This window comes from Nostoc sp. NZL, from assembly GCF_015714705.1.
Lineage (GTDB): Bacteria > Cyanobacteriota > Cyanobacteriia > Cyanobacteriales > Nostocaceae > Nostoc > Nostoc foliaceum_A.
Genome location: NZ_WBKL01000080.1, coordinates 1 through 48,612 on the forward strand (window position 1 = coordinate 1; position 48,612 = coordinate 48,612).

Consider the following 48,612-nt stretch of genomic DNA (forward strand, 5'->3'; position numbering starts at 1 on the left):
GGAGTAGGGGAGAATTGGGGACAAGAGGTGAGAACTTGAAACAAGTCTTTCCCCTTATCGCCAATTCTCCTTGTCCCCAATCCCCAATCCCAATACAGTTCAGTTAAGCATTTCTTTCTTCTCTTCCTTTGTGCCCTTTGCGTCCTTTGCGGTTCGTTAAAAAATTGACTTTGTTTGACAAAGAGTTAAGCCTTAACTGAACCGTATTGTCCCCAATCCCCAATCTATATGCATCTTGTGGAAGTTCCTCAAATATCGATATCCATAGGAGACTAGAGAAAGAAGAAAAAATATATCTGACACGTTTTCAAGCATCGAAGGCTGTAACTAGTTAAGGAGGATTTATGCGTGCAGTACTGATGGCAGGGGGTTCGGGAACGCGGCTTCGCCCGTTAACTTGCGATCTGCCCAAACCGATGGTGCCGATCCTAAATCGGCCAATTGCCGAACATATTATCAATCTCCTCAAACGACATCAAATTACAGAAGTTATTGCAACATTGCATTATTTACCTGATGTCTTGCGAGACTACTTTCAAGATGGCAGCGATTTTGGTGTCCAGATGACCTATGCCGTCGAAGAAGATCAGCCTTTGGGGACAGCAGGCTGTGTAAAAAACATTGCCGAACTTCTTGATGAAACCTTTTTAGTCATTAGCGGCGATAGCATAACAGATTTTGACCTGACGGCAGCGATCGCATTTCACAAACAAAATAAGTCAAAAGCTACTTTGATTTTGACTAGGGTTCCCAACCCGATTGAATTTGGGGTGGTGATTACCGATGAGGAAGGACGAATTCGGCGATTTTTAGAAAAACCCTCTAGTAGTGAAATTTTTTCCGATACCGTCAACACTGGCACTTACATTCTTGAACCAGAAGTTTTGGAATATCTGCCAGCAAACATTGAATGCGACTTTTCCAAAGATTTATTCCCCTTGCTACTAGCAAAAGATGAGCCAATGTATGGTTACATTGCTCAAGGTTACTGGTGCGATGTTGGTCACTTAGATGCCTACCGGGAAGCTCAGTATGATGCCTTAGATCGGAAGGTAAATCTCGATTGTGCCTACAAAGAGGTTTCTCATGAGTTATGGGTGGGTCAAAATACTTACATCGACCAGACGGCTGTGATTGAAACGCCAGCAGTAATTGGTGACAATTGCCGCATTGGGGCAAGAGTACAAATTGAGGCCGGAACTGTAATTGGCGATAATGTCACCATTGGCGCTGATGCGAATCTCAAACGTCCCATAGTGTGGAATGGGGCATTCATTGGCGATGAAGCACATCTTTCTGCCTGTGTAATTTCCCGTGGCGCTCGTGTAGATCGCCGCGCCCATGTATTAGAAGCTGCTGTTGTGGGTTCACTTTCCACGGTGGGAGAAGAAGCCCAAATTAGCCCCGGCGTGCGCGTTTGGCCCAGTAAAAAGATTGAGTCAGGGGCAGTTTTAAACATTAACTTGATTTGGGGGAACACCGCCCAACGAAATTTATTTGGGCAGCGTGGTGTTCAAGGATTAGCAAATATCGACATCACCCCAGAATTCGCGGTGAAATTGGGAGCTGCTTACGGTTCTACTTTAAAACCTGGTTCTAAGGTAACGGTTTCCCGTGACCAGCGTAATGTCTCTCGGATGGTGACGCGATCGCTTATTGCTGGTTTGATGTCAGTAGGTATTGATATTCAAAACCTTGATGCTACAGCTATCCCCATCGCCCGCACAGTTATACCTACAATGTCAGTAGTTGGTGGCATCCATGTGCGGGTACACCCCGATCGCCCTGACTACATTTTGATTGAATTCATGGATGCTAAGGGCATTAATATCACCAAAGCCCTGGAAAAGAAAATTGAAGGGGCTTACTTTAAGGAGGATATGCGTCGGGCGCTAATTCATGAAATTGGCGATGTATCTTATCCTAGCCAAGTCATGGAGCGCTACTGCACTGCTTTTGAGAAATTATTGCATGTTCATACACTCCGCAACAGTCGGGCAAAAGTGGTGATTGACTATGTTTATGCGGTATCGGGGGCAGTTTTACCCCAAATGTTGGATAAATTTGGCGCTGATGCAGTGGTGTTGAATGCCAGTGTCAATAAAACGGCAATGTCAATCACTGACCGCGAAGGACTGCTGACTCAGTTAGGTCATGTAGTGGAGGCATTGAAAGCTAACTTTGGCGTGCAAGTCTCGGCTAATGGAGAACAGCTAATTTTAGTTGATGAATCAGGCTACCCAATTCGTGGCGAAACTTTAACAGCACTGATGGTAGACATGATTCTGACGGCTAACCCCAGAGGAACAGTAGTAGTGCCAGTTCATGCTTCCAGTGCTATTGAACAAGTCGCCCGCCGCCACGATGGTAGAGTGATTCGCACCAAAGCCAACCCTACAGCTTTAATGGAGGCTTGTCAAAAAAATCCGAATGTAGTACTGGGAGGTAGTGGAGAGACTGGTTTTATTTTCCCGCAACTGCATCCGGGGTTTGATTCCATGTTCTGTATAGCGAAGATAATTGAGATGTTGACTATACAGGAGCGATCGCTTGCTGCTGCTCGGTCAGAATTGCCCCGTGTAATTCACAAAACTTATACAGTCCGCTGCCCGTGGACAGCTAAGGGTGCTTTGATGCGTTATTTGGTGGAAACTCACCCAGCCCAAAACCTAGAACTAATTGATGGAGTGAAAATTTGTCAACCCTACGATGACAGTTGGCTGTTAGTTTTACCAGATGCCAGCGAACCACTAGTGCATTTGTATGCAAATAGCAACGATCGCGAATGGGTAGATGAGACTGTGAGAAACTACCGCACCCGCGTCCAGACTTTTGTGGAAAGACAACAAGAATATCAACCCGCCGAAGCGTAATTCGTAATTCGTAATTCGTAATTCGTAATTCGTAATTGAATTTTTTAATTACGAATTACGTTAGCGCAACGTCATTAGCAATTACGAATTATTTTAATAATGGTATCGACAAGAAATAATCGTTAGATAGGCATCCTCCACTGCATAAACCAAACGGTTTGCATCATCAATTCGCCGCGACCAAAAGCCAGCTAAATTTTCCCGTAGAGGTTCTGGCTTACCTATACCCTCAAAAGGCATCCGCATCGTCTCCTGAATCAGTTTATTGATTCTTTTGAGTGTCTTCTTGTCTTGCCCTTGCCAGTAAAGATAATCAGCCCAAGCCTCATCCGTCCATGCCAGCATTCTAGTCATTGAGCAAATCTCGTTCCACCACTTTCCCCTGCTTAAATTGAGCAATAGAACGTTCCAAATGGGCTGCATTTGTCGGAGACTTCAGCAAATGCACAGTCTCCATCAGACTATTAAAAAACTCTAGCGACATCACCACCGCATCATCCGCATCCCGTCTCGTGATGATCGTATAGTCGACATCTTCCGCCACCCGATCTAAAACCGTCTTCAGGTTATTTCTCGCCTCGCTAAAAGAGATAACTTTCATCTGGACACAACTTGTACTCTTTATTGTACAAGTATAGCTTTTTCTTCAATTTGTTTGTTTCCTGAAATACTTTACAAAACTTAAATCAAATTAAATGATAAAAAATTTCAATAAGTCTGGTACGATATCCTTAAGCTTATTGAGATAGATGGTCATTAAGCTCACGATAAATTTCAACAAGTAAGGTAAATAAGTATCCTTGCGTAAATTATTGCGTTCGCGTAGCATCTCCGTTCGTGCAGCGTCACGCAGGGAAGGAGAATTGCAAAACTATATATCAGGTGAAAATATGTCGAAAAAAATCGGTCTGTTTTACGGTACTCAAACTGGCAACACTGAATCTGATGCTGAAAAAATTCGGGATGAGTTTGGTGGTGATGTTGTAACATTACATCCCATTTATGAGGCGGATGCTACTACCTTTGATGAGTATGACTTGCTGATTATTGGCTCTCCCACTTGGGATATTGGTCAACTTCAGAGCGATTGGGAAAGCTTTTTGCCTGATCTGGATGAAATAGATTTTAGTGGTAAGTTGGTTGCCTATTTTGGTGATGGCGATCAATATGGCTATGCTGATAATTTCCAGGATGCAATGGGAATTCTAGAAGAAAAAATTTCCCAGCGAGGCGGTAAAACAGTTGGCTACTGGCCAACTGAGGGATATGACTTTGAGAATTCTAGAGCTTTGAAAAATGGCAAGTTTGTCGGATTGGCACTTGATGAAGGTAGTCAATCTGATTTAACAGATGAGCGAATTAAAACTTGGGTTGCTCAGTTGAAGACAGAGTTTGGTTTGTAGAGATTAAAGGCGTACAGCTAGCTGTGCGCTCCTACTGAAATTGATAATTTAGAAGTTATGAGTATTTATGTCTGATTCATTTGATGTTCTGTGGTTAAGTTCCAGCCCTGCTTTACAGCGTTTTGATAAGCCATTACTTGAATACTTATCTGGGTATATGAGAATCGCCCAGTGGGAATACCAGCAAACCAAAGATGAAGCTAGTTCCATAGATCAAGCTGTGGAGTTGCTATATGAGTTTTTAGAATGGTGCGATCGCCCCGTACATTTAGCAGGGCATGGGATGGGTGGTGCGATCGCCTTAACCTTTGCGCGGCGATTTCCTCAAAAAGTGCGATCGCTCACCTTGCTGGCTGTAGCAGCTCAACCTGCAAACAATTGGCAGGCTCACTATTACTTTCAACGACAGCTTTTTAGTATCAGCCGTGAGCTAGTTTTAGCAAGCAACGTTCGCAGTCTATTTGGAAATCAACCGCTTCATACCACTAAAAAGTTAGTAGCTGCTTTAGATAAAGATTTAGAACAATCTCCCTCGTCACACTCTTTATTTAAGTTAGTTTATTTACCCAAGGGTGGAGTTTCTATGCCAATGATGGTATGTGGTAGCAAGAGTGATCCGGTAGTCAACTCAACTGTATTGCATGACTGGTTGAATTGGTTGAAGCCAGAAGATAAACTCTGGGAATGCCCAGAAGGATATCATTTTTTTCACTATTTCTATCCTCAACAGGTTGGTAAAGAAATTTTAAGTTTTTGGCAACGCCACCATCCGCATCTATTGGAAGTATCTGCACTATCTTTTAGCAGTTCTACAAATTGATGTCTGGCGACAAGCCTTACGGCTACGCACTGATAAAATTTGGGGGGTAATGGGGTGCGATCGCTACTTTATAGTTGAAAGCACTTTTTTACCAAATTGATTAATAAACTATTTTTACTAACAATTAAGAATTTTAAACTTTTTTCTAAAAGTAATGTTTTGGTACATTCATACTATAATATTCACCAGATAAGCGTAAGTCTTCAAAACTAACGATATGGCTGAATTAAAGTTTTTGGGTTATAAGATAAGTCTTACAAACTCAGAATTTATTCTGCCAGCTTACTCTGTTGGCTGCTGTTTAAGTGCATCAATCTTTTAGGGTAAGTCACAAAATTGAAATATTTCTAAACAGTGGTTGCATCATGACATCAACATCAAGACATTCTATTGAGGAAAGCTCAAATCCATTAGCAAAATTAGATTACATTCCATTACTAGACACAGTTTTAGAATTAATTAAACAAAAACCACTATTTAAATTTTCTCCAGATGGAAATAAACTCAGAATCTCAGCTTATGATATTGCCTATGAAATTGCTACAAATCCCAATCAACGTCCACAAAGTCCTTTAACCCAGAATATAGGAATTAAAGCAGCAACTGTCAATTTTAAGTTGGAAACAGAATTTTATTCTAAAATCCAAGCCATTAGAGATGAATTGACAAGACAACTTGTTACTGCTTGTGGAGAAAACCCAACTCAATCTTCCTTAGACAATCTTTGCACACCATTATCTGATTTTATTAGCGCTCAAGCTGAGTTACCATTTAAATATCCTTTTAACAAGTCTTATAGTTTTACATCTCAGCGGTTAGTTATTGAGAATAGCTTGGCTCAAGAGAGGCGAAAAGGTACAGAGTCAGTCATAAAAGCTCATCACTTGAACGTTAAATTTGAAGGCATATCTAATTTTAATAGTAGGTTTTTAGAGAGCCTTAAAAGCTACATAGATACTATAACTAGACCCGATTCACAAGATTGGCAACAACTTACAGAAATTTTAGATAATATATCAGAGCAAAAAGAATCTGAACTTACTAAATTTCAAAAAATAGTAGATACTGAATCTCTTCCGAGACTACTACAAGATATCAAAATAGATTATTTGGATTATTTGAGAATAGAATGTGCAAAAACTAGTCTACCTAATTCAAATGCACAGGGTTTTGAATGTTTAGAAACATTAAGTAATCGGCTGAAGTTATTAATAAATTATATCAACGATCCAGATTTAGATGATCCCGATTATGAAGTAAGTTATTTACTTGATAAGCCTGTTAATCTCAGGACAGCTTTTTCTCAAGCAAATGCCTTTGATATCTTGCCTATTATTCCTGAGTATGAAGGAATGATAGGAGAAAGCATAGATCAAGACAGAGGTATCCAAGAATTCAACTTGGGTGTGAGATTAAAGCTCAATGGTTCTGTAAATTCTTATCATGAAAATTCAGTCGTGAATTACTATATGACTGAACTTGACCCCGCCAGTCCGCGTCATAAAGACCAACTAAAAGATCCTGCTAAAGCCAAGAACTTTAAAGGAAAAGTTTTGAAAATTGCTTCTCTTTATTATTTCGTTTTCGCCGTCGATGAAGAAGGCAAGATACCTGATAAAGATTACGATCCTACTCCTAAATTTAAGGAGGATGTTTTAAATAAATTGAAAATAGGTGAGACTTCTGATGAGGAAGTTAACAATTTATTAATCAAAATTAAAAGTTTGATATTAAATAAAGATGGTTGGCAAGTCGAACGAAAATTAGCAGCCTTAAGAAATCTGCTACAAACCTTTCTTAAGAAAAAAGAAATATTGCCATCTTTTTCTAAAAGAGTACAATTATGTATTAATAAAGCAGTTCTGCATAAAAATGTCTCAAAAATTCTTAATACTCGTAGTTTTTTGAAACTTGATTTAAATCAAGGAAACCAAGCAAATTTTAAAGCCAAAGCTAGAGAAGCTCTGGCTTACGTGGAGGTTTTACCACCTACTGTAAATGAACAATCTCTTAGTTCATTATCTGTCACTTTTACTTTTGATGATGTTCGCTACTTTACAGATAGCGATAAGCAAAATTTTTCTATGAAGTATGATACCACAGGTATTAAAGCATTACCTGTGATATTTTCTCCAATTGGAGAGAAAAATGGTAAACCTATATCTCACGGAATATATGATAACTACTTTGCGAAGGGAAAAATCATAGTTATTTATTATAAATCCAAAGAAGTAAGAGGAGAAATATTTAAAAATACTCAATCACCAGAAGCAACTATATATCAGCAAGTCTTCACTTTATTAAGTTACTTGTGCATTAGTATTTGTCGAGAGCAAATTAGTCTAGATAGCGAAAAGCAAGAAAAACTCTTTATTCCAATTTTTAGATTTCATCTCCAAGATACTCAGGAAACAACAGAAGATGAAGTTTTTCTCAATTCTTTATCAAAGGCATTAGCACATATTCTTCGTCGAGATTGCATGGCTGATGCTCAAGGACTAAATGTAAAAACAATAGATAAGTATAAAGTACAAAATGCCTTGTCATCGTTGTACGCTTTGATTCCTAAAACTTTCGAGTTGCAAGAAGGTTATCAGGCTCAACTGGATAAATTAGCAATTATTGTTGTTTCAAGCTGGTTGAGTGATGCAGTTTGGGATGAAAAAGATAAACCTGTCAGAATTTCAAATATATATGGCGAAATTATTGTTATTAATCAGGTATCTGATACAGCAGTCAAGGTTGAACCTATCAAAACATTTGCAGACAATCAACCTCATTCTAAAATATCTACAGAATCAGAGGTTGTGAGAGATGAAATTAGTAAACTTTACCAACAAGGTTATAGACATTTTTTATACATAGCAAAAGCTCCCTATACTAGGAGTTTGGGTATAACTAAATTGGAATCAGACCCAGATTCATTATTTTTCATGTCTCAGGATGTAGTTAAGTATCTCAAAGCAGGTAAGCCAGATATCAAGCTATATCCAATATTTATGGATAACTATCCTGCTATCAACTTGGTTGAAGGGAAAGCTGATTCTTTTTATATTCCTGACATTGAAGAATTGGAGAAGTTATCTGTGGATAAAAGCCAAAAAACCAGAGTTTTTCTCAACCTATTTACAGGTCGTTCTGTAGATAAAAAGCGCACTATATTTAATAGTGTAGTTTGCTACAGTACTTTATTAAATATTTATGACGTAGGTGATACAAAAGATATTATAGAAGGGTTATTAGATAAAGATTCGCCTTTACAAAAGACGATTTTACAATACATTGCGTTATTTCATTTTTCTCGATACGAAGTAAATATGAATATTGCTCTCAAGCTGAACCCTTACAGTAAGCTAATTGGTGACGAAGGTATCGGTAAAATATCTACTTATACTTACTCGGTGAAGAATGTTAAGTTTAATAACTTAGCCTTTTTGACCGAAATTAGGAGTGTGCTTTATGGGAAATGATTTAGGCATTAATTTAGGTCGAGTATTTGAAATAAGTTTTAATATCGGCATTTTAACTTACTTTCAGCATTCCAAGTTAAAACATTACTACGGCGATGTTTATCTTCAGCCTTTAAATAAGTTATCTTTGCATAAGATCCAAAAGGCTATAGCTAATAATTTTATAGATAAATCTCATCAAGAAATTATTGGAGACTGGGTAAAATTATTTATTCAAAAAGGATGGACTTCGGGCTACAGCTTTGTGCGAGAATATATAGAAGCATCTGGCTGGCTAATTAAAAGCAAAATAGAAATTATCTATTTTCAGTGTGATTTCCACAATGAAAATGCCTTTGGCATCAAAAATTTAGAGAGATATTCTCCTGACTGCTACAAGGAAATTTTAGAAATTCAGGGATTTGAAAACGTAGATATCAGCCGTTATATGGATGGAGGGGAGTTTCTGAAAGCAGATACTCTCTTATTGCTGCGGTATATGGGTAAGTATCGAATTTTAGTTGTAGACTTATCCACTTTTACAACTTCCGCTATTCATTCTATAACTGACTTAAATAACATTCAAACTTTGGTAGAATCATTAAATACTGAGTTAAATTATGTGCGTTCCAAGTCTAGCTTTTGTGGACTCGGTATCGATACTGGAAATAGTAGCGACAATAACAATAAACTTAACGAGATATATTCTAAAGAACTGACTCGCTTCTTCTGTGCTTTCAAGACTAAAGACAAGGAAGCAGTGAAGGTTATCCAAGCTTCTAGTTATGCTTGGAGTTTTTATAAATTTCTGCTGTCATCAGGTAAAATATCACGAACTGATACAGTGAAGTTTAATTGCTTTGGATATAGTGACAGAATGATTAACGGCATTGCTTTGACTAAAGAAAAAGACAATGCTGAAAATAGTCTGGAAATCTTAAAAAATTGTTATGAAATATATAAAAATAAGAGTGACAAAGATATTAGTGACAGCCGCAACACGTTACTTGAAGTCATCAAAAGTAATGCAGCTAGAAACTTTCAGGATGGCAACAGGTTTGTCAAAGATATAGTTGAAATCAAAAAAGATACAATAAATTATATCCAAAATACTGAAGTATTTGAAGCGGGACAACATTTTTTTAATACAGCAGGTATTGTACCTGAATCTATTAAGCGATCGCTAGACCTAAAAGAAACAGAATTTAGAAATGCTCATGCAGAGTTGATACATCGAGCGCTTGCAGATTCTAGAATACCATTGCTGTTTTTAACGGGGAATCCTGGAATTGGTAAAACAACAGCAGTCGCAAAGCAAATTATTGACCACTTACATGAGGGGTCACTACTAATATATGTCAGTCCTCGAATTCAGGTTAACCGAGATATTATTGATAAGTTTACAGAGGAAAATAGCTTAAAATTAGTTTCGGATGATTTAATTTGTATTAATACTAATAAAAGAATAGTTGATGATGCAAATGGAGGTTACGTTGTTGAGTACTATAATAATAACCTGACTAACGAACATCAAATAGGGCAAGTAAAATTTTTAGATGCTAGAGCTTTAAAAGACAAAGTATCTGACTTTCCTAGTCGCTTGGTTAGACGTACAGATAACTTAGTACAAGTAGAAAAACCCCATGAGGTTGGAGTCCTAGCAAGTTTGTGTGAAGCAATTCACACCTGTATCATTAATCCTGATTTACCTAATAATATTATTGCTACAGCCTCAATGCAGTCTTTAAAGGAAACTCGCTACGGCAATACTTTAAAGCATTTCGGCAGAATATTTAGTAGTGCTTATAATTCTTCCAAAAAGCCTCCTGGGATTATTCCAAAGAAGATGAAAGAAATCGCCAGTCGCATGAAAAATATTTTCATTATGATTGACGAAATTACAGGTTCGCAAGAGGGAGTTGCTTTTCTACATGGAGTTTTAGATTTTGTTGAAGAATATGATTTGTTAAATCCTGAATACGGCTTTAATCTGAAAGTTATTACTGCTGACGCGTCACTGACAATACAAGACGTAGTTGAAAATCATCTTTCTCTAAATCAAATTCAGGGAGATAAAATATTTGTCAGACAAGTTTCATATTCCATTGGTCAGTGTTTATCTTTTAATGAATTTGAATTTTTGAGTAAACCAGCAAGTCTGATAAATGCAAATTCTTATCCTGCTGACAAGCTGATATTTAATTATCATATATTTGTCCAGTCAGTAAGCTCAGAAGACATTACAGATGAAACTTTTACTTTAGATACTAAGGTAGCTCAAAAAATTGAAGAAGATATTTTAAAATTGCTAGATGAAAATGATGGACAAATTATAGTCTATATCCAAAATAAAGATACTCTCAAGCAATTAATTACTAAAATTTCTCAGCTAAGACCTACCTTTACTCTGCATCAAGAATATTTAGAAATACATGCCAGTTTATCGGATAAAGAAGAAGCTGAAATTCAGAAATACCAAAATATAGTCAAAGTAGTTTTTATGACTGCTTCCGCATCTCGCGGCTTATCTTTTCCCCAAACTAAATATATTCTTGTGCAGATACCTAGCTTTCAAATTGAGCAAAATTTGATGGAAATTATCCAAGTAATTTACCGTGGCCGAGGTGGCGCACTAGACCACGGTAGTAAATATTTAAATTTTTACTTGTCTGATAAAGCGATATACTACCCAAAAAAAGTAGATGATAATGGAAAAAGTTTAAGTGCTGCTGAATCAGAAAAACTTACAAATCTCTCATTAAAAGAAGCTTGTCTGAATGTATTAAATATTCTGATTATCCTGAAAGCATCTATTATGACCCGGATTATGGGGTCAGGAGAAATTGGTAGAAAACGATACGTCATTATTCCTATTGGTGGTAAAGCAATTAGCCAAGCAGGGGAGACATTTATTGGGACGTTGGCTACTTTATTACGGCAAATTAAAAAGGAGGTTAAAAAACAACCTGGAGATAATACATTGAAAAATATAGAGCAAAGTTTATATGAATTACTTTCTGTTCAAAAAACTGAAATAAGCCCTTATTCTCAAAAAAAATCACTTTCTGAAACTCAAGAAGTATCCTATGTTTCAATAGGATTTAATTTGTTATCAAAAATCGAGACTAGTCTTGATAATTTGCTGAGTCTGCCACCAATTGAAAAAACCTATGTTAGAGGTAGTTTACTCATTGTACCGTTATCAGAGAAACTAGTTAAAGAAACTAATTATATTGACTTAGAAAAAATTCTCGACCAAGAGCGAAATGAAGCTTTTATTAAACAACTTCAGCTTTTAGTAAAGTCAGGAAAATATCCAAAACAAATTATTAGTGCTGCTTATTCTTTAATAGACTTGACTAGAACAATTTTTAGTGAATTAGAACGCTCACAAAAATTAACCCAAACTTCTCTTTCATCAGAACGTTATTATGCGTTACCTATACAGGCATTTTTATCTTTTCAGGCTTTTGAAGACTATTTTGAAAATGAGAGAAGAATTGATAATGTCTCTTTGCGGGATATTTTAGCTCGGTATGCTTCTACACTTGCTTTAGCATATAATATTTTGCCCATTGACTCTAATTATCAAAATATTCCTTACGTAGTTTTCAATAGTGGTGCAATGGATAAATTAGGGAAAAACCTATTTAATGAAAATCAAATATTTCAGTCTAAAGAAATGAATATTCTAAATTTAATTCTTTCTCAAGAAGATTGATTTTCCATGAAATTTGATCGCACTTGTGAAAGTTAGGATGCTCAATACAATAACCCCACTCCTACTCTACAAAAATTATGCAAAATCTTACCAGAATTACTCGCAATCCTGAAGTGATGGGCGGCAAACCCTGTATTCGGGGAATGCGTATTACCGTTGGTACTGTCGTCGGCTTAATGGCATCTGGACATAGTAATAGCGACATCCTCAAGGCATATCCTTATCTTGAAGAAGCTGACATATATGAAGCACTTGCTTACGCTGCATGGCGGGCTGAAGAAATTGAAGTGCCTCTTAGAAGTGCATGAAAATTTTGATTGATATGAACCTTTCTCCTGATTGGGTTGCGGTTTTTGAGAAGTACAATATTTCCGCTGTCCACTGGTCTACCGTTGGCGATCCCCGTGAGAAAGATTCAATAATTATGGAGTGGGCAAGAACTAATGGATATATCGTCTTTACTCACGATTTAGACTTCGGCTCCCTACTAGCTGCGACAGATGTCGATACTCCTAGTGTTATTCAGGTTCGTACCCAGGATGTTTTGCCAAAAAGTATCGGAAATCTAGTCATTTCAGCCCTGAATCAGTTTGAGTCGTTACTAGAGACAGGTGCATTAGTCACTGTTGACCAAGCCCAATCTAGGGTGCGTATTCTACCAATTAGGCGCGGATAGTTTTAAGAAAATATTGCTAACTCCGTTTCCGGGTCAAAAAAGTGAATTTTCTCTGGAGTTAGCGATAACCAAAGTTGCTCTCCAGGCTGTACAAATCGGTCTGGTGGTATTCGCACTTGTAGGGAATTGGCTGTAGTAGCAGGTTGAGATCCCGGTTCGGCAATCTTAACAGCGAGAAAGGAATCGTTACCGAGATTCTCTACCAAATCTACTTGCACTGGGAGATTTTTGGTCGCAGGCATACTCAAGTTCAAGTGTTCTGGGCGAATGCCTAAAATTAGAGTTTTCCGATCATATTTTTGTAAAGCTTTTCCCCAAACTTCTGGAAGGGTGAAACGCAACTGGGAATGAGTAATCAATAGAGGGGCATGAAATTCCACAGGAATAAAATTCATCGGTGGTGAACCAATGAACTCTGCTACGAAAAGGTTGGCAGGGCGGTTGTAAAGTTCTAGGGGAGAAGCGACTTGTTGAATTTTACCCTCAGACATAATCGCAATCCGATCGCCCATTGTCATCGCTTCTGTTTGATCGTGGGTGACGTAAATTGTCGTTGTCCCCAATTGGCGCTGCAATTTGACAATTTGGGCGCGGGTTTCCGCCCGTAGTTTGGCATCTAAGTTAGAAAGCGGTTCATCCATTAAAAATACTTGGGGGTCACGCGCGATCGCTCGTCCCAATGCAACCCGTTGTCTTTGTCCCCCAGATAGCTGTTTAGGTAAGCGATTCAGCAATGTTTCGATTTGCAACAGTTGGGCAACACTACGTACCTGCTGATCCACTGACCGTTCTTTGTCAGAAATGTAGCGCAGTCCTTTAGGTAACTTTCTTGTCGTCCCAACGAAGAGATTTTCTGCCCACGTTCGAAGATAAGGAGATGAGGAGGATGAGGGAGATGAGGAAGTCATTTCTTCCCCTGCTCTCCCAGAACGGCGGCGTAACCCAAAGGCGATGTTGTCATACACCGTCATGTGAGGATAGAGGGCGTAATTTTGAAACACCATTGCGATGTCGCGTTCCTTGGGTGGTAGGTCATTGATCAAGCGATCGCCTATCCAGATATTGCCGCCAGTCATCACTTCTAACCCGGCGATTAATCGCAGTAAGGTGCTTTTACCACAACCGGAAGGACCCACCAGCACCATAAACTCTCCATCTGCGATCGTCAGGTTAATCCGCCGCAAGACGTTGACACTTCCCGCACGTTCTTGCGCTGCGTCAGTTTTCTCCCCAGACTTGAGTGGGGATTGAGTTTGCCCTGTCATACTTTCCCCTTTACGTGGGGAAAAACTTTTATAAACGTTTTCTAAAACAACTTGCGCCACGATTAGTTATTGTCATTGAGCATTGGGGATGGGCATTGGACATTGGATTTGGACAAATGACAAATGACCAATGACACTTTAGCGCCCATCATAGTACAGGTTCATGTAAATACGAAAAGTTAAAAAAACAGCTTGCAGCATCAAAAGCAAACTACCCTGAGTTTTAGGGCTCTCAGGAGGTGTTGTTATGACTACCGATATACCTAAAAATCTTTCCCAAGATCCAAGTATTAACCCTATCCATGACATTGTAGACGTACAAACCACAGATTGTTGCATTGTGGGTGGGGGCCCGGCAGGAACAGTATTGGCGCTGTTGTTAGCGCGTCAAGGCATTTCTGTAATGCTGCTGGAAGCACACAAAGACTTCGATCGCGACTTTCGCGGCGACACGATTCATCCGTCGGTGATGGAAATTATGGAGGAATTGGGACTTAGCGATCGCTTGCTAGAACTCCCCCATGCCAAAATGCGCCAAATTAGGTTTAAAACTCCTCAAGATACTGTCACATTGGCAGATTTTAGTCATCTGAAAACCCATTATCCCTACATTACGATGCTTCCCCAGGTAAAATTCCTGGAGTTCATCACCCAAGAAGCACAAAAATATCCTAGTTTCCATCTGGTAATGGGTGCAAACGTGCAGGAATTAATTGCCGAAAATGGCGTGATTCAAGGTGTCCGCTATCGGGGAGGCGGTGGTTGGCATGAAATCCGGGCAATACTGACAGTGGGTGCAGATGGTCGCCACTCACGTTTACGCCACCTGGGTGAGTTTGAGTCAATCGAAACCTCACCACCAATGGATATCCTCTGGTTTCGCCTGCCCCGGCAGCCAGAAGACCCAGAGGGGGGAATGGGGCGATTTGGCCAAGGTAAAATCATCGCTATGCTTGACCGTGGTGATGAGTGGCAACTTGCTTATGTCATCCCTAAAGGAGGCTATCAACAACTACGGGCTGCGGGTTTGGAAGAATTAAAAAAATCTGTTGTCGAAGTGGTGCCAGAATTCCAGCAACGCATCCAAAATTTACATGATTGGTCACAAATAGCTTTTCTCTCAGTCGAGTCCAGCCGCGTCAAACGCTGGTATCGTCCGGGACTGCTACTCATCGGTGATGCAGCTCATATAATGTCTCCTGTCGGTGGAGTTGGCATTAACTACGCGATTCAAGATGCTGTAGTTGCGGCAAATGTACTCAGCAAATCGCTCAAGAACCGACAAGTGCAACTTAGCGACCTAGCAAAAGTACAACGTCAACGTGAGTTGCCCACACGCATCATTCAGGCGTTTCAAACTTTTATCCAAAAGCGGGTATTTGCCCCAGTTCTCACCTCAAATCGCACCTTTGTACCACCTGCGTTTTTGCGCTTACCCATTTTGCGCGACCTACCAGCAAGGTTGATTGCCTTCGGTGTTTTTCCATCTCACGTCAAGACTTAATTTTTGCCAAGAATTTTTTCTATTTAATGAATGGATGGTACAATTATACTACTCCATGCAGAATTAAATGCTCATTTAGTCAGGCGAGGGTGGCGAGCGGCATACTCAATGCTGTTCAAAGCGATCGCTTGGCTTTTATGCTAGAAAGGACTAAAAACTTAGAGTGGATGTAGAAAATTTGTTCAAACATTATTAAAAAATGCAAACAATTAAACATATCTAGATATTAATTGGCACTACATAGAAAAACCCCCTCTTATTCAATCAGTACTTTTTGCAGTCAGGAGTAATTTTAATGAACAGTTGCGTTTTGATGGCGGAAATTATTAACGAGCCGCAACTCCGCTATACGGCGGATAATCTGGGAGTTACAGAAATGCTGGTGCAGTTTCCCAATTCCCAGAAACCAGAAGATCCACCAGCCACCCTGAAAGTTGTCGGCTGGGGGAATTTAGCCACAGAAATTCAGCAAAACTATCACCAAGGCGATCGCGTCATCCTGGTAGGACGTTTAGGTATGAGTACTGTTGAGCGCCAAGAAGGTTTTAAAGAAAAACGCGCTGAATTGACAGTGCAGCAAATTCAATCTGTTGGAGGTAGTTTTAATACTGATCCATTGCCCTCAGCAACCGCAACTCCATCATTTACTGAAACTGCTCCACGACAACCATCTTCAGCATCTCGTCCTGCACAGAAAGACGTTCCCACTTACGAGTCAGCACGTCCAGCGCCTACCCCAGCGACAAATCCTGTTGGCGTTACTCCCCAAGCGACAAGTTACGAACCCATACCCCAACCCACAAATTATGAGCGAACCACTTATCCAACAGTGAAAGAGGAAGAACCAGATCCAGATGATATTCCCTTCTAAAGTTAGGAGTTTAGCGTGTATTTAATTTGCTAACTAATATTACGATTAGACAATTTCTACAAATAGCCATCCTTTAGGATGTGCTATTTTTTTGTCTGCGTTGATTTAAGTCAACTGCGGATTGTAGTGCTGGATGATGAAGATATCCAGGATTGATTATTATCGTTACGATAAATTAATTAGGGTTTTGATAGAGAAATTTAACGAGAAAATGGAATATAGAATGAAGTGAGTTAGACAAGGGAGGTAGAAATAATATGTCAGTAAAACTTTTACCCGATCTTGAAGAATTAGCTGAAGGGTTGGGAGTTACAGGGATTATAGGAATAGTTCTTATACCCGTGTTACTTCCAGTTATAGGTGGTGTTGGCAGGCCAATAGCCAAAGCGGCTGTAAAAAGTGGAATCCGTTTTTATGAAAGAAATAAAGAAGCTTTGGCAGAATTAGGTGAAACTTGGGAAGATATCATCGCAGAAGCGAAAGCAGAGGTTGGTGAAGCAAGAATGAAATCGGCTGAACCAACAGAAACTTAGTAAGCGATCGCTTTGCCAAAAAGATAACAAGAAAAAGTAGCTCCCCATAACCCTTTTTCTATCGTTCGGCTGATTAATTTTTCTGGGCGACCCCACCATAATAAACAGGTATAAAATAGCCAAAAGAAAAACTCGTGACTGAAGAATTAAAAAAAGGCGATAAGGTGAAGTGGAATACGGCACAGGGTGAAACTACTGGCAAAGTAGAAAAAAAATTAACTTCACCCATAGATATCAGTGGACATCATGTTGCTGCTTCCAAGGATAATCCACAGTATCTAGTGAAAAGCGACAAAACTGGAAAAGAAGCTGCTCATAAATTCGATGCTCTTGAAAAAATTGAAGAGTAAAATTGCTGTAATCATCTCTGAACTAGCCAGTGAAAGGACTTGCACTAAACTTCCTCAAACTCCTTATCCGGCTTAAGTTTCCGGCTATTCAGGAGATTACGACTAAAGAATTTGCTCACTGGTTATTAAACTCTAGAAAGTCACAGCCATTAGTGCTAGATGCACGAAGTCAGACAGAGTATGCGGTAAGCCATATCAAAACAGCAACGCATATAGACGCTATTACACCTGACTTAGCAGCACTTTCAACAGTTGCAAAAGATAGACCAATTGTTGTGTACTGTTCCATCGGCTACCGGAGCGCAAAATTAGCCCAACAGCTTGATAAAGCCGGAATGAAGTGCATTTATAACTTAAGCGGTGGGATTTTTCAGTGGGCAAATGAAGGGAGGCTCATTTTTAAAGACGAGCATCCGACACAACTTGTACATCCTTATAATGCAATGTGGGGAAAATTGCTAAAAGCTACTTACCATGCTCAGGAGCAGTAAATGCCCGATTTTTCTTGGGAATACAGCCTAATAACATCAAGCAAGTAGAATAAAAACAACAATAAAACTACTTAAGCTGCATGTCTCAAGTTTCGATTGTCATTCCTACATTAAACGAAGCAGTGAGCTTAGGACGTACATTGCGCCAACTGACTTTACTTAATCCGCCTGCTTTTGAAGTGATAGTGGTAGATGGTGGCAGCGAAGATGAGACAGTGGCAGTTGCAAAGCAAGACTTTGGATCATTCAATCAGCCGCTATGTGTACAAGTTCTCTCATGTGAGCGGCGTGGGCGTTCTATTCAGATGAATTACGGTGCATCGGCTGCAACTGGAGATATTCTTTGTTTTCTTCATGCAGACACTTGGGTGCCGGATGACCTAATCAGCGTAATAGAGCAAACCCTAGCAGAGCCAACCATTGCCTGTGGAGGGTTCATTTCTTTGATGAGTGGATCTCAAACGACTCGCTGGGGTATCTCTCTACATAACTATCTAAAAACCTATTACGCACCACTAGTATTTAAACCTCACCTGTTTTTTCGAGGATTGCGTCTGTTGTTTGGAGATCAGGTAATGTTCTGCCGTCGGGCTGATTTTTGGGATTGCGACGGATTTAATGAGGCATTGCCGATTATGGAGGATGGAGATCTATGTTTGAGATTAGTTAAAAAAGGACGTATTTATCAGGTGAACCGTATTGTTCACTCTTCAGATCGCCGCGTAGCCAAATGGGGTAGCTCCAAAGCAACTGCAATTTACCTTTACATTGGGTTTTTGTGGGGAATTGGTGTTGATGCAAATTATCTCAAACAGTTTTATCAAGATATTCGCTGATTTAGGCTCCAATCATAGTGAAGATAGGATATCCGCGTTGAGGCACTAAGGGGATAATCTGTTTTCAAGTAGCAGCGAATGTATTCGGGAATGGAGGGCGCAACCTTTAAAAAATCCTGACGATACCATTTGAAGATTTGATTACAGTAAAGCGTTTTGCTCTCCATGTCATAACGGACTTTTTCAGGATTATTTATGAAACGACGCGCATCTTCATCTAATTGTTGACTCACCTGCTCAGGAAAGTAAGCTCCCGAACGAAGTAAGGGACAACCAACCGAAGCACAGACAATCGCAAAATGAATTCGTGGCTCCTGCAATTTATCCCGCAGAATAGAGTTCTCAATTTCAGCTAAACTGTAACTTTCCCGAAAGATATAATAACAGCGACGTTGGAAGAACCACAAAAAAGCTAGCCAGTTGGGAATCCCTAAAATTTTCGGACGAATCGACTTTATTGGGTATCTCTCCAAAATTGTCGAAATGGTGAACACATTGTAAAGGTTGATCCACAATGCCAATTGCTCAAAAGTGTTGTAATTGGATTTAAAAGCCAGATTTTTTTGACTCGATAACCAATCTGCTACCGCTTGAGGTTGCTCCGTTTTCCAAGCAATATAGTCTACACGACCCTGTTCATCAACATACTGACGCAACAACCTGTCCCAAGGTTCAAAATCAATCATTATCGCTGTATTGATATGTTAGCCGTTGTTTTTAAGTCTACCAATCCCGGTTGAAAGTTAAAAATCATTATCAGCTTTAAAACAGTTCGTAAATAGACCATGCTGTAGGGGCACAGCAATGCTCATTGATGTCAACTTAAGCAAAAAGCCTTTTCAAATCTCGTTTCCAGCCTCTGGGCTGGAAATGCTGCTCCTGGCAGCTCTGCCGCCAGGACGGCATTCCCAGTCGGAGACTCGGAACGAGACAAGAGTCAATCTCTAAAAGCTTGTTAGAGACTGGCTTTTACGTTAAGTTGACACCAATGAGCAATGCTGTGCCCTTACAAAAGATATTGTTTTTAACCTTTTTCCATATTTGGTATTTCTTGTCAATGCGTAAGTCCTAAGTTATTGCGATCGCCTGCCGGAAATTGTAAGCCAGCGCCTAGCCAGCAGATGCTACAGACAGTTCATATTTATGGAGTATTAAGTATTTTTTGTTGCTATCCAAACTCTGATCCAGAGAACTGTAAAAATCGAGTAATCTGACGGGGCGATAAGCGCCCCGTCAGCTAACGACCACTAAATAAGTCCTGTGATTAATTAACATTTAATTAATTAAGCCAAACATTTGTTAAGTTGTGAGTAAATTTGGCCAATATCCAGCTTTCTACCAATAAAAACTGCTTGGTTTTTAGGCGGAGTTTGCCATTCATCAGCATGTAAGCTATAGCGAAGCCCACTCATCTGAAAAATATGGCGCAATTCACTATCACTAAACCACAAAATCCCCTTAGCTCGAAATACATCCTTTGGCATTTCTTCGGTAAGGAAATTCTCAAATTTATGGACATCAAATGGTCTATCAGTTTGAAAAGAAATCGAAACAAACCCATCATTTTCTAAATGATGAGAGTGATGTTGGTGATGATGATGTTCATGATTATGGTCATGATGATGGTGTTCATTCTCGTGAGAACCTTCCGCATTATTAGCGGTATACTCATCTGTTGGAGTTAAACCCACATCTAGAATTAACGGTAACGACACTTCTCCATGTTTGGTGTGCAGAATTTTCGCACCATTTTTCATATCATGGATAAAATTTTCTACAGTTTCTAGTTTTTCTGGAGTAACGAGGTCTGTTTTATTCAGAAGAATAATATCTCCATAGGTAATCTGTTTTAAAGCAGCTTCGCTCTCAAAATGATCTTCATTAAACGTTTCAGAATCTACTACAGTTATAATCGAGTCGAGGTTTGTTAGATCCCTTAATTCTGTTCCCAAAAAAGTTAATATAATTGGCAAAGGGTCAGCAACGCCAGTCGTTTCAATGACTAGATAATCAATGCGGTCTTCTCGTTCTAAAACTCGATAAACTGCATCAACTAAATTATCATTGATGGTACAACAAATACAGCCATTAGTCAGTTCGACCATATCTTGGTCTATAGAAATTAGCAATTGGCTGTCTATGTTAATATCACCAAACTCATTTACAAGTACGGCAACTTTTAAATCTTGTTTGTTTTTGAGAATTTGATTTAGCAGTGTAGTTTTACCACTGCCTAAAAATCCTGTGATAATAGTAACAGGCATTCCTTGTTTAGGAATATCAAGACTTGGGTTTGAAGTTGGCGCTGGTAATTGAGTCATAATCAATTCAACTCTCTGCAAATTTCAAAATTTTTAGTAGTAATTAGTAATTGCTAGTAGTTAGTTTTTAAAAGTCCTACTAATCACTTTTTATTTCCTCGTCTCCATAGGGTGGAGGTGGAATTATCGCCAGAATCGCTGTTTGTAAAACTTCTGTCGGCGCGAATTTCGTATCGTTGTACCTCTTCGCGGATGATAGGTAAGTTTGCTTTGATTATTCGCTGCATCTTTGCCTCGATTTTGTCCAAGTCATCGGGAGTGATGCTGACTGGACAATCGAAGTCGTAGTAAAACTCGTTTTCTGTGATGGGGCCAGTTGCTACTTTAGTCCTTGGAAAGAGCTTTTGCACTGCCATCGCCATTATATGGGCGCAGGTGTGACGAATCCGCATGAGCTTTTCGCACTCGTGCTGGCTTAAGTTTTCCTGGGACTGGGTTAGGGAACTGACCATACTTACAAAGAATGAGAATCGTTATCATGATAGCGCAAAAATGCATCCATCTTAGAATTTTCGCGGCTTTTCTTTTCTAAAGATGAGGTTTTTCTGCAATTTGACTTCGCATTGGTTAAAACTGCACGACAAGAGTGAGGGGTAGCAGCTTGCTAGAGAGACTTAACAGGAAAAGTCAGATTCACAACTTCTAGCGCTCTGGAGAAGGAAAGAAGTATGATATAGACTTGAAAAAATTTTCATATCAATAGCCATTCATTCAAATCATATTAATGGTGAATGATGAACCCTAAAACCTTATCGTCTCCAGATGTTTGCGCCCGGCAACTCAAAATCTTAGCAGATACCACTCGTCTATCTGTTCTCCAAATTCTCATGGAAGGCCCTAAACACGTGGGAGAACTGAATGCTGTTTTGAAGCTAGAGCAGAGTTTGTTATCCCACCATTTAAAAATTTTGCGGAAAGCAGGTTTTGTGGAGGCCACACGAGATGGCAAGGCAGTACTTTACCATTTTGTGCCGACGATTCGACAAGTCAACACTGGTAAGGCAATTGATTTAGGCTGTTGTCTGCTTTCTTTTGAATAAAAATTTAGAAGCAATTTTTCGATGAAAAAACTCAAAACCTTAGCATTGATTCCTATTGGTTTCACAATTTGCTTAGGATTATCATCTTGTACGCAACCTTCAAAAACAGCTACTCAACCAACCAATAAATTACAGGGAAAGTTAGTTTTAACAGGCTCTAGTACAGTAGCACCGTTGGTAGCAGAAATTGGTAAGCGATTTGAATCAGAGTATCCTGATGTGCGAGTGGATGTGCAAACAGGAGGTTCATCTCGTGGTATTGCCGATGCTCGTACAGCCGTTGCTAATATTGGTATGGCATCTCGTAGCCTCAAAGAGGAAGAAAAAGACCTACAAGCTTTTTCAATTGCCCGCGATGGAATTGGCATTATTTTGCATAAAGAAAATTCAGTAAAATCCCTGTCAAATCAACAGGTTATCGATATCTATACGGGTAAGATTAACAACTGGCAACAGGTTAGCGGCAAAAATGCACCGATTACGGTTGTCAATAAAGCTGAAGGACGTTCTACCCTCGAATTGTTTCTTGGCTACTTTAAACTCAAGAATAGCGATATCAAAGCATCGGTTGTCATTGGGGACAACCAGCAGGGCATTAAGACAGTAGCAGGTAATCCTAACGCCATTGGTTATGTATCAATTGGTACTGCTGAATTTAGTATTAACAACAGCGTTCCCATCAAGTTATTGCCTTTGAATGGAGTCGCTGCCACCACAGAGAATGTCCAGAATGGGACGTTTCCTCTTTCCCGTCCTCTGAATTTAGTTACCAAAATCCAACCACAAGGATTAGATCGAGCATTTATCGAGTTTGCACAGTCGCCACAAGTCCATGACATTGTTAAAAAACAGGATTTTGTCCCCATCTCAAAGTGATATCTTTTTAGTGTGGATATTACGGCTATTCAGTCTGGTCACAGGTATTATTGTTATCTTAATTACCACATTTTTATTACTTGAAGCATTGCCGATACTGCGACAGGTAGGATGGTTGCGTTTTGTCAACGATCCATCTTGGCATCCAGTTCAAGGATTGTATAACCTGATGCCGATGTTGTGGGGAAGTCTTTTGGTGACACTCGGTTCTGTGCTGTTTGCTACACCTTTAGGAATTGGCTCGGCGATATTTTGTCAATATTATGCACCTCCTTTCATTGCTAGATTTTATCGGCAGTTAATTGAGTTACTCGCAGGCATTCCTTCTGTAGTTTACGGTTTCTGGGGTTTGGTCGTCCTTGTGCCGCTGATTGGCAAACTACAGCCGCCGGGAACCAGCCTTCTAGCGGGAATCGCCATTTTGACATTAATGATTCTGCCAACGATCGCCTTAACAGCAGAAGCCAGTTTTTCTGAAGTCCCGGCTGAGTATCTACAGGGTGCAGCAGCCTTGGGAATTTCTCGCTGGGCAACAATCAGAAGCGTTGTTTTACCTGCTGCTAAATCTGGTTTATTTACTGGTTTGATTCTAGGAACAGGACGCGCCATTGGAGAAACGATGGCAGTGTTGATGGTTTGTGGCAATGTAGTACAAACGCCCACCAGCTTATTTGACCCCGTTCGCACCCTCACTGCCAATATCGCTTTAGAGATGGCTTACGCCACAGGGAATCACCGTTCAGCACTGTTTGTTAGTGGCTTATTGCTGATGGTAGTGATCGCCTTATTGATAGCCGTTGCCGAAGGTATTAGCCGGAGAAACATTTATGGGTAAAAAATCGATCCCATTACCTACCCTTGTCCTCTGGGCGATCGCTCTATTTGTCACCGCCGTTTTTTGCTGGATTTTAGGCGATATCGTCTGGCACGGCATGGGGCAACTTTCCTGGGAATTTTTGACAACTGAACCTCGAAATGCAGGGCGTGAGGGCGGAATTGCGCCGATTCTGATTTCTACTTGTCTGATTTTAGGGGTTTGTATGGCGGTTTCTCTCCCCCTTGGTATTTCTACTGCCGTGCTATTAGCCGAGTTTACAACCACTGAAAGTGGGTTTGGGCGTTTGGTGCGTCGTAGTTTGGATGTGTTGGCAGGAGTACCATCTATTGTTTTTGGCTTGTTTGGCAACGCCTTTTTCTCGATTAAGTTGGGATTAGGCTTTTCGATTTTGTCCGGTGGGTTGACTTTGGCTTGTATGGTGTTGCCAATCCTGATTCGTTCCGCAGAAGCAGGATTTCGGGCTGTTCCGGCTGATTATCGATTAGGGGCAGCCGCTTTGGGATTATCACGCACCACCACATTATGGAAACTGCTATTACCAGCAGCGACACCTGGGTTAGTTGTGGGTTTAGTGCTGGGGATTGGCAGGGCGATCGCCGAGACAGCCGCACTGATTTTTACCAGTGGTTATGTAGATCGAATGCCAGAGTCATTACTGGATTCTGGGCGATCGCTATCGATTCACATTTTCGATTTATCAATGAATGTGGCTGGCGGGGATGCTAACGCCTACGCTTCTGCCTTAGTGCTGTTGATTTTATTGTTGCTGGTGAATGGTATAGCAACATGGACAGCTCGGTTTTGGTTAGCTCGGAGAATTACATCTTGATGAAGGAATCTCAACTATCACAAAATTCTCGGTTATCTCTGCCTTCAATGCAAACCGAGCGACTGAGTTTATATTATGGGAAAAAAGCTGCTTTTACAGAGATAACCATGCCGATTCAGGCAGGTAAGATTACTGCACTGGTGGGGCCTTCTGGCTGTGGCAAAAGCAGTTTTTTGAGTTGTCTGAATCGTCTGACTGATTTGATACCTCACACCAAAGTTGCGGGAAGCATTCGGTTAAATTCTTTAGAAATTCTCAATGAGCGTGTAGATGCGATCGCACTACGCCGGCGTGTGGGTACAATCTTCCAAAAGCCCAATCCTTTCCCCTTCTCAATTTGGAAGAATCTGGCATTTCCCCTACAAGAACACGGGATCAAAAACCGCGAAAAACTTGATTGGCTGATTGAAACCACGCTCCAAGATGTCGGACTGTGGAAAGAAGTCAAGGATCGACTTCATACCTCTGCCTTATCTCTGTCTGGCGGACAAAAACAGCGATTATGTATTGCCCGTGCTTTGGTTGTGCAACCAGAAGTCTTACTATTTGATGAACCCTGTAGCGCCCTCGATCCGATTTCTAGCGGCGTAGTTGAGGATTTAATTGCCAGTCTGCGAGGACGTTACACAGTGGTAATTGTTACCCACAACCTCGCTCAAGCTAGACGAATTGGTGATTACGCTGCCCTGTTCTGGGTACAGCAAGAAGTAGGACGATTAATTGAGTATGGTACAGTCGAGCAGATTTTTACAGCACCCCAGCACTCTTTGACTGCCGCCTACGTGAATGGTATTCGGGGGTAGTAATACCAATTCGTAAGCACATTCAGTACGCATGGCGTTAGCCCAGTCGCCGCAAGAGATAGCAGAGTCCATTGCTGTTTGCAAGCGATCGCAGAGATTTTTGTGCAGATTAACCCAATGCCTCTTGTATAAAAAACTGAGTTCGGGATTATCTCTTCTGATAATTGCTAATATTTCGGTCTTACCTATCTCCATATCGGAAGGAAGCTAAACCAACTAACCCCGACTGAGGTATTGCAATTGCGTGATCGCCCCTAAAAAACTTTATTAGCTAGTGCTTTTTTACTCTATTGGATAGATAATATAGCTAAGTATGAGCAAAAATTTATAACTCATATTTAAGGAGCTTTAATGACTAGACGTATTACCAGTGCTGTAAATTCACTAGTGGCAAACTTATCTCGACGAAATGCACTTTTGTGGCTTGGAGGTAGCGGAGTAACTACCGCCTTGATGGTTGGAGCACAAAAGGAAGTGAGCGCTCAAAACAACAAAGAGTTGAAATTGGTGAACCCACCAACGTTATATGATGCAACCCGAAATGGCTATAGTCATATAGCTGTTACACCATCAAGAACGAGAACCGTCTATATTTCTGGTCAATTTGGTTCGGATTTACAAGGTAATCTTGTCTCCGACGACTTTGAACAGCAGTTAATACAGGCTTTTAAAAACCTCCGTTTTGCCCTACAAGCAGTTGGTGCACAACCACAAGATGTAGCAAAAACTACTATTCTTATCGCGGATTACGACCAAAGCAAATTGATCCCATTAGGACGTGAAATTAGTAATTTGTGGGGGTATAAACCACCAGCAAATACTCTTATTCCCGTTCCTAGACTTGCACTTGACGGTATGTTGTTTGAAATTGATGCTTATGCGGTAATTCCAGAAAAAGGTAATTGAAGGCTGTTTCCAACTTAACTAAAAATCCCAGCAGGTGCTAGTAGTTCGCTCTCATGAACTTGGCTCTTTCAAGGGTAAGGGTAAAAGAGGAAAGGAATTAAAAACCTTTCCCCAGCCCTGAGAAGCACATTTTTAGGTTGTCAAATTACTAGCTTACGTTGGGAATCCTAAATCTAAAGTTAAGCCACACTAATATTTACCAATTAACATTAAACTACCGTTGCTAATTTGGGAACAATAAGTTTATAAATAACTAGGATTTAGCAGCATGTTTAGCAATCACGTTAGTATTCCCAGATACCACATCATTGAAGAAATCTACAATGGTTTGAGAACCATAGTTTATCGAGGGTATCGAGAAACTGACTCATTACCTGTAGTGATCAAACTGCTGAAAAATCCATATCCCACCTTCAATGAACTGGTGCAGTTTCGCAATCAGTACACCATTGCCAAAAATCTAAATTCATCCCTGATCATCCAAACCTACAGCTTGGAGGCATATCAAAATGGTTATGTGTTGGTGATGGAAGATTTTGGCGGCATTTCTCTAAAAGATTATTTTACTCGTGATCAGACGCGAGACAAGGGGTTTTTGCAAGAGTTTTTACAAATAGCGATCGCGCTGTGTAATACCTTAGAGATCCTCTATAGTCAGCGCATCATTCATAAAGACATCAAACCGAGCAATATTTTAATTAATCCTCATTCCAAACAAGTTAAATTAATCGACTTTAGTATTGCATCACTATTACCAAGGGAAACGCAAACGCTAATCAGCCCCAATGTGTTAGAAGGAACACTAGCTTATATTTCTCCAGAGCAAACAGGGAGAATGAATCGGGGGATTGACTACCGGACTGATTTTTATTCACTCGGTGTAACTTTCTATGAGTTACTCACAGGTGAGTTACCTTTTCAATCAAATGATCCAATGGAGTTAGTGCATTCCCATATAGCTAAAATAGCCTCCTCAATACATAAAATTAACTCAGAAATTCCGCCGATAATTTCGGAGATCGTCAGTAAGCTGATGGCGAAAAATGCTGAAGACCGCTATCAAAGTGTATTAGGACTAAAGTATGATTTAGAAATTAGTCTTACTCAACTGAAGACAACGGGTAAAATTGAAACTTTCCCAATTGCCCAAAGGGATGTGTGCGATAGATTTATTATCACTGATAAACTCTATGGACGAGAAGCAGAAGTAAAAATCCTACTAGAAGCATTTGAAAATGTCAGCTTGGGTGCAACAGAAATAACACTGGTAGCTGGCTTTTCAGGAATTGGTAAAACTGCGATTGTTAACGAAGTCCATAAACCTATTGTTCGTCAACGTGGATATTTTATCAAAGGCAAATTTGACCAATTTAATCGGAATATTCCTTTCTCAGCATTTGTTCAAGCTTTCCGCCATTTCATGGAGCAATTACTAGCAGAAAGTGATGTTCAAATACAAGAATGGAAAAATAAAGTTATTCAAGCATTAGGTGAAGACGGACAGGTAATTATTGAAGTCATTCCCGAATTAGAAAGAATTATTGGCCAACAACCACCTGCACCAGAATTATCAGGGAACGCAGCCCAAAATCGATTTAATTTATTATTTCAGAAATTTCTCCAAGTATTTACAACTAAAGACCATCCCTTAGTAATATTCTTAGATGACTTGCAGTGGGTAGATTCGGCTTCTTTGAAACTCATGCAATTATTAGTGAATGAAACTAATCAGGGATATCTATTGTTAATTGGTGCATATCGAGACAATGAAGTTTTTCCAGCACATCCGTTGATGGTGATGTTGGATGAAATTCATAAAACAGGCGTAACTGTGAATAGGCTTACGCTGAAACCGCTTAACCAATTACAATTGAATCAACTTGTAGCCGATACGTTAAATTGTGCAGAAAATGTGGCATTGTCTCTTTCACAATTGATTTATCGCAAAGCTCAAGGTAATCCATTTTTCGCAACTCAGATTCTCAAATCATTACATCAAGACCAACTAATTCAATTCAATTTTGTAGAGGGATGCTGGCAATGTGACATTTCCCAAATAAATCAGCAGACACTAGCAGATGATGTTGTTGAGTTTATGGTCTTTCAATTACGAAGGCTACCAGAATCAACTCAACAACAATTGAAGCTAGCTGCTTGTATTGGGAATCAGTTCGATTTAAAAACATTAGCGATTGTTTCTAAACAATCAGAGGTAGAAACCGCAGATTTCTTGTGGAAGGCTTTGCAAGAAGGATTGATTTTGCCGCAAAGTGAGGTTTATAAGTTTTTTGTTGATTCAGAAAATCAAGCAGCTACTCAGGAACATTCTGAGATGGTTGTATATAAATTTTTACACGATCGCGTCCAGCAAGCGGCCTATTCACTGATTCCAGAAGCACAAAAACAGTCAACACACCTGCAAATTGGGCGATTGTTATTGCAGAATACACCTTTAGAACAGCAAGAGGAAGGAATTTTTGCGATCGTTAACCAATTCAATTACGGACTGGATTTATTAGAGGAACCTAGCGAACGAGAACATTTGTCCCGGTTAAATCTGATAGCTGGTTGTAAAGCCAAAAATTCGACTGCTTATGCGACAGCAGTGGAGTATTTAAAAGTTGCGATGCTTCTATTACCGATAAATGCTTGGCAAAGCAGCTACGAGTTGACTCTTGCGGTTTACGAATCTGCGGCTGAGGCAGAATATCTCAATACAAACTTTGATTCATCAAAATCATTAGTAGAGATTATCCTCAAAAACGCTAAATCTCCATTGGAAAAAGTTCGCACCTATGAGATTCAAATCCAATCTTATACGGCGCAAAATAAATTCATTGAAGCAATAGCTACAGGTAGAGAAGCGCTGCAATTACTAGATTTTACATTACCTGAAGACGGTAACACTCAAACAATTTTTGATGAACATCAACAGTTGCAAGAAATGTTGCTTCATCAATCGATTACAGCATTGGCAGATTTGCCAGAAATAACTGATCCTCAAAAATTAGTTGCACTCCGCATTCTATCGGGTTTGTTTGCACCGGTTTATATAGCCAAACCGATGTTGTTGCCACTGAAGATTTTTACAATGATCAGAATTTGTATCCAGTATGGCAACTCACCACAGGCATCTGTTGCTTACAGCCTCTATGGATTATTTTTGTGCAGTATTGGTGCAATTGAAGATGGGTATAACTTTGGGAAACTGGCAATACAACTTTTAGATAAATTTCAAACTAAAGAACTTAAAAGCCGAGTTTATTTAACATTTAGTCTGTTTATTAAACACTGGAAAGATTCAATTAAATCCACATTGAGTTTATTTTTGGATGGATTACAAAGTGGATTAGAAACCGGAAATTTAGAATATGTAGGCTATTGCGCTAATTGCTATTGTCAATTTCTCTTCTGGAGTGGAGACAACCTAGAAAATGCTGTGCTGGAGGCAGATAAATATTGCGAACTGATGCAGCAGATTAAACAAGAAGTATCTCTGGTTTGGGGAAATATCTGGCGGCAGACGGTTCTAAATTTACAAGGAGAAGTGGTCAATCCCTGCTGTTTAAGTGGAAAGCATTTTAACGAAGTAGAAATGCTACCAACTTTGATTGAAACTAACAATATCAATGGTATTTGTTATGTCTATCTAGCAAAAACGCTACTGTCTTATCTTTTTGGTGAATATAAATCTGCTTGGGAATATTCCCAAAAATTTGAGCAGTATGAGCAGGGAGCAGCAGGCTTATTAATTGTTCCTTTGCGAAATTTTTATCAATCTCTGAGTTTGTTAGCCCTTTGTTCTCAGGTAAGTGAAGCACAGCAACAGCTTTATCTTCATAAAGTAGCTGAAAACCAAGCAAAAATGCAAGAATGGGCAGAACATGCGCCAGTCAATTACCAGCATAAGTACAATTTAATTTTGGCTGAACAAGCTCGTGTAACAGGCGATCGCCTACAAGCCGCAGATTATTATGAAATAGCTATCCAAGAAGCAATCGCTAATGACTATGTTCAGGAAGCAGCGATCGCTAACGAACTTGCTGGCAAATTTTACCTAGAATGGGGTAAAGAAAAAGCCGCTGAAGGATATCTGCAACAAGCATATTACTGCTATGCCCATTGGGGAGCAAAAGCCAAAACTGATGATTTGGAAAAACGCTATCCCAAATTACTCAAACCCATTTTGCAACAGCAAGAATTCAACTTTAACCCCTTAGAAAGCATAGCCAGCATTGCCCGTACATCAACTTTCACATCTACTTACACTACCAGCAGTACTAATATTTCTGATGCTCTAGATTTAACCTGCATTCTCAAAGCCGCTCAAACTATCTCTAGTTGTATCGAATTAGATGCACTCATCAGCAGTATCAGTCGGATTATCCTAGAAAATTCTGGTGCGAAAACATCTGTATTAATTCTTCCTCAAGAAGATACTTGGCAAGTGCGGGCAATTACCTTTATCGATCTACAGTCAAATTCCCAGACTGATGTCAAAACCATTCTTGATACACAACTACTAGATGCTTGTCAAGATATTCCTAGAAAACTGATAAATTACGTTAAAAATACTCAAGAAACCGTCATCATAGACAATTGTAAAACAGATATTCCTGGTGTAATTGGGGAATATATGCTGCTACATCAACCCCAAAGTGTATTATGTACACCCATTATTAAGCAAGGTCATGTGGTGGGGATTCTCTACCTAGAAAATCAACTAAATCAAGGGGTATTTACTAGTAACCGTCTACAGGTGATTAACCTACTGTCCTCCCAAGCAGCAATTGCCTTAGAAAATGCTCGGCTTTATCAACAAGCCGGGCAAGCATTGCAAGATTTGCAGCAGGCACAATTACAAATAGTCCAAAGCGAGAAAATGTCTGCATTGGGTAACTTAGTTGCTGGTGTAGCCCATGAAATGAATAATCCTTTAGGCTTTATTTCTGCTACTCTCCAGCAAGCTCAACCTACCCTTGCTGATGTTTTTGAACACTTAAAACTATATCAAAAAAATCTACCCAACAAGAGCGAGGAAATTCTTGACCACGCCGACAGAATAGACTTAGATTATAGCTTAGAAGACTTGCCCAAGATGATTGCTGCAATGGTAATGGCGTGCGATCGCCTGAAAAATATCAGCACCAGTCTCCGCACTTTCTCTCGTGCAGACCAAGCCTACAAAGTACCGTTTAATATTCATGAAGGTATTGATAGTACAATTCTAATTTTAAAACATCGTCTCAAAGCCAATGATAGCCGTCCGGCAATTGAAGTAGTAACTGAGTATGGAAAGTTATTGGAAATTGAATGCTTTCCAGGACAATTAAATCAAGTATTTATGAACATTTTAGCGAATGCTATTGATGCATTAGATGAATCAAATATAGGTCGGACTTTTGAGGATATTCAAGCTAATCTTAACCGAATTATAATTACCACCTCATTAAAAGAAAACCAGGTTGAGGTGAAGATTGCTGATAATGGGCAAGGGATGAGTGAATCAGTCAAACAAAAGGTATTTGATCACTTGTTTACCACTAAAGGTGTTGGGAAAGGAACGGGATTAGGATTAGCGATCGCTCAGTCTATTGTTGTAGAAAAACATGGTGGAACTTTGGATGTGAATTCTACCCCAGGCGAGGGAACAGAATTTGTGATTACCTTACCGATTCTGGCTCAAATTCTGGGGTAACTTGTTGGAGATATTGGCAGGACTTGCTCCTAGTCCGCTTCTTTATCAAGAAAGCCAGGAAGCAGAAGGAATACTACCCTCTGCTTCGTGCTGTGACTACTCATGAGCAAGGGTTTAAGAACCCTATTGAACTTCCGCACCCTGTTTTCCTGCTTTTACAACAGCAAACTAACCAAGGTTAATCTTGACGGCTTTTTTCTTCTCTCCTTCAACCTTTGGTAGGGTGAGGGTAAGAATGCCGTTCTTGTAATCAGCTTGGGCTTTATCGTTTTGAACGTGAGCAGGTAGCGGAATGACTCGCTCAAATTTGCCATAACGGAATTCAGAGCGCATCATGCCTTTTTCTTCCGTCTTGGTTTCAGACTTGCGTTCGCCACTGATTGAAACAGATTCTTCAGTAACCTCCACATTCAAATCTTTAGATTCCAGTCCCGGAATTTCTAGTCTGAGGTGAACTGCGTCAGCAGTTTCTTCCATTTCGGCGGAGGGTATAAAGGTAAATGCAGAGACTTCTCCATCGCCACTGGGGATGAACCGCTCAAACAGACGGTTCATCCGTTGTTGCAAATGCTCCATTTCCCGCAAAGGCTCCCAACGGAAAGGTTCCCAACGTTCAATTTCTTGAAAAGGTTCCCAACGAGTAATCGCCATAATCATTGCCTCCAATATTCGTGATTTAAAACTTGATATTTCAACTTGATTGCTACCCTTGCAGGTTTCGCTTCACTGCGATCTGGATGTAGCAAGTTATTAGTTAGATGGTGGTAAAACCCTTTTGCAAATAAGAAAGGTTTTGCCACTATTTTTAGGTTAAAAAGAAAATTTGAGGAACTTGTGAGGAAGTGGTTGATACTCCCTAGACTATGAAGAAAGTGCCTGAAGTCAACAGTTTTTAACCTTGCAGGTGATGCTTACCAATCAGTCTAACAGTACTAGCTTGGAGTCCTTTGTCACCTTCTTCTTCCGCAAAACGAACTTCGTCTCCCGCCTGCAACTGCTCGAAATCACCATTGAATAGACTGTTGCGATGAAAATAAACTTCGCTACCATCAGGTGTCTCAATGAAGCCGTAGCCCTCATCTGGGAATAATGTCGCAATCCGTCCATGAGGCTGTTCTTCGTGAGTCTTGGTTTCTTGCCGTAGCATACTGGCATGGTCTTGTAGTTTGCGCTTGGCTGCATCAAAGGCATCACGAATTGCTACATAAATATCCTCGTGCGATTGACGTTCAGGTGGGTCACGTTTCACAACTATTTCCCCCGTTGGCACAGTGATATCAATTCGCACCTGATAAAGTTTGCCGTTACGGTGATGTCGATGTGGGGCATCAACTATGACTCGACAGCTGGTAATTCGGTTATAAAAATTCTCTAGTTTATCAACTAAGGAGCGAATTTTTGTTTCTACAGCTTCTGATGGAGGAATGTTATGAAAGGTGATTTGTAGTGGGATTCTCATGATTGCTCCTATTTCTCAAGTATTTCTTGCCTTGATTGACAAGTTGCTCAGACAAGGCGCTAATTAAGATGCGTTTTCCCAATCACAAAGCAACTCATGCTCTTGCTTAACTGCAAGTTTACGTAGGGGAACTTGAGGAGTACCGATATCTGTTGAATGTTTAGATAACTGTTTTTTCTGAATTTGCTTTTTTAGCTGCAACTTTGGTTTAGTAGCTGTGATGGTCATTATACTCACCTCCCACACTCAATCTGGAAGGACAATTCATTATGAGAAGGCAAATGTAAAACAGGCTTTCTGTCGGTCTTTTAGACCTAGATTCTGTACTTCACGAACTTACAGTCTGCTGTATATACAGCAGCAATTAAAGCTCAGTAGTCAATATATATTCGGATTTTGAACTTTAATTATTAACACTCTACTTTTAATTTCTATTATTTATCTAAAAGCCAATACCAGGCAATAAACGATAAAAAACTATATACAAATAAAATATAATATTTCGGCAGGCAAAAGTTCAACAATAGGAGGATTTGAGCAATTTAATGAATGCTTTGTAGAGACAGTCACTTAGGACTCTAAAATTCATGTAAAATTAAATAAATAGCCTATTTTTGGCGAATTAAAACTCTAAATAATAAAAATTCGCTGCTAATGTCCTTAATAACTAATTGAAAATCGCATACCAAGGTTATAAGCTGATCATCAATAAAATTGAGGAAATTGTGAGAAAAGCAAAACTACCTCACAAGTTCTTCAAATTTCTCTCTTAGCATCAAATTAAAGCCATAACAAGTGAGCCGCATTGCACCTAGGCAATTACATACTCCCAACCTATAAAAACTGGTGAATTTACTATGCAAAACCTATCTAATCAACCAGTGAAAAGCGCTCATGAACTCAAAAGGAAGTATGAAGCAGGCGAAAGAGACTTTCGAGCCGCCGAGTTATCTAAAGCTGACTTACAAGAAACCTATTTAGAAGGAGTAGAACTGAGTGGAGCCAACTTGGATGCAGCCAAACTTAGTAGAGCAGACTTGAGTGGAGCTAACCTCAGTGGAGTTTTCTTAAGAAAAGCCATCCTCAGAGGAGCCAACCTCAGTGGTGCAGACTTATTTAAAGATAAATTAGTTGGAGCCGATTTGAGTGAAGCCGACCTGCGGGGCGCAGATTTGAGGGGAGCTAACTTAAACGGCGCTAATCTGAACGCAGCCAAATATGACAGTTACACAGTTTTTCCAGAGGATTTTGACCCTGTGAGTGCCAAGATGATATGCCTGGAAGAATAAGGAAGGAGATATGTTATGACTAGAATCCTGACATCCGATAAAGTCTTCCCTCGAATGGTGGAATTGCGCAGGAATTTACACCGTCATCCTGAACTGGCATTTGAGGAAAAAAAGACAGCAGCGATCGTTATAGATGAACTCAAGCGTCTAGGTCTTCCTTTTTGGTATGGCGGGGTAGGTAGTGGCGTCATTGCCAAGCTGATGAATGCTGGACAAGGAGCACCTACAATTGCACTACGGGCTGATATGGATGCCCTCCCCGGACAAGAAAATACGGGGTTGCCCTTTGCTTCTCTCAACTCAGGCAAAATGCACGCCTGCGGTCACGACGGTCACATGTCGATGGTGTTGGGCGCAGCAGCTTTACTCAAGCAGAACCCACCACCGGGAAATGTCGTTTTTATCTTTCAACCTGCTGAGGAAAAGGGTGCTGGGGCTAAAGTCATGATCCAAGCCGGTGCTTTAGAAGGCGTGAATGCCATCTTTGGCGGCCATGTTACCCGTCACTACCAAGTGGGAGAAATTATGGTTGCTAAGGGAGCAATCACTGCCCATTCTGATGGCTTTACCATTTACGTTAAAGGTCGAGGTGGACACGGAGCCAGACCCCATGAAACTGTTGATGCCGTAGTTGTTACTGGACTATTGATTATGGCTGTGCAAACCCTAGTTTCACGAGAAATCAACCCAGCCTATCCCTCGGTAGTAACCATCGGCAAAGTAGAAGCAGGTAGTGCAGCTAACGTCATTGCCGAGGAAGCAACTCTGCAAGGCACGATCCGCACAACTAATTTGGAGGTGCAAAACTATCTCATTGATGGAATTAAGCGCATAGCCACAGCCGTTGGAGAACTGCACAATGCGAGGGTAGAGGTAGAGATTCGCCACGGATACCCGCCTGTAATCAATACAGAAACAGAAACGGAAATTGCCCGACGGGCTGTAGTTAAGTTATTGGGTTCAAAGGGATTGGTCGCAATGGATCATCCCAGCATGGGGGCAGAAGATTTTTCTTACTACTTATTACACGTTCCTGGCTGTTACGTCAGATTTGGCGCTTGCCAACAGGGTTGTGAGAATATACCGTTGCATAGTCCTTCCTTTGACTTTGACGAAGAAGCATTGAAAGTTGGTGCAGCCTTCTTTGATCGGGTGGTTAGAGAGGCGATCGCAGAATATGCAAATAATTCCTAGTGGTCTGTCTCATTAAATATGATCGGTAAACTCATTCTTAATTTTTCTTCCTTTGCGCCCTTTGCGTCCTTTGCGGTTCGTTTCTCAACCCCCTCAAAATTAATGGGACAGACCACTAGTACCTAATTACGAATTACGAATTACGAATTACGAATTATTAATGATATGGGTGATATAGAATTCAAAAGCTCTCCCGAATTCTCTCTCGGTATGGAGATTGAGTTGCAATTGCTCAATTCTGATACCCTGCAATTGGTAGATGGCATTTTACCGCTTTTGGAACAAACTCCTGACAACTCTTTCGTTCAGGCAGAATTTAACCAAGCTATGGTAGAGGTTGCCTCTAAAGTCTGCTCAAATATCCCTGAGTTAGAAGCAAATATCGTTTCAATTCTCAGTGACCTCAAAGCCAGATGCCAAGAACTGGGCATGACAATTTGTACAGCAGGGACTCATCCATGTTGCGATCGCTTTGCCTCTATCACCCCTCTTCCCAGATATCTCACCCAGCAAACTGCATCTGGCTATCTCGCGGGCTTAATGATGACTTTTGCCCTTCAGATCCACGTAGGAATGCCATCTGGGGATGCAGCTATAGATATTATGGGCAGACTCAAACCCTATCTTCCCATTTTGCTGGCGTTGTCTGCTAGTTCACCTTTTTGGTGGGGTCACGATACAAGCTTTGCCTCTTATCGCCAAAGGTTTTTATCATCGTTGAGAACCTATGGTATTTCTCCCAGCTTTAAAAACTGGCAAGATTTTGCTAATTTCTTTACTACTGCTCAATATGCAGGGATGTTTGAAATTATCCGTGATATCCATTGGGATTTGCGTCCCCAGCCTGATTTAGGAACCCTTGAAGTTAGGGTGATGGATGCTCAACCAACGGTAAAAGAATCTATGATGCTGGCTGCTTTTGTCCATTCTTTAATTGTGGATTTACATCACCACAGCCAAGAAAAGCAAGCAGGATTTCTGTTAACTCCTCTTCCTTGGTTGATTGAGAAGGAAAACTACTTTCGAGCATCTCGGTGGGGTTTAGATGCTAACTACATCGAAGATGAACAAGGCAACAGCAGACCCATCAAAAATATAGTTAAGGATATCTTGAATGCAGTAGCAGAAACTGCCGATACTCTGGGAAATAGTTCATATCTACTCCAACTCGAAAAAAGATTAGCAGAAGGGCCTAGTTATATTCGCCAACGGCAAGTGTTTGCAAGGACAGGTTATGTGAAGGCGGTAGTTGCTTCTTTAGTCAGCGAGTTGGAGGATGAATTAGCTATTACAACAAGACAGGAGGCAGAAAATAATCAGCTTTCTTCGATAACCTTTTAACCTTCTCAATTGGTAATTCTTAATACCTTACTAAATTATTCATGAACAAAAAGATCCCCGACTTCTTTAAGAAGTCGGGGATTTGAGCCTTGCGATTTTAGATTAAATAATTCTTCACGTCTTCCTCACATTTTGTTTCTAACCTCAAAGTAGAGTCAACATTTTAAATAACAAGGTGGCAAAAGGTGAGCCACTGCGTTTATCGATCAAACTCCAAGAGAAATAGAGAGTATTGGAGAGAAAGTATGCTCAATGTTGTGCGTCGCAGTCAAATTATCGGTTGGATAGAAATAGATAGCTCAACAGCTGCTCGTTTTGGCAAGGTAGAGGAAGTGTGGCTGGATGAATCGGGGGGTATTGCCTATTTTTCGGGTGGAGAAGCGTATCTGCCAGTAGAGAGAATTGCTGGGGTAGGCATGGGTGCGGTTTCAGTTTATTATCCCCCAGTGATTGACACTCCAGAAAATCTTCGGTGCTTGCATGAAATTAAGATTGAATCTACACTAGGTGAAACCCTTGGCTGGGTGGAAGATTTTTTATTTGATTGGCAAACAGGAGAAATCGCTGCTTACATTGTGGCTGGAGAAATTGCGGCTCCTTATGGTGGAAGAGCAGTGCTGTGTCCCAAAGATGTCGAGGAAATTACCACTGATAAAGTAATTATCCGTGAAAATGTTCAAGACCAACTCCAGGGTGAATCAGACGGATTGAAGGGTTTCTTAAGTGAGAAATCACAACAGGTACAACATCTGGTACATATAATAGGCGATCGCCTACATCATCTGATTGCCCCTGAAGATAAACCAGAAGTTGTCCGCGTCAAAATCAAAGAAGTTAGCGACGAAGTGGCAGCTTCTACTAATCATCCACATCACGCCTTGCAAGAGGCTACGGAGTTTTTGCAAGAGCAATGGCATAGTTTGCAACAGAGTATTTACCGTGCAGGCGCTCGCACAAAATCTGCTTTAGATACTGCCTGGAAGCAAATCACCAAATAGTCTTGATTATGGACAATTTCATCCTTTTTGCTGGCACAGCTAACCCAGATTTAGCTGCCGCTATTGCTCAGAAACTCAACATTTCCTTGGGTAAATCTGTGGTTGAACGTTTTCCAGATGGTGAAGTAAATGTGCGCCTGCTAGAGTCGGTACGCCAAAAGATCGTGTTTATTCTCCAATCCACAGCACCACCTGTCAATGACCATCTAGTAGAACTTTTAGCGTTTGCAGATGCCTGTCGTCGGGCTGCGGCTGCTCGGATTACAGCAATTATTCCTTACTTTGGCTACGCCCGTGCAGATAAACGCCACGGTAGGCGGGAACCAATTACGGCCAGTATGGTGGCTGAAGTGTTACAGGCTGTCGGAGTAAATCATGTTGTCACACTTGATTTACACACCCCACAAATTGAGGGTTTCTTTCGGATTCCTGTAGATAGTTTGACGGCTGTACCAATTTTTTGCGAGGCTATACGCCATCATTTACCGCCTAATTTTGTAGTTGTATCGCCAGATACGGGGCGTGTACAGATGGCAACACAGTATGCCCAAAAGCTCGATAGTTCGGTAGTGGTGCTACACAAACACCGCACAAGTAGCACTGAAACAGAAGTAACTCGTGTTGTGGGTGATGTAAAAGGTTATGCCTGTTTAATTATCGATGACATGATTTCCACTGGCGGCACTCTTGCTAAAAGCATTGAAGCACTACTCAAAGCTGAGGCACGTCCAGAAATCATTATTGCTGCTACTCACGGTTTATTTGTGAAGGAAGCACGCGCTAAGTTAAGTCACCCCAGTATCCAGGCTGTTTTTGTCACCGACACTGTAACACCAACAGAAACCAACTGGCAGCAATTAAAAATTGTCTCTGTTGCACCTTTAATTGCTACTGCTATTCAACGATTTAAAGCTGATGGTTCAATTAGTGATTTATTTTAACCAAGAGGTATAAAAATATGCGGCAAATATTCCTTAATCGGACTGAAGCAGGTAAACAATTAGCTGCCCAGTTAACAGAGTATGCCAATCGTCCAGATGTTTTAGTATTGGGACTTCCCCGTGGTGGTGTGCCTGTAGCATTTGAGGTAGCAAAGGCACTTAATGCACCATTAGATGTCTGCTTAGTGCGGAAACTAGGTGTACCTGGACACAAGGAATTGGCAATGGGTGCTTTAGCAATGGGAGGAGTACGTGTAATTAATGGGAATGTCGTAGATTGGTTAAGGATTTCCAAAGAAACTATTGATGAAGTAGCAGCAATCGAAATGCGGGAATTAGACCGCCGCGATCGCACCTATCGTGATAATCATCCGCCACCAAAAGTCAAAAATCACACCATTATTCTTGTAGATGATGGGATTGCTACGGGCGCTACTATCCGAGCAGCGATCGCTACATTGAAAAAACAACACCCCCGCGAGCTTGTGGTAGCAGTTCCGGTTGCGGCGGCATCCACCTGTGAAGAACTGCAAGCAGAAGTAGATAAGGTTGTATGTGTGATTATGCCAGAGGATTTGTATGCGATCGGTATTTGGTATGAGGATTTTGAGCAAATAAGCGACGCAGAGGTAAGTGAACTCTTGGCAAGGCAAAAACTTTTGATAGCTAATGACTGAAATAGTTCGTAATTCGTAATTAATTCATCATGGATAGAACATCAATACATCACCCCTACGAACATCGGGTGTTAGTGACAGCAGGTGAAGTTAACTTAGAGGGGAATTTGGTGATTCCAGATGGTGCTACGGGCATAGTCTTATTTGCTCATGGCAGTGGTAGCAGCCGTCACAGCCCCCGCAATCGCTATGTTGCTGGAGTTTTACAACAGGCAGGACTCGCAACTTTATTAATTGATTTGCTGACTCTGGAAGAAGAAGAAATTGACCTCCGAACAAGACATTTACGCTTTGATATTGCTTTGTTGGCATCGCGGTTAGTTGGGGCTACAGATTGGCTAGTACATAACCCAGACACCCGACACCTAAAAGTCGGTTACTTTGGCGCTAGTACAGGAGCCGGTGCAGCTCTAGTTGCCGCCGCAGAACGCCCAGAAGTTGTGCAGGCTATTGTCTCTCGTGGTGGACGACCGGATTTAGCTGGTTCAGCCTTACCTCATGTCAAAGCGCCAACATTGTTGATTGTTGGGGGTTACGATATGCCAGTGATCGCAATGAACGAGGATGCACTAGAACAGTTGCGATCGCTTCCAGGGGGGCGTAGCCCATCGCCAAAACGACTAGAGATTATTCCTGAAGCCACCCATTTATTTGAAGAACCAGGTACATTAGCAGCAGTAGCACGACTGGCGAGTGAATGGTTTACGCACTACCTCAATCATGGGGTATAAAGTCGATTGCGGAGGTCTAGATGGATGTAGTCAAGCGTCGTATCGGTCTTGAGCAAGAGTTTTTTCTGGTAGATGAAGTTGGTCATTTGAGCGATCGCGCTGATGAATTTTTGCAAGGTTGTCACTTAATGGCGCAAGCACAAGGTTTAAATCCAAGTTACTTTGTGCCGGAGTTCGTCAAAAGTATGGTGGAAATTAACACACCACCAGCCTATTCTGCTACAGAGCTAGCAAGAGTTTATCTCAAAAATCTCAAATTGGCGCTTGCTGTGGCGCGACAGATGGGTTTACGCCTTTACCCCCTGTCTAGCTATCCGTTGCATATCATGCCAGTGATGCGCGATCGCCCTAACTATCATATCCAAGCGCGGACTGTCGGCTATGAAAGATTTCTGCACGCCGGGAAATGTACTGGCACACATCTGCATTTGGAAGTCCCGCCTGGAGTAATTGACCCTCGTGTTGCAGTATCCTACAACTCGACATCGACAGAGCGAGAAGAACTACTAAATATCTACAATTTAGCTACAGCTTGCGACTCAGCGCTCATTTCCCTGACGCGGGCGTGTCCTTTTTATGAAGGACAAGCGATCGGGCTAGCCGCGCACACAATTCGTTATCGAGGTAGCGAAACCTTTGGTTGGGAGGGAGTTTATACTAATTTACAACCTGTCGGCGGACTCATGCCTTATGCCGAAAGTGTCGAGGGTTTAGTTGAGCAGCAGTTCGCTCGTTACTATGCTTGGCTGCAAGCGATAGAAAAAGCCGGAATCGAACCTCACTTGTTCTTAGAAGCGGGAGGGAGCTTACTTAAGTCAGCTTGGAATCCAGTTAGACTCAACAAACTCGGCACTGTGGAAATAAGATGTATAGATAGCAACTATCCCTCAGTTATTTTAGCTGTAATTACACTGTTGGAGAATGCGGCTAATCGAGTCAGACGAGAGAATTTAACAGTTAGACCAGCTAAAGAAATGCAGATATTTAAATTAGTAGGCAACCACCTTTATGTACCAGATTTTGAATATCTCAATGGTGAATTGCTCTATACCTCAGCTACAGAGGGAGTCAAAAATCCCAAAGTTAAGGCTTACGTCGATTCAATTTTGCAGTTTGCGATGAAGGACACTGGCGAAGGAGCAAATTTTCTGGCAAAACTGAGCCAAGACCTTGATCGCTATCAGACAATAGAAGCCGGGATATTGCAAGAGTTTATCCCGACAACTGCTCAACTTCCATTAGATGCGGGTTTACGTCTAGTGCGTGAGTGTTGTGACAAGCTAGAAGCCCAGGTTTCATGGATAGATATAGAAAATCCCCTAGCAGCGTTGGATATTGATGAACGATTTTGACTACAGCAGCGTTAATGGAATCTCAATTCAATAAACAACCTTGCTGAATCAAAGTATGAAATGATTGGATAGATGAAGCGCTAAAAGCGTTTACCAGTAATTCTTTCACAATCCAAAATCCAAAATATAAAACGGTATAACTTCCTCATAAGTTCCTCATATTTTTGCTTTAGTATTTAAATTAAGAACATAATTCTGCTTGATTTTTAAATCAATATCTTTAGTTTTTTGTTCAAAGCTTTCCAACTAAATTTACTCAAAACTTAAGGTTATGGACGTTAAAGAACTTCTAGATCGATATGCAGCAGGAGAACGGAACTTCCACGGTATTGTCTTACCAAAGGCCGACCTACGGGGTGTTCACTTGGGTGGTGTAGACTTTGGTAGAGCAGACCTGAGAGGCGCTAACCTAGCAAAAGCATCTATGAGTGGAGCTAATTTGTGTAAAGCCAATCTTCAAGGTGCGAACCTAGAACACGCAAATTTATCTGAAGTGATTTTTTGTGGCGCTGATTTGTGTGAAGCGACACTCACAACAGCCAACCTCAATGAATCAGACCTTAGTGGTGCATATCTTTGTGGTGCAGACTTATGTGATGCTACTTTGCATATGACATCACTTAGTGCGGCAAACTTGCAGCGTGTAAATTTGAGTGATGCAAAAATGAGCGGAGTCAGGATGTGGAAAGCTGATTTGCGAGAATCTGACTTGACTGGTGCTGATTTAAGCGAGGCAAATCTGAGTGAGGCAAACCTGACTGGAGCCAATTTAAATGCAACAGATATGAGTGAAGCTTTTTTAACTGGGACAATTATGCCTGACGGTACTATGCATAAATAGTGTTAGAACCTGAAAATTAGTTGTCTGCTGATAGTCGGTTCTTAGAAAACAGTCTTTAGGGAGGTAGAAAATGCCTCAACTAGCACCGCATATATTTGATATCTTATACCAGCAGGGTGTACAACACGCGTTTGGTATACCTGGGGATTTTGCCCTAACGCTATTTGATGCACTAGCGGCTAGCAAGATTGAACCCATTGTTATGACACATGAACCCTGCGTAGGCTTTGCTGCTGATGCTTACTCCCGGATTCGGGGTTTAGGTTTAGCGGTTGTTACCTATAGTGTCGGCGGGTTGAATATGGTGAATGCTGTAGCAGGCGCTTATGCGGAGAAATCACCATTAGTAATTTTAAGTGGTGGCCCAGGCATCCGGGAACGGCGGGAGCATGACTTACTGCACCATAAAGTAAAAACCTTCGATACGCAACGGCGTGTTTATGAAGAAGTCACTCTTTACGCCACAACGTTAACTGACCCAAAAACAGCTGATACGAAAATTCATCGTGCCCTTGACTATGCAACGACATTCAAGCGTCCTGTTTATTTGGAAATTCCCCGCGATCTGGTTTATGCCGAGATTACGGAGTCAGAACACTTGCTACCACCAATCAAGCGCACTGATCCAGATACCTTAACGGAAGCCGTTGCAGAAACCTTGGAGATGTTACAGCGATCGCACTCACCTGTGATTATTGCTTGTGTAGAGGTTCATCGCTTTGGCTTGCAGGAACAACTTCTAGCCTTGGCAGAAAAACTCGGTGTACCAGTCTGCTCAACCATGTTAGGGAAATCTGTTTTTCCTGAAGGACATCCCCAATACATCGGTATCTACAATGGTGAAGCAGGGGATTTAAATGTGCAAAGAACTATTGAAGAATCAGACTGTGTGCTGATGTTGGGAGTGTTTATGACTGATATTAACTTGGGGATGTTTACCGCCCATCTCAATCCAAGTTGTACAGTCTATGCAACCTCAGAGCGCATTGCTATTAAACATCATGAATACCCGAATGTGAGGTTTGAAGATTTCATCACCACCTTATTGAATAGTCCAGATTTGCCTCATTGGAATTCATCTAGCATCAAAACGATGAAACCGCGTGTTGCTCCATCTTTGGGCAAGATTTCTATGAGTGGATTACTCTATGAACTCAATCAGTTCATTGACAGTAATACTCTACTGGTGACAGATGTCGGTGATACCTTATTTGCAGCAGATGATATCCAGACACAGCAAGGCACATCATTCTTATGTCCCGCCTTCTACGCCAGTATGGGATTTGGAATTCCTGGTGTAATCGGCGCTCAATTAGCCGATCCATTCCGGCGGGCGATCGCTTTGGTTGGCGATGGCGCATTTCAGATGACAGGAATGGAATTGCTCACAGCTAAACGCTTAGGACTGAACCCAATTGTCATTGTCATCAATAATGGTTCATTTGCTTCTCTCCAAGCGATGGGGCATCAAGAAGCGGCATTTGTCAAAATTCCCACAATTGACTATGCCCAGTTAGCAAAAGTCCTGGGAGGTCATGGCTTTGTTATTCACACAGGTACACAACTACAACAAGCCTTACATCTAGCGAGAGATAGCGAGATTTTCAGCATTCTTGATGTTCGTCTTTCACCTGAGGATATTTCGCCTGCTTTGCAAAGATTGAGCGCACTATTTGCCAAAACTCTCAAAGGATAAAGTCATACGAATTCGTAATTCGTAATTCAGACAGTCCCCAACCCCCAATTCCAATGGATAATATTTTTCGGTTTGCTGATGATCTAGGCCCAGCCAAGATTATCCACATCTACGAAAGAGAAGCCGATTTAAAAGCGATTGTCGTTGTTGATAATGTTGCTTGTGGCCCTGCGATCGGTGGAGTACGGATGGCAGTAGATGTGACAACGGAAGAAGTCTTCCGACTGGCGCGAGCCATGACCATGAAAAATGCTGCTGCTGAGTTACCCCACGGTGGCGGCAAATCTGCAATTTTAGCTGACCCAAAACAGTCCTTGGCAGATAAGGAACGCTTGATACGTACTTTTGCCCGTGCCATCAAGGACATCACAGAGTATATCCCTGGCCCCGATATGGGAACAGATGAACAGTGCATGGCTTGGATCAAATCAGAAATTGGTCGGGCTGTCGGACTACCAAGAGCAATGGGTGGTATCCCTTTAGATGAAATTGGCGCTACTGGCTTTGGTCTTAGTGTTTGTACAGAAGTTGCAAGCAAGTTTTGTCACCTCAATTTAAAAGGTAGTCGTATTGTCATTCAAGGTTTCGGTTCCGTTGGCAAACACGCTGCTCGCTTCTTAGCTGCTCAAGGGGCGCTACTTATAGGAGTAGCAGATTCTCAAGGAACGCTGTTTAATCCTCAGGGAATCGATGTAAAGCAGTTAATCAAACTTAAAAATTCTGGTAAGAGTGTGATTGACTATCCACAGGGAGACAAACTAGGCCGGGACGCAGTTATTGACATTGAATGCGATATTTGGATACCAGCCGCCAGACCTGATGTCATTCATGCTGATAATGTTGCTTGCTTGAAAACTCAGCTTGTCGTCTCAGGTGCTAACATCCCGTTCACGGAAACAGCCGAAAGGATATGTCATCAACGAAATATTCTTGTAGTACCTGATTTCATTGCCAATGCAGGGGGCGTAATCTGCGCTGCGGTTGAGTATGATGGTGGAAATCAGACAACAGCTTTTGAGGCTATTGCCGAGGAAATTCGCCACAATACGACGCTAGTGTTAGAACAAGCTACCCAAACAGACAGGCTACCACGACAGATTGCCGTGGAACTTGCCCAACGGCGGGCATGTATTGCTAAGAAAGATATTTTTTAGCTTTAAACAAAATCTAGTAGATTTCACAGGTATTTATTGGTTGTTAATTATTGATTGTTTGGAATTTTTTAAGACGTATACGCCATCTATAATTCCTCAGTTTGGATCAGATTTTTATCAGGATGTGGTGGCGAGGTACGAGGTATGGGGAAATTATTCCAAAATTGGGGAGAGGCTTTTACCTCTCCCCCAAATTTTACGAATTTTAATTCAGTCTATTTTATAACTAGTTCATGCTCAAATTAATATCAATTATCCTCATCTTAAAGGCGTAGTTTTTTAGCCTGAAAATATTCTTTAGAAAGATATAAGTACATCAAAACTTATATCTATTGGTTGATAATTTAATTAAATTATTTTCTACTATTTAGGAATACCTTGTGAATTTATTAGAGAAACTTTAACACGGTTTTACTTGAGAATAAAATATATCATGCAGTAGTAGTTATGTATATAGATGATATAGGGTAAATTTTTACAGAAATTGCCTTGGCACTTTTGTAGAAATTTAAATTTATAGGTCATGCTGGCAGATTCATAGGTTTCGTACTGTGAACTAAGAGCCTAAGATAGCTACATTTATCTTGTCGCTTTTAGATATCAAATTAAAGCTTAGATACTCATCTGTCAAACAGGTCAATTAGTAACAGATTAGATGGATATAGCTATAACCTGGACAAATAAAGTTCACAAGTCTTGACCTGATGTTAAATAAAAATAAAATTGGTTTTCTTAATGATTCCCAATAATAATATATATGAATAAAATTTTAGGATTGATTTTTATAACCATAGCACTAGTAAGTTTATTATTTTTACCATTATTTACCGTGAATCAGGAAAAACAACCTTTTTTTTTGTTAAATTCTGTATCAATTAGTCAAACTATTGAACAGATAAAAGAGCAATATGAATCTGATTTACTGAGTATTGATGGTGTAGTAGGTGTGGGAATTAGTGAATGTGAAGATAAACCTTGCATAAAAGTGTATTTAGAAAATGAATCTCCGAACTTGAAAAAGCAAATACCAAAGCAGTTAGATGGATTCAAAGTAGATACACAAGTGACAGGAGCCATTCAAGCATTGCCTCAGCAATAACAAGTCTTTTTTCTCTGTAAAAGGGAGATGGCGATGAACAAAGTTAATACCGTCAAACAGGATTATGAGGAACAACTGATGAGGCTACCCAATGTTACAGGCGTTGGCATTGGTGACAAGGATGGGAGGACGGTCATTAAGGTTTTTGTGACCCAAAAAATTCCAGAGTCCGACTTACAGCCGCAGGAGGTTGTCCCGAAGTCTATAGAAGGATGTGAAACCGACGTTGAAGAAATCGGCATTGTAACAGCACAAATCTAAACAACCAGATCAACAGGAGATTTGATATGAAATTAGATGAAAACAAGATGATACTGTCTGGACAGTACACAGCAGAGGTGCAAAAAGCTCACAGAGCCGCAGTAGAAGAGTTTATGAGTCCACAGCAGCTACGTCCCAACGTCGTTGGTCTTGGAGTAGGCGTAAAATGGCGGAATGGAGAGCCTACGGGTGAGCCAGCTTTGTTGACATTAGTCACTCACAAGATGCCAAAAGATGAATTGAGTGATGCTGATCTCGTACCATCGACATTGGCAGATATGCAAACTGATGTTTTAGAAATCGGTTATCCTTTCGCGGGAGTGGGCGAGTTACGCCAAAAACCACCGCAGATGAGAACTGAGCTTATACAACCTACTAATGGTGTGACTGGAACTTACCGTGTTACTGAAAGGGTTGAAATACCAGAAGCGGGCATTGAGATACTTGCTAAACGTGCCCGTCCAGCGGAGGGAGGCTACAGCGTTGGACATTTCAAGATTACGGCAGGTACTATTGCTACTTGCGTGTACGATATTTTACCAGAAGGTTCTACGAACCCTCCCGTACATGGCAAAGGTATCCCGTCCCGCTATTATATTCTTAGCAATAATCATGTCTTGGCTAATAGCAACGATGCTGCTGTAGGTGATCCTATATTGCAACCAGGCCCCTTTGATGGCGGGACTGCTCCAACAGATATCATCGCTCGGTTGAACCGATTTGTTCCAATTGACTTTGAGCCAACAATTCCCAGAGAACAGCACCGCAACCTTGTTGATGCGGCAATCGCAGAAGGAGCATTCCATGATCTTGATCGGGAAATTTACTGGTTGGGTTACGTGCGAGGTTGGCGGCGCAAGCAGGATATAACGGTGGGGATGCCTGTGTATAAGACTGGACGCACCACAAACTTCACAAGCGGTAGAATTACGGCGATTAGTGCCACTGTCGATGTGGGCTATGGTAACGGGAGGATAGCTCGTTTTAAGGATCAGATAGTTACCACCAATCTTTCGGCCGGTGGTGACTCTGGTTCACTGGTTGCTACTTTGGTCAATAACACCCCGGCGGCTGTAGGGCTGCTGTTTGCTGGCTCTTCGGTGGCAACTATTGTGAATCAAATCGAAAATGTGCGATCGCTACTACGCATAGAAGTTGCAGAACAGATTCTCTAAAAGCATATCTTAGTCAATTAGTAGTCCACTAACGACTTGGTGATAGTGTGTTGTTTTAGCAGTAGATACCTGAAATCAAAAACCCCCTAGCTGTGATATGAGCTAGGGGGCTTTGATATAAAAATGAATCCTGGCATCGAGCTATTTTTGCGTAGGGCTACCCCTAAACTATCGTGGCCGCAGCAGCGTTTCACCTCTGAGTTCGGGAAGGGTTCAGTGTGGTTCCACCGCGCAATAGACACCAGGAAATATTGTTGGGTCAGAGACCCTGAAGACTGCACAGTAACGCGAAACCAAATGA

Annotated in this window: 44 protein-coding genes and 1 rRNA gene; 35 read left to right on the top strand and 10 right to left on the bottom strand. The window is 40.9% G+C overall.

Annotation, left to right across the window (positions count from 1 at the left end; translation table 11 throughout):
* Nucleotides 1-344 precede the first annotated feature (344 nt).
* Nucleotides 345-2,873 carry a mannose-1-phosphate guanyltransferase gene (locus F8R90_RS11815; protein WP_196510886.1) on the top strand — a complete coding sequence of 843 codons (2,529 nt, stop codon included), beginning with the start codon at nt 345-347 and terminating at the stop codon, nt 2,871-2,873.
* A 93-nt stretch (nt 2,874-2,966) separates the two neighbouring features.
* On the opposite strand, the gene F8R90_RS11820 is transcribed toward F8R90_RS11815, so the two are convergent.
* On the bottom strand, nt 2,967-3,227 hold the full coding sequence (locus F8R90_RS11820) for a Txe/YoeB family addiction module toxin (protein ID WP_196510887.1): 261 nt from the start codon (nt 3,225-3,227) through the stop codon (nt 2,967-2,969).
* Nucleotides 3,220-3,474, bottom strand: a complete 255-nt coding sequence (locus F8R90_RS11825) for a type II toxin-antitoxin system Phd/YefM family antitoxin (RefSeq protein ID WP_196510888.1) — start codon at nt 3,472-3,474, stop codon at nt 3,220-3,222. Before F8R90_RS11825 ends, F8R90_RS11820 begins: the two co-directional genes overlap by 8 nt.
* 289 nt (nt 3,475-3,763) lie before the next feature.
* Between F8R90_RS11825 and fldA the strand changes: the two genes are divergently transcribed.
* The 6 genes from fldA (at nt 3,764) to F8R90_RS11855 (ending at nt 12,942) form a co-directional block, all read left to right on the top strand.
* On the top strand, nt 3,764-4,276 hold the full coding sequence (fldA, locus tag F8R90_RS11830) for a flavodoxin FldA (protein WP_190899654.1): 513 nt from the start codon (nt 3,764-3,766) through the stop codon (nt 4,274-4,276).
* 67 nt (nt 4,277-4,343) lie between these two features.
* Complete coding sequence (locus F8R90_RS11835) at nt 4,344-5,096, top strand: alpha/beta fold hydrolase (protein ID WP_196510889.1); 753 nt, start codon at nt 4,344-4,346, stop codon at nt 5,094-5,096.
* A 365-nt stretch (nt 5,097-5,461) separates the two neighbouring features.
* On the top strand, nt 5,462-8,566 hold the full coding sequence (locus F8R90_RS11840; protein WP_196510890.1) for a hypothetical protein: 3,105 nt from the start codon (nt 5,462-5,464) through the stop codon (nt 8,564-8,566).
* Nucleotides 8,556-12,266 carry a helicase-related protein gene (locus tag F8R90_RS11845; protein ID WP_196510891.1) on the top strand — a complete coding sequence of 1,237 codons (3,711 nt, stop codon included), beginning with the start codon at nt 8,556-8,558 and terminating at the stop codon, nt 12,264-12,266. The genes F8R90_RS11840 and F8R90_RS11845 overlap by 11 nt, the downstream gene beginning before the upstream one ends.
* 77 nt (nt 12,267-12,343) lie before the next feature.
* Complete coding sequence (locus F8R90_RS11850) at nt 12,344-12,574, top strand: DUF433 domain-containing protein (protein WP_196510892.1); 231 nt, start codon at nt 12,344-12,346, stop codon at nt 12,572-12,574.
* Nucleotides 12,571-12,942, top strand: a complete 372-nt coding sequence (locus F8R90_RS11855; protein ID WP_196510893.1) for a DUF5615 family PIN-like protein — start codon at nt 12,571-12,573, stop codon at nt 12,940-12,942. Before F8R90_RS11850 ends, F8R90_RS11855 begins: the two co-directional genes overlap by 4 nt.
* Nucleotides 12,943-12,944: 2 nt before the next feature.
* Here the strand turns inward: F8R90_RS11855 and F8R90_RS11860 are convergent, their stop codons facing one another.
* A complete protein-coding gene (locus F8R90_RS11860) occupies nt 12,945-14,267 on the bottom strand; it encodes an ABC transporter ATP-binding protein (RefSeq protein ID WP_196510894.1) in 1,323 nt (440 codons plus the stop codon).
* Between the two features lie 187 nt (nt 14,268-14,454).
* Between F8R90_RS11860 and F8R90_RS11865 the strand changes: the two genes are divergently transcribed.
* The 6 genes from F8R90_RS11865 (at nt 14,455) to F8R90_RS11890 (ending at nt 18,792) form a co-directional block, all read left to right on the top strand.
* The gene (locus F8R90_RS11865; RefSeq protein ID WP_196510895.1) at nt 14,455-15,711 is read left to right on the top strand and encodes an FAD-dependent oxidoreductase; all 1,257 of its coding nucleotides are present in this window, start codon (nt 14,455-14,457) and stop codon (nt 15,709-15,711) included.
* 295 nt (nt 15,712-16,006) lie between these two features.
* The gene (locus F8R90_RS11870) at nt 16,007-16,582 is read left to right on the top strand and encodes a single-stranded DNA-binding protein (RefSeq protein ID WP_196510896.1); all 576 of its coding nucleotides are present in this window, start codon (nt 16,007-16,009) and stop codon (nt 16,580-16,582) included.
* Nucleotides 16,583-16,839: 257 nt separating this feature from the next.
* Entirely contained in the window at nt 16,840-17,115 is a 276-nt protein-coding gene (locus tag F8R90_RS11875; RefSeq protein WP_196510897.1) for a DUF5132 domain-containing protein, read from the top strand.
* A 134-nt stretch (nt 17,116-17,249) separates the two neighbouring features.
* Nucleotides 17,250-17,465, top strand: a complete 216-nt coding sequence (locus F8R90_RS11880; RefSeq protein ID WP_190899670.1) for a DUF2945 domain-containing protein — start codon at nt 17,250-17,252, stop codon at nt 17,463-17,465.
* A 29-nt stretch (nt 17,466-17,494) separates the two neighbouring features.
* On the top strand, nt 17,495-17,956 hold the full coding sequence (locus F8R90_RS11885; RefSeq protein ID WP_196510898.1) for a rhodanese-like domain-containing protein: 462 nt from the start codon (nt 17,495-17,497) through the stop codon (nt 17,954-17,956).
* Between the two features lie 80 nt (nt 17,957-18,036).
* Nucleotides 18,037-18,792: a TIGR04283 family arsenosugar biosynthesis glycosyltransferase gene (locus F8R90_RS11890; protein WP_196510899.1), complete on the top strand. Its 756-nt coding sequence runs from the start codon at nt 18,037-18,039 to the stop codon at nt 18,790-18,792.
* Here the strand turns inward: F8R90_RS11890 and F8R90_RS11895 are convergent.
* Nucleotides 18,777-19,478 carry a DUF547 domain-containing protein gene (locus F8R90_RS11895; RefSeq protein ID WP_196510900.1) on the bottom strand — a complete coding sequence of 234 codons (702 nt, stop codon included), beginning with the start codon at nt 19,476-19,478 and terminating at the stop codon, nt 18,777-18,779. The two genes, F8R90_RS11890 and F8R90_RS11895, sit on opposite strands and share 16 nt — an antisense overlap.
* Nucleotides 19,479-19,596: 118 nt before the next feature.
* On the opposite strand from F8R90_RS11895, the gene F8R90_RS11900 reads away from it, so the two are divergent.
* On the top strand, nt 19,597-19,740 hold the full coding sequence (locus F8R90_RS11900) for a hypothetical protein (RefSeq protein WP_196510901.1): 144 nt from the start codon (nt 19,597-19,599) through the stop codon (nt 19,738-19,740).
* Nucleotides 19,741-20,075: 335 nt separating this feature from the next.
* Here F8R90_RS11900 and F8R90_RS11905 read toward each other — a convergent pair whose 3' ends face one another.
* Nucleotides 20,076-21,113 (bottom strand): CobW family GTP-binding protein, encoded by a 1,038-nt coding sequence (locus F8R90_RS11905; RefSeq protein ID WP_196510902.1) that lies wholly within the window; start codon nt 21,111-21,113, stop codon nt 20,076-20,078.
* Nucleotides 21,114-21,196: 83 nt separating this feature from the next.
* On the bottom strand, nt 21,197-21,565 hold the full coding sequence (locus tag F8R90_RS11910) for a hypothetical protein (protein ID WP_331000647.1): 369 nt from the start codon (nt 21,563-21,565) through the stop codon (nt 21,197-21,199).
* Between the two features lie 279 nt (nt 21,566-21,844).
* Between F8R90_RS11910 and F8R90_RS11915 the strand changes: the two genes are divergently transcribed.
* The 7 genes from F8R90_RS11915 to F8R90_RS11945 all read left to right on the top strand — a co-directional run bounded on the left by F8R90_RS11915 (nt 21,845) and on the right by F8R90_RS11945 (nt 32,103).
* A complete protein-coding gene (locus F8R90_RS11915; protein WP_196510903.1) occupies nt 21,845-22,153 on the top strand; it encodes an ArsR/SmtB family transcription factor in 309 nt (102 codons plus the stop codon).
* 21 nt (nt 22,154-22,174) lie between these two features.
* Nucleotides 22,175-23,029 carry a phosphate ABC transporter substrate-binding protein gene (locus F8R90_RS11920; protein WP_196510904.1) on the top strand — a complete coding sequence of 285 codons (855 nt, stop codon included), beginning with the start codon at nt 22,175-22,177 and terminating at the stop codon, nt 23,027-23,029.
* Nucleotides 23,010-23,864 (top strand): phosphate ABC transporter permease subunit PstC, encoded by an 855-nt coding sequence (gene pstC / locus F8R90_RS11925; protein ID WP_230966265.1) that lies wholly within the window; start codon nt 23,010-23,012, stop codon nt 23,862-23,864. The genes F8R90_RS11920 and pstC overlap by 20 nt, the downstream gene beginning before the upstream one ends.
* Nucleotides 23,857-24,696 (top strand): phosphate ABC transporter permease PstA, encoded by an 840-nt coding sequence (gene pstA, locus F8R90_RS11930; RefSeq protein WP_196510906.1) that lies wholly within the window; start codon nt 23,857-23,859, stop codon nt 24,694-24,696. Before pstC ends, pstA begins: the two co-directional genes overlap by 8 nt.
* On the top strand, nt 24,696-25,499 hold the full coding sequence (locus tag F8R90_RS11935) for a phosphate ABC transporter ATP-binding protein (protein ID WP_196510907.1): 804 nt from the start codon (nt 24,696-24,698) through the stop codon (nt 25,497-25,499). Before pstA ends, F8R90_RS11935 begins: the two co-directional genes overlap by 1 nt.
* Nucleotides 25,500-25,850: 351 nt before the next feature.
* Nucleotides 25,851-26,405, top strand: coding sequence for a RidA family protein (locus F8R90_RS11940; protein ID WP_196510908.1), 555 nt, complete (start codon nt 25,851-25,853; stop codon nt 26,403-26,405).
* Between the two features lie 268 nt (nt 26,406-26,673).
* Nucleotides 26,674-32,103 (top strand): ATP-binding sensor histidine kinase, encoded by a 5,430-nt coding sequence (locus tag F8R90_RS11945; protein ID WP_196510909.1) that lies wholly within the window; start codon nt 26,674-26,676, stop codon nt 32,101-32,103.
* 168 nt (nt 32,104-32,271) lie between these two features.
* Here F8R90_RS11945 and F8R90_RS11950 read toward each other — a convergent pair whose 3' ends face one another.
* The 3 genes from F8R90_RS11950 to F8R90_RS11960 form a co-directional block, all read right to left on the bottom strand.
* Nucleotides 32,272-32,754, bottom strand: a complete 483-nt coding sequence (locus tag F8R90_RS11950; protein ID WP_190899690.1) for an Hsp20/alpha crystallin family protein — start codon at nt 32,752-32,754, stop codon at nt 32,272-32,274.
* Nucleotides 32,755-32,995: 241 nt separating this feature from the next.
* Nucleotides 32,996-33,562, bottom strand: a complete 567-nt coding sequence (locus F8R90_RS11955) for an HPF/RaiA family ribosome-associated protein (RefSeq protein ID WP_196510910.1) — start codon at nt 33,560-33,562, stop codon at nt 32,996-32,998.
* A 63-nt stretch (nt 33,563-33,625) separates the two neighbouring features.
* A complete protein-coding gene (locus tag F8R90_RS11960; RefSeq protein ID WP_196510911.1) occupies nt 33,626-33,790 on the bottom strand; it encodes a hypothetical protein in 165 nt (54 codons plus the stop codon).
* Between the two features lie 629 nt (nt 33,791-34,419).
* Here F8R90_RS11960 and F8R90_RS11965 point away from each other — a divergent pair.
* The 14 genes from F8R90_RS11965 to F8R90_RS12030 all read left to right on the top strand — a co-directional run bounded on the left by F8R90_RS11965 (nt 34,420) and on the right by F8R90_RS12030 (nt 48,311).
* Complete coding sequence (locus F8R90_RS11965) at nt 34,420-34,851, top strand: pentapeptide repeat-containing protein (protein ID WP_196510912.1); 432 nt, start codon at nt 34,420-34,422, stop codon at nt 34,849-34,851.
* Nucleotides 34,852-34,866: 15 nt separating this feature from the next.
* On the top strand, nt 34,867-36,045 hold the full coding sequence (locus tag F8R90_RS11970) for a M20 metallopeptidase family protein (protein WP_196510913.1): 1,179 nt from the start codon (nt 34,867-34,869) through the stop codon (nt 36,043-36,045).
* 165 nt (nt 36,046-36,210) lie between these two features.
* Nucleotides 36,211-37,386, top strand: a complete 1,176-nt coding sequence (locus F8R90_RS11975) for a carboxylate-amine ligase (RefSeq protein WP_196510914.1) — start codon at nt 36,211-36,213, stop codon at nt 37,384-37,386.
* A gap of 245 nt (nt 37,387-37,631) precedes the next feature.
* Complete coding sequence (locus tag F8R90_RS11980; RefSeq protein ID WP_196510915.1) at nt 37,632-38,384, top strand: PRC-barrel domain-containing protein; 753 nt, start codon at nt 37,632-37,634, stop codon at nt 38,382-38,384.
* Nucleotides 38,385-38,392: 8 nt separating this feature from the next.
* Nucleotides 38,393-39,325 (top strand): ribose-phosphate diphosphokinase, encoded by a 933-nt coding sequence (locus tag F8R90_RS11985; protein ID WP_196510916.1) that lies wholly within the window; start codon nt 38,393-38,395, stop codon nt 39,323-39,325.
* A gap of 17 nt (nt 39,326-39,342) precedes the next feature.
* Nucleotides 39,343-40,002 carry a phosphoribosyltransferase gene (locus tag F8R90_RS11990; protein WP_196510917.1) on the top strand — a complete coding sequence of 220 codons (660 nt, stop codon included), beginning with the start codon at nt 39,343-39,345 and terminating at the stop codon, nt 40,000-40,002.
* Nucleotides 40,003-40,031: 29 nt separating this feature from the next.
* Nucleotides 40,032-40,733, top strand: coding sequence for a dienelactone hydrolase family protein (locus F8R90_RS11995; RefSeq protein WP_196510918.1), 702 nt, complete (start codon nt 40,032-40,034; stop codon nt 40,731-40,733).
* 20 nt (nt 40,734-40,753) lie between these two features.
* Nucleotides 40,754-42,085: a glutamate-cysteine ligase family protein gene (locus F8R90_RS12000; protein ID WP_196510919.1), complete on the top strand. Its 1,332-nt coding sequence runs from the start codon at nt 40,754-40,756 to the stop codon at nt 42,083-42,085.
* A 271-nt stretch (nt 42,086-42,356) separates the two neighbouring features.
* Nucleotides 42,357-42,926 carry a pentapeptide repeat-containing protein gene (locus F8R90_RS12005; RefSeq protein ID WP_190899705.1) on the top strand — a complete coding sequence of 190 codons (570 nt, stop codon included), beginning with the start codon at nt 42,357-42,359 and terminating at the stop codon, nt 42,924-42,926.
* A gap of 70 nt (nt 42,927-42,996) precedes the next feature.
* The gene (locus F8R90_RS12010; protein ID WP_196510920.1) at nt 42,997-44,622 is read left to right on the top strand and encodes an alpha-keto acid decarboxylase family protein; all 1,626 of its coding nucleotides are present in this window, start codon (nt 42,997-42,999) and stop codon (nt 44,620-44,622) included.
* A gap of 53 nt (nt 44,623-44,675) precedes the next feature.
* On the top strand, nt 44,676-45,776 hold the full coding sequence (locus tag F8R90_RS12015) for a Glu/Leu/Phe/Val family dehydrogenase (RefSeq protein WP_196510921.1): 1,101 nt from the start codon (nt 44,676-44,678) through the stop codon (nt 45,774-45,776).
* A 757-nt stretch (nt 45,777-46,533) separates the two neighbouring features.
* Nucleotides 46,534-46,875 (top strand): hypothetical protein, encoded by a 342-nt coding sequence (locus tag F8R90_RS12020; RefSeq protein ID WP_196510922.1) that lies wholly within the window; start codon nt 46,534-46,536, stop codon nt 46,873-46,875.
* Nucleotides 46,876-46,908: 33 nt separating this feature from the next.
* A complete protein-coding gene (locus tag F8R90_RS12025; protein WP_190899707.1) occupies nt 46,909-47,136 on the top strand; it encodes a hypothetical protein in 228 nt (75 codons plus the stop codon).
* Nucleotides 47,137-47,162: 26 nt separating this feature from the next.
* Entirely contained in the window at nt 47,163-48,311 is a 1,149-nt protein-coding gene (locus tag F8R90_RS12030; protein ID WP_196510923.1) for a hypothetical protein, read from the top strand.
* Nucleotides 48,312-48,439: 128 nt separating this feature from the next.
* Here the strand turns inward: F8R90_RS12030 and rrf are convergent.
* Nucleotides 48,440-48,557: ribosomal RNA gene (rrf, locus tag F8R90_RS12035) — 5S ribosomal RNA — on the bottom strand.
* Nucleotides 48,558-48,612: the final 55 nt, after the last annotated feature.

Excerpts from the sequence above, each read along its gene's own strand:
- F8R90_RS11815 (WP_196510886.1), top strand. The coding sequence starts at position 345 with ATGCGTGCAGTACTGATGGCAGGGGGTTCGGGAACGCGGCTTCGCCCG.
- F8R90_RS11820 (WP_196510887.1), bottom strand. The coding sequence starts at position 3,227 with ATGACTAGAATGCTGGCATGGACGGATGAGGCTTGGGCTGATTATCTT.
- F8R90_RS11825 (WP_196510888.1), bottom strand. The coding sequence starts at position 3,474 with ATGAAAGTTATCTCTTTTAGCGAGGCGAGAAATAACCTGAAGACGGTT.
- fldA (WP_190899654.1), top strand. The coding sequence starts at position 3,764 with ATGTCGAAAAAAATCGGTCTGTTTTACGGTACTCAAACTGGCAACACT.
- F8R90_RS11835 (WP_196510889.1), top strand. The coding sequence starts at position 4,344 with ATGTCTGATTCATTTGATGTTCTGTGGTTAAGTTCCAGCCCTGCTTTA.
- F8R90_RS11840 (WP_196510890.1), top strand. The coding sequence starts at position 5,462 with ATGACATCAACATCAAGACATTCTATTGAGGAAAGCTCAAATCCATTA.
- F8R90_RS11845 (WP_196510891.1), top strand. The coding sequence starts at position 8,556 with ATGGGAAATGATTTAGGCATTAATTTAGGTCGAGTATTTGAAATAAGT.
- F8R90_RS11850 (WP_196510892.1), top strand. The coding sequence starts at position 12,344 with ATGCAAAATCTTACCAGAATTACTCGCAATCCTGAAGTGATGGGCGGC.
- F8R90_RS11855 (WP_196510893.1), top strand. The coding sequence starts at position 12,571 with ATGAAAATTTTGATTGATATGAACCTTTCTCCTGATTGGGTTGCGGTT.
- F8R90_RS11865 (WP_196510895.1), top strand. The coding sequence starts at position 14,455 with ATGACTACCGATATACCTAAAAATCTTTCCCAAGATCCAAGTATTAAC.
- F8R90_RS11870 (WP_196510896.1), top strand. The coding sequence starts at position 16,007 with ATGAACAGTTGCGTTTTGATGGCGGAAATTATTAACGAGCCGCAACTC.
- F8R90_RS11875 (WP_196510897.1), top strand. The coding sequence starts at position 16,840 with ATGTCAGTAAAACTTTTACCCGATCTTGAAGAATTAGCTGAAGGGTTG.
- F8R90_RS11890 (WP_196510899.1), top strand. The coding sequence starts at position 18,037 with ATGTCTCAAGTTTCGATTGTCATTCCTACATTAAACGAAGCAGTGAGC.
- F8R90_RS11895 (WP_196510900.1), bottom strand. The coding sequence starts at position 19,478 with ATGATTGATTTTGAACCTTGGGACAGGTTGTTGCGTCAGTATGTTGAT.
- F8R90_RS11900 (WP_196510901.1), top strand. The coding sequence starts at position 19,597 with ATGCTCATTGATGTCAACTTAAGCAAAAAGCCTTTTCAAATCTCGTTT.
- F8R90_RS11905 (WP_196510902.1), bottom strand. The coding sequence starts at position 21,113 with ATGACTCAATTACCAGCGCCAACTTCAAACCCAAGTCTTGATATTCCT.
- F8R90_RS11910 (WP_331000647.1), bottom strand. The coding sequence starts at position 21,565 with ATGGTCAGTTCCCTAACCCAGTCCCAGGAAAACTTAAGCCAGCACGAG.
- F8R90_RS11915 (WP_196510903.1), top strand. The coding sequence starts at position 21,845 with ATGATGAACCCTAAAACCTTATCGTCTCCAGATGTTTGCGCCCGGCAA.
- F8R90_RS11920 (WP_196510904.1), top strand. The coding sequence starts at position 22,175 with ATGAAAAAACTCAAAACCTTAGCATTGATTCCTATTGGTTTCACAATT.
- pstA (WP_196510906.1), top strand. The coding sequence starts at position 23,857 with ATGGGTAAAAAATCGATCCCATTACCTACCCTTGTCCTCTGGGCGATC.
- F8R90_RS11935 (WP_196510907.1), top strand. The coding sequence starts at position 24,696 with ATGAAGGAATCTCAACTATCACAAAATTCTCGGTTATCTCTGCCTTCA.
- F8R90_RS11940 (WP_196510908.1), top strand. The coding sequence starts at position 25,851 with ATGACTAGACGTATTACCAGTGCTGTAAATTCACTAGTGGCAAACTTA.
- F8R90_RS11945 (WP_196510909.1), top strand. The coding sequence starts at position 26,674 with ATGTTTAGCAATCACGTTAGTATTCCCAGATACCACATCATTGAAGAA.
- F8R90_RS11950 (WP_190899690.1), bottom strand. The coding sequence starts at position 32,754 with ATGGCGATTACTCGTTGGGAACCTTTTCAAGAAATTGAACGTTGGGAA.
- F8R90_RS11955 (WP_196510910.1), bottom strand. The coding sequence starts at position 33,562 with ATGAGAATCCCACTACAAATCACCTTTCATAACATTCCTCCATCAGAA.
- F8R90_RS11960 (WP_196510911.1), bottom strand. The coding sequence starts at position 33,790 with ATGACCATCACAGCTACTAAACCAAAGTTGCAGCTAAAAAAGCAAATT.
- F8R90_RS11965 (WP_196510912.1), top strand. The coding sequence starts at position 34,420 with ATGCAAAACCTATCTAATCAACCAGTGAAAAGCGCTCATGAACTCAAA.
- F8R90_RS11970 (WP_196510913.1), top strand. The coding sequence starts at position 34,867 with ATGACTAGAATCCTGACATCCGATAAAGTCTTCCCTCGAATGGTGGAA.
- F8R90_RS11975 (WP_196510914.1), top strand. The coding sequence starts at position 36,211 with ATGGGTGATATAGAATTCAAAAGCTCTCCCGAATTCTCTCTCGGTATG.
- F8R90_RS11980 (WP_196510915.1), top strand. The coding sequence starts at position 37,632 with ATGCTCAATGTTGTGCGTCGCAGTCAAATTATCGGTTGGATAGAAATA.
- F8R90_RS11985 (WP_196510916.1), top strand. The coding sequence starts at position 38,393 with ATGGACAATTTCATCCTTTTTGCTGGCACAGCTAACCCAGATTTAGCT.
- F8R90_RS11990 (WP_196510917.1), top strand. The coding sequence starts at position 39,343 with ATGCGGCAAATATTCCTTAATCGGACTGAAGCAGGTAAACAATTAGCT.
- F8R90_RS11995 (WP_196510918.1), top strand. The coding sequence starts at position 40,032 with ATGGATAGAACATCAATACATCACCCCTACGAACATCGGGTGTTAGTG.
- F8R90_RS12000 (WP_196510919.1), top strand. The coding sequence starts at position 40,754 with ATGGATGTAGTCAAGCGTCGTATCGGTCTTGAGCAAGAGTTTTTTCTG.
- F8R90_RS12005 (WP_190899705.1), top strand. The coding sequence starts at position 42,357 with ATGGACGTTAAAGAACTTCTAGATCGATATGCAGCAGGAGAACGGAAC.
- F8R90_RS12010 (WP_196510920.1), top strand. The coding sequence starts at position 42,997 with ATGCCTCAACTAGCACCGCATATATTTGATATCTTATACCAGCAGGGT.
- F8R90_RS12015 (WP_196510921.1), top strand. The coding sequence starts at position 44,676 with ATGGATAATATTTTTCGGTTTGCTGATGATCTAGGCCCAGCCAAGATT.
- F8R90_RS12020 (WP_196510922.1), top strand. The coding sequence starts at position 46,534 with ATGAATAAAATTTTAGGATTGATTTTTATAACCATAGCACTAGTAAGT.
- F8R90_RS12025 (WP_190899707.1), top strand. The coding sequence starts at position 46,909 with ATGAACAAAGTTAATACCGTCAAACAGGATTATGAGGAACAACTGATG.
- F8R90_RS12030 (WP_196510923.1), top strand. The coding sequence starts at position 47,163 with ATGAAATTAGATGAAAACAAGATGATACTGTCTGGACAGTACACAGCA.